Source organism: Myxococcus sp. AB056 (assembly GCF_006547365.1).
In the GTDB taxonomy this organism is placed as follows: domain Bacteria; phylum Myxococcota; class Myxococcia; order Myxococcales; family Myxococcaceae; genus Myxococcus; species Myxococcus virescens.
On record NZ_VHLB01000079.1, the window covers coordinates 1 to 41,028 of the forward strand.

The window sequence follows — 41,028 nt, forward strand, 5'->3', positions numbered from 1 at the left end:
CCGTCGCCCCCACACCCCGGGCGCCCATTGAACTGGATGACCTGTCCGGCGCATCCGACGAGCCGATGCAGCTCGCCTCGACGTGGGAGTTCGTGGGCTGGCAGGGCGGCGATGACACGGGCCCCATTGGCCACGTTCCGGAGACGACCTGGGCGGACCGCGGTGTGGACCTCGACGGCCCGGCCATATCGCCCGCGGCGACCGAAGTGCCCTTGGCCTCGGCGTGGGACTTCATCCAGCAGCCCTGGCAGCCCACGGCGCCGGAGCATTCGGACGTCATCACCACGCTCCTGGCCGCTTCGGCCAGCGCGGCCACGGAAGTGCCCGTGGGAGCCCCTTCCGTGACGGCGGAGCATGTGTTGTCGGCGCTCGACGTCGTGAGTACCCAGGGTGTGCTCGGCAGGGTGGTGCTGGCGTACTGCGCGGGCCGCTTCCAGCGCGCCTTCCTCCTGGGCGAGAGCCTCGGCCTCGCGCGGGTGGGGCATGCCTGGGGCCCGGGCAGCGACAGCGCGGCGGTCGCCCAACTCAAGGTCGACCTCGAAGCACCATCCCTGCTGCACACCGCGATGACGTCCGCGGGGGCCAGCGTCTTCAGCGCACCGGCCTGTCCCCAGGACGAGGCCATCTTCGCCGCGCTGGGCGGGGAGGGCACTTCGCACCTGGCCGTCATCGCCATCCGGAGCCGGGGCCAGGCGGTGGCGTTCATCGTCGCGGACCACGGCGCGGAGCCCATCGCCGCGCCCGCGCTCGATGAACTCACCCTCATCGCGCAGAAGGCCTCCGAGGCCTTCTCCCGTCTCCCCACCCGGAGCGCCTGAGCGCGATCCGGAGGAGGGCAGACGCAAGAAGGGCTCCGGAGCCAGGTGCTCCGGAGCCCTCTTCACTTCAAGAACGGCGCGTCGCGCTCAGCTGCAGCCGCTGGTCGCGCCGCAGTTGCTGCATTTGTAGCAGGCACCGCTGCGCACCATGATGGCGCCGCAGGTGTGGCATGGCGGAGCATCCGCCTGATTCAGCCAGGTGGACCGCTTGGAGGCGTTTGCGTCGGACCGCTGCACCGAAGCCGTCTGCGCGGGCAGGGCTTCCCGTTTCGGCTGCACGTCCATCCGGTCCAGCACCGCGGCCTCTTCCTCGCTCGGCAGGAACTTCAGCTCCAGCCAGCGGAAGATGTAGTCGGTGATGGACTTGGCGATGGGGATGTCCGGGTTGCCGGTGAAGCCGCTGGGCTCGAAGCGGGTGTGGCTGAGCTTGTCGACCAGCACCTTCAGCGGCACGCCGTACTGGAGCGCCATCGACACGCTGGTGGCGAAGCTGTCCATCAGCCCGCTCACCACCGAGCCTTCCTTCGCCATGACGATGAACAGCTCGCCTGGGAGGCCATCCTCGTACATGCCCACCGTCAGGTAGCCCTCGTGGCCGCCGATGGAGAACTTGTGCGTGATGGAGCGGCGCTCGTCCGGCAGGCGCCGGCGGACCGCGCGGGGCTCCGGCTGGATGGCGGGGGCGGGCTCGGGGGCCACGGTGGCCTTGGCGGCGCGCGTGTCCTTCACCGTCTCCTTCGACGTGTTCAGCGGCTGCGTCCGCTTGCACCCGTCTCGGTACACGGCGATGGCCTTGAGGCCGCGCTTCCAAGCCTCCATGTACGCCTTCTCGATGTCCTCCACCGTCGCGTCCGACGGCATGTTCACCGTCTTGGAGATGGCGCCGGAGAGGAAGGGCTGGCAGGCCTCCATCATCTGGATGTGGCCCATCCAGTGGATGCTGCGCTCGCCCTGGGCCGGCTTGAAGGCGCAGTCGAACACCGGGAGGTGCTCCGGCTTCAGGTGCGGCGCGCCCTCGATGGTGTCCTGCTTGTCCAGGTAGCTGATGATGTCCTGGGACTGCGTCTGCGGGTAACCCAGCTTCTCCAGCGCCAGCGGCACCGTCTGGTTGACGATCTTCAGCATGCCGCCGCCCACCAGCTTCTTGTACTTGATGAGCGCGATGTCCGGCTCGATGCCGGTGGTGTCGCAGTCCATCATGAAGCCAATGGTCCCCGTGGGGGCCAGCACCGTCACCTGGCTGTTGCGGAAGCCGTGCTCCTCACCCAGCGCGAGCGCGCGGTCCCACGCGTCCTTCTGCGCGGCGAACAGGCCCTGGCTCACACCCTCCGGGGCGATGTGGTACGCGGCCTTGCGGTGCTTGCGGATGACGCCCAGCATCGGCTCCGCGTTCTTCGCGTAGCCAGCGAAGGGGCCCTGCTTCTCCGCCAGGCGGGCGCTCATCGCGTAGGCCTCGCCGCACATCAGCGAAGTAATCGCGCCCGCGTAGTTGCGGCCCGCGGGCGAGTCATACGGCAGGCCGGACGCCATCAGCAGCGCGCCCAGGTTGGCGTAGCCCAGGCCCAGCGGCCGGTAGTCGTGGCTGTTCTTCTCGATGCGCTCGGTGGGGTAGCGCGAGTTGCCGACGATGATTTCCTGCGCCATCAGCAGGATGTCGACCGCGTGGCGGAACGCCGTCACGTCGAAGTCGCCGTCGATGGTGCGGAAGTGCATCAGGTTCAGGGACGCCAGGTTGCAGGCCGAGTCGTCCAGGAACATGTACTCCGAGCACGGATTGGACGCGTTGATGCGCGCCGTCGTCGAACACGTGTGCCAGCTGTTCACCGTGGTGTCGAACTGCATGCCCGGGTCGCCGCACAGGTGCGCGGCCTCGGAGATCTCTCGGAACAGCTCGCGTGCCTGGTAGGTGTCCACCGGCTGGCCATCGCGCACCGACCGCGTCGTCCAGGTGGCGTCATCCACCACCGCCTTCATGAACGCGTCGGTGACGCGCACCGAGTTGTTCGAGTTCTGGAAGAACACCGACGAGTACGCCTCGCCGTTGAAGGACGGGTCGTAGCCGGCCTCGATGAGCGCCCAGGCCTTCTTCTCCTCGCTCGACTTGCAGCGGATGAACTCGAGGATGTCCGGGTGCTCGGCGTTGAGGATGACCATCTTCGCCGCGCGGCGCGTCTTGCCGCCGCTCTTGATGACACCGGCGAAGGCGTCGAAGCCGCGCATGAACGACACCGGGCCGGAAGCGGTGCCACCGCCCGCCAGCAGCTCCTTGCTGCCGCGGATGGTGGACAGGTTGCTGCCCGTGCCGCTGCCGTACTTGAAGAGCATCCCCTCCGTGCGCGCCAGCGTGAGGATGGAGTCCATGTTGTCCTCCACGCTGTTGATGAAACACGCGGAGCACTGGGGCTGCGACTCCACGCCAACGTTGAACCACACGGGCGAGTTGAAGGAGGCCTTCTGGCGCAGCAGCAGGTGCGTCAGCTCCGCGTGGAAGGCCTCGCGGTCCGCGTCCCGCGTGAAGTAGCGACCTGCCACACCCCACTGGGTGAGGGTGTCCACCACACGCGCCACCAGCTTGCGCACGCTCGTCTCACGCTCCGGCGTGCCCGGCGTGCCGCGGAAGTACTTCGACGCCACGACGTTCGTCGCCAGCATCGACCAGGACTTCGGCACCTCGATGTTCTTCTGCTCGAAGACGGCCTTGCCATCCTCGCCGGTGATGCTGGCGCTGCGGTATTCCCACGCCAGCTCATCCGCGGGATCCACGCCCGGTGTCGTGAAGAAGCGCTCCACCGTCAAGCCCGTCGCCGCCACGCGCGCCTTGCGCCCGCCGCGCCGCTCCTTCCCGTTCACCGTGGACTTCGAGCTCAGCTCTTTATCCATGTCGCCACCCTCCGCGAGTTCACTGCGAGTTCTGGTGCAAAATTTGCAAAACGCTAACGTCGCGAGATCCCGATGGATCCGATGGATCAGCCCGACGTGAAACGCGGGTGACATCAGAGCGGATTCGCGACGACGAAGCAGGGGCGCGCCCGGCCCCTCGGCTGTTCTTGGGAGATGCCCGCCAGACTGCCGGACGAGGCCATGGATAGACCCCTGTAGCACCTCCGTCAAAGATTCTATCGGTACAACAAATGGTGTCCGTCAAAGTCATGCCCACCACGAATTGTGTACAGCCGTGAAGTGGGCGTCCGGAGTCTGCCTGCCTGCCCTGCTGCTACTGCGTTCAGCGCGGGCGCCCGATCTAGAGGGCCTCGGCTGCCCTGGCAACACATGCTTTGCAGTGCCTGAATCCAGATGGCGAGCCATGTATTGTCACTTCGAGCCAAGCGAGCGTGATCACTGGGAGACGTTTGCTGTGAGTCTGTGCACGACTCGGGTGGGTGCAAGCGTGCTGATCCGCCAGGGGTGGTGGATCAGCCCCGTTGGCGGTCCGTTGGTGAACGCGGCCATCGATTTTGGCCCGGACGCGCGTTAGGAGGCGGACATGGCTCCTCCCTACCAGCGCCACGTCTTCGTCTGTACCAACCGCCGCCCGGACGGAAATCCCAAGGGGTGTTGCGCCTCCAAGGGCGCGGAGGAGGTCCGCGCGGCCTTCAAGGCGGAGCTCGACAAGCGGGGCCTCAAGGGGCGCATGCGCGCCAACGCGGCGGGATGCCTGGACACGTGCAGCTTCGGTGTCGCCGTCGTCGTCTACCCGGAAGGCACCTGGTATGGCGGCGTCAAGGTGGAGGACGTGAAGGACATCGTCGAGCAGCACCTGATGGAAGGCCGCCCCGTGGAGCGGCTGCTGATGCCCTTCTCCCGCAAGGCCGCCACTTCGGGCTGAAGCAAGCTTCCCGGTATTAACCCGAAATAGTCGACGCCTGCCTCTGTCTGCGTGAACCCGCAGACGAGCCGCGTGGAACCCTTGTCGAGAAGCCCGGGGCAAGCCTGCACCGGGCTTGGGCTCGGCATGTGTCCATCGTGGCGAGGAGCACATGCATGCGTCGCAGTTGGTGGGCCTCTGGCCTGATCGCCACCGCCTTGTCCGTGGCTGGCTGTGATTCCGAAGTGCCGTCGTCTCACGTTCGGGACATGACGGCGTTCCAGGACGCGGCCCTGGCCGCGGAGTGGGCCGTGGGCGTCGCGTACTCCGTGGGAACGCGCGTCACCTATCAAGGGCGCCTCTATGAGTGTCGCCAGCCGCACACGTCCCAGGCGGACTGGACACCGGTGGCGGTGGCCTCGCTGTGGTTGGACCTGGGGCCCGCGGGAGGTGGTGAGCCGGACGCGGGCAGCGGCGGAACGGACGCGGGCACGGGAGGGGACGTCACCGCGCCCACCGTGGGCTTGAGTGCCAGTGCCTCACGCATCATCGCCGCGGGGCCGCTGAGCCTGACGGCCACGGCGTCGGACGACGTGGGCGTGACGCGGGTGGAGATTCTGGAGAACGGTGCCGTCGTCGCCACCGGTTCGCAGTTCAGCCGGGCCTTCAGCGGTTGGGAGCAGAACGGCACGTATGTCTACGCGGTGCGCGCCTACGACGCTGCGGGCAACGTGGGGACCACCACGCTCACCGTCGTCGTGGAGATTCCGGGGGGGCCGCCGCCGGGAGGAAAGCGCATCGTCGGTTACTTCACCGCGTGGGGCATCTACGCGCGCAACTACCACGTGTCCAACGTGCAACCGTCCAAGCTCACGCACATCAACTACGCGTTCTCCAACATCTCCGGGGACGGACGCTGCATCCTCGGTGACCCGTACGCGGACATCGACAAGAGCGGCGGCTGGCAGGGGGAGTGGGACCCCGGTCAACTGCGCGGCAACTTCCGCGCGTTCAAGGAGATGAAGCGGCAGAACCCGCACCTGAAGCTGCTCATCTCCGTGGGCGGCTGGTCCTGGTCCACGCACTTCTCCACCGTGGCGTCCTCGCCTGCCTCGCGCGCGGCCTTCGTGAAGTCCTGCGTGGACCTCTACATCCGTGGCCAGTACCCCGGTGTGGACCCCGTCAACGGCGAGGGCGTGTTCGACGGCATCGACATCGACTGGGAGTACCCGGTCGGCGGCGGTCTGCCAGGCAACAGCAACAGCCCCGCTGACAAGCAGAACTACACGCTGCTGATGCAGGAGTTCCGCAGTCAGCTCAACGCCGTCACCACGCAGACGGGCAAGCCGTACCTGCTCACCATCGCCACGGGCGCGTCGCCGGACCTGCTGGAGAACAAGCAGGAGACGAAGAAGCTGTCCGACGTGCTCGATTGGATCAACGTGATGTCCTACGACTACCACGGGGCCTTCGAGAGCACGGTGAACTTCCACTCGGCGCTCCATCGCGTCACGGGGGACCCGGGCGCGGCCACGGGCTTCTACACGGATGGCTCCGTGTCGAAGATGCTGGCGCTGGGCGTGCCGCCCGCGAAGATTGTCGTCGGTGTGCCCTTCTACGGCCGGGGTTGGGGCAGCGTGCCCAACGTGAACAACGGCCTGTTCCAGAGCGGCGTGCCCACGCGCGGCACCTGGGATGACGGCTCGTCGGGCCTGACGGGTGTGTTCGACTTCAAGGACATCAAAGCCAACTACGAGCGTGCTGGTTCCGGCTACACGAAGTTCTTCCACCCGGAGGCGAAGCAGGCCTACGTCTACAACCCTGCCACGGGCATCTGGATTGGGTATGACGACGTGCAGAGCATCAACGCCAAGGCGGACTACATCCTGAACAAGAACCTGGGCGGCGCGATGTTCTGGGAGTTGAGCGGTGATGACGGCTCGCTGCTCGATGCGCTGGCACGGAAGCTGCGCTGAGTCTTTGACAGTCATTGTGAGCGCATCGTGAAGCCATACGCCAGGGGACTTCTGTTCCCCGGCGTCATGGCGTTAGGGTTTGCCGCATGTCCTTCGCGGCAGCCGTCCTGCTGGTGGCGCTCTCCAGCTCTTCCGTGGCCGCCGCGCCGTGGACCGCCGTCGTCCGGGTGGCGTCCGACGAGGACACCGCCTTGCTCGTGCGAGTGCGGGGGCAGAGCAGCGATCTACCCGTGCGTCTCGAGGTCTCGTCCGGAGCGCCGCTCGGAGAATTTCGCGAGGGCCCATGGCTCGCGGCGGAACGGCTGGCCGGGCGCCACCAGGCCCGCGCTGTCCTCTGGTTCGTGCGAGAGGGCAGCGACGTTCGTGTCCAGGTGGCCGAGTTCGACAGCCGACGCCTGTTCTCCCGGGCCGCGCGGATGGGGCAGTCGCCAGGCTCCCTGGAATGGTCCACGGGGGCGGAGGCGCTGGCGCTGGCTGCTCGCTCCGCACTGCGCGCGGTGGAGGCCGGGGCGCCGCTGGGGGATGTGGTGGAGTTGGCGCCGCCGCGGCATGCGTCGAACGGCGCGGGGACTGACACCGGGGTGGGGCATCGCATCGAGGATGCGGCCTCCAATGATGGGGCCGCGCTGCGGACGCCCTCGTCCAAGGGAGCCGACGTTGCGCTCGCGGAGGAAGGGGGCTCGCCTTCCGCGCGGGAAGGCGAGACGTCACCTCGCGAGGGCCCGCGGCTGGCTTCGGCCGAGGAGCACCCAGCGCGCCCGATGTGGCTCTCGTTGGGGGGCCATGCCGCGCTGGATGGGTACACGCGCACGGGCCACCAGGGGTTGGTGGTGGGCGTGGGATTGCAGCCGGGCCGGTGGCGGCTGCGAGCGCAAGTCCTGGCGAGTGTGCCGACCCGGCTTCGCGATGCCCTGACGGAGTTGACGCTGGGGCAGCATGCGGCGTCGGTGTGGGCGGGGCTGCCCTGGGCGGCGGCGGAGCGACTGGAGGTGGAGGCCGGGCTCGGCGCGGGCGCGGTGGTCTTCACGCGTCGGACGCAAGCGCTGACGGAGGAGGTGGAGGCTGCGCCTCCGGGAACGATGGTGGCCCTGCTCATGGGCCCCGAGCTCCGCGCCCGCTGGCGGATGGGGGCGCGTGTCGGCCTGGAGGCGAGCATGGCCGCGGAGTTCCTCCTGGGACGGCCCGAGCTTCGCTACGCCATCGACGGAAACTTCGTGTCACGCGGTGCGGGTTGGGCCGTCCGTCCCCGGCTGGGGTTGGCGATGGTGGTTTTTCTTTGAGCGCCGATGACCCGATTGGCCCGGTGCCGTCCTCCATGGCGGCAATGAGGAGCTCGGGCTCACACGCAGCGGACCCACGTCGTGCGGCGGAAGACCCTCGCATCCAGGCCGCCATCCAGGGCGAGCGAGAGGCCACCGGCGCTTTGTTGATGGAGCTGCTCCCCCGGGTTCGCAACCTCGTGCGCTACCTGGTGCGCGGGGATGTGGACGTGGAGGACATCGCCCAGGAGGCACTCATCGCCCTGGTGCGAGGGCTGCCGTCGTACCGCGCTGAAGGCCGCTTCGAGTCCTGGGCGGACCGGGTGGTGGCGCGAACGACGTTCGCATGGCTGAAGCGCTCCCGAGGCCGGGATGCCCAGCACGCGGATGCGCCGGTGGAGCTGGTCGCGGTTCCCTCCGAGGATGCCCTGCCGGACGAGTATGTTCATCGCCGTCACATGGTGACACTCCTGGATCGGCTTTCGAATGAGCAGCGGCATGCACTGGTGTTGCATCACGTGCTGGAGTTGAGCGTGCCGGAGATTTCGACGGAGCTGGGCATTCCCTTCGAGACGGTGCGCAGCCGGCTCCGCTTGGGGCGGACGGCGCTGCGCTCGCTGGCGACCGCGGAGGGAGACGGAGGGGAGGAGCGGGGATGAGTGACTTCAGGGAAGAGGGGGATGACGCCCTGAACGCGCTGGTCCTGCCGTTGGACGAAGGCGCGGGGCCGGCCCGACGCATCTCCCGGGAGCGGTCGGCCCGGATGGTGCTGACCGCGTTGGAGGCAGGCGCGTTGGTGGCGCCGCCCGCGCCCCGGCCACGTGGCAAGCGGTCTCCCGTGTGGTTGATGACGGGAGCGCTCCTCATCGCGGGCGCCGCCGCAGCCGCGGTCTGGAGCTTCACACGCCCGAGCCGGGCGTCGACGTCGCAGGTGGAATCGGCTGCGCTCACGGGTCCCCCGCGGTTGGGCACGGAGTCACGACAGAGCGGCAGCGGCGCGGTTGACGCGGCCCCCTCGCGGTTGGATGCCGAGTCAGACGAGGCTCCTCCCGAAACGCCGGTGGTGCCTGCCGCGTCCATCGCTGATGCCGAGGGTGCGTCCGAGCCGGTGCGTCCGCGCGCGCCGCCGGTCTCCGTGAAGTCGGCTGCGCCGGAAGACCTCTTGCTCAAGGCCAATGGGCTCCGTTCCGAGGGACGGTGGAAGGAGGCCGAGGCGCTCTACCTACGCGTCATTCGCGCCGAACCATCATCGCTCGCGTCATACGTCGCGCGCGTCGCCTCGGGCTCGCTTCGGCTGGAGCACCTGGGGGACGCGCGAGGCGCCCTGCGTCAGTTCAAGGCGGCGATTCGCATCCAGCCGCGCGGTGTGCTCGACCAGGAAGCGCAGCACGGTATCGCCGAAGCGCACCGGGTGCTCGGCAACCGGGACGCGGAGCGCAGCGCGCTGGAATCGTTCCTCTCCACCCATCCGGATTCGCCGCTCGTGCCGTCGGCTCGCGCGCGCGTTCAGGAACTCACCGCGCCATGAACAGGCGACGGACGTTGGCGGTTCTACTGGCCGCGTCGATGGGAAGCTGCACCCGTGGGGACCTGGTGGCCACCGTCCAGTCGCCGGACGCAGGGCACGCGCGCTCCTCGGCGGATGCCGGTGGGCCCGACGGCGGCGAGCCGGCTGCCGACTGGGAGGCGTACTGCGCGGGGCGCGGGCCTCCCATCGTCGTGGGTGATGCAGATACCGATTCGCAGGTGTGCAGTGGACGTCTGGCGGAGCGAACCTTCCGTCACGCGCTGTGCACCTGCGAGGGGCTCGCCCTCGGTGCGTCCTTCGAAACGGATGCCTTTCACGGCACCTCGGAGAGGTATCAGCCAGGAGGCGCGGGGGGCGATGTCGGGGTGAATGGCGCGCTGTCGGCCAATGACGCGGTGTCGGTGGGAGGCTCGCTGAGGATTGGCGGTGCGGGAGGCGCCCAGCTCGGGCAGACGTTCCGCGTGGGTGAGGCGTTGCACTGCAGTGGTCCGCTTACCGGCAACCCTGTCTCTGCCACCGTCATGGGAGACGCCCGCGTACGCGGTGATGTCGCGTTGCCCGCCTTCAGCGTCGGTGGCGTGCTCATGGTTCCAGCGGGCAACACATTGGGGCCGGTGGACGCGGCCGAGGTCCGCCGCGAACCCGTGGACCCCGTCATCCCTTGTGCGTGTGATGCGGCGTCCCAGGTGGATGTCTCCGGGCTCATCGCCCGGCACGTGCTCGACAATGACAACGCGGCCATCGGCCTCGACGCCACGGCGATGGAGGGCATCGAAGGCGAACGCGCGCTGGAGCTGCCGTGTGGCCGCTTCCACCTGACGCGCATCACCGGCACCGGCCGCGCCACGCTCACGATTCGCGCGCGCACGGCGCTCTTCGTCGAGGACGTCGTCGACCTGGGCGAAGGACTGTCGGTGGACGTTCAGGCGCCTGGAGAGCTGGACCTGTTCCTCGGGGGCGCTGTCGCGGTGGCGGGACCGCTCACGTTGGGGTCCACCGCCACGCCTTCTCGCGTGCGAATGTACGTCGCGGGCTCGAACGTGCTGGCGCTGTCCGCGGGCAGCATCCTCGCGGGCAATCTCTATGCGCCCCGCGCCGTACTCAGCCTGAGCGGGGGCGCCGAGGTCTTCGGTTCCGTGTTCGTCCGTCAAGTCGAGGCTTCCGGACCGCTCCGACTGCACTACGACGCAGACATCCGCGATGCGGGCGCCGGCTGCACAGGCGATTGAGGTGCACGCCACCGGCCCGGCGTATCCGTGCCAAACCTCCGTCGTTTGTGCGAAGGCCCTGAGCCCCGGAGTCCGGCGTCGCGCGTGCAGGGGCGGCGCTCGATGTGCCTGTCCACCGCCATATCCGGCCTGCGCCCCCCGGGTGGCTGGTGCCGTGAGTGCAGGTCCCCAGGTTTGCGCGGTTGTTCGCGAAGGGGAGGCTGCACATGAAGCGGGAAGTGAGGGCCGGCATTGCCGGGCTGTTGTTCGGGTCCATGCTGGTCGGCTGCGGGGTGGCGCCGGAACAAGAAGAACTGGGCGGCGTGGAGGACGCGACGACGGAGGCGCTAGCGAGCGCCGAGGCCGGGCTCGATGAACACCGTGGCCACTGGACACCCGCCGCGGTGGCACGTTACGGCCCCGCGGTCGCGTACGGCGACGGCAAGTACTTCGCGGTCTGGACCGACGTGCGGACCGGCGGCATCTACGGCACCCGGGTGAAGCCCGACGGCACCGTGCTCGACCCCGCGGGCATCCGCATCAACATCGGCGACGAGGATGGATTGCGGCCGGCCATCGCTTTCAATGGGACGTACTTCTTCGTCGTCTGGGAGACCCGCGATGGTGTCGACGGCGTGCGCGTGAAGCCGGATGGCACCGTGGTGGGCCCGGTGTTCCGCGCCATCCAGACGGGCGAGTCCTTCGGCCCGGTGCGAGTCGCCTGCTCTCCGAAAATCTGCCTGGTGACGTACACCATCTCCGGTGATTTCTCGGTCATCTACTTCACGCGGGTGACGAAGGATGGCGTCGTCCTCTCAACGGCCGACCGGACGCTCAGCGCCTCCGACACCTTCGCGTATGACGCGTCGTCGACCTGGAACAACAGCAAGAAGGAGTTCCTGGTCGTCTGGTCCGACGAGCACGGCGAGGGCCCGGAGAACGCGGACGTCTACGGCAACAGGGTGAAGGAGGACGGCACCATCCTGGACGGCAACGGCTTCCCCATCTCCCAGGCGGAGGGCGCCCAGTCGTCGCCCGATGTGGAGTGGACGGGCAAGAACTACCAGGTGGTCTGGTCCGATGACCGGATTGGAAACCCGGACATCTACGGCACGCGCGTGAGCAAGACAGGCATGGTGAAGGACCCCGAAGGCATCCCCATCTCCACCGCCGCGGGCGCGCAGACCGTTCCGCGCATCGCTCACCACAACAACAAGTCCCTGGTCGTCTGGGACGACACCCGGTACGGCCCGCACAGCGTCTGGGGCGCGCGGTGGGACGAGGATGGGGATGTGTGGGATCCCTCGGGCTTCCCCATTTCCAGCAGCGGCCTGCCAGAGCAGTACCTGCCGGACGTCGCCTACGGGGCTGACAAGTTCTTCACCGTCTACGCCGCCCAGTCCGTCTACGACCCCTCCGAGCCGCACTTCATCCTGGGCACGCGGGTGACGCACCAGGCGCAGGTGAAGGACGTGCCCGCCTTGCCGCTCACGCGCCTGCGCTGAGCCGTTGAGGGAAAGGGCCTCGCCGCGTGCGAGGCGGCGTTCCCCAGAGGCCCGGGTCGGCGCATGCACGCCGGGCCGGGCCTTGCGCGTGGGCTGATCCCCGGAGTCCGGCGTCACGCGCGCAGGGGCGGTGGCTCGATGCTCCTGTCCTCCACCTTATCCGGCCTGCGCCCCACGGGTGGCTGGTGAGGCGCTCGGGGCCCCCCACTCTTGCGCCGGAGTTCGCGAAGGGGAGGCTGCACATGAAGCGGGAAGTGAAGGCCGGCATCGCCGGGCTGCTGTTCGGGTCCATGCTGGTCGGCTGCGGGGTGGCGCCGGAGCAGGAATCGCAGAACGAAGTGGAGGAGATGACGGCGGAGGCGACATCGAGCGCCGAGGCCGGGCTCGATGAACACCGTGGCCACTGGACGCCCGCCGCGGTGGCGCGTTACGGCCCCGCGGTCGCGTACGGTGACGGCAAGTACTTCGCGGTCTGGACCGACGTGCGGACCGGCGGCATCTACGGCACGCGGGTGAATCCGGACGGCACCGTGCTCGACCCCGCGGGCATCCGCATCAACATCGGAGACGTCGAAGGATTCCGGCCCGGTATCGCCTTCAACGGGAAGTACTTCTTCGTCGTCTGGGAGACCCGCGATGGTGTCGACGGGGTGCGGGTGAAGCCGGACGGCACCGTGGTGGGGCCGGTGTTCCGCGCCATCCAGACGGACGAGTTCTTCGGCCCGGTGCGTGTGGCCTGCTCCCCGAAAATCTGCCTGGTGACGTACACCGTCACCGGTGACGAAGAGTCGGTCATCTTCTTCACGCGGGTGACGAAGGATGGCGTCGTCCTCGATACGGATGACCGCACGCTCAGCGCCGTCCCCAACTTCGCGTACGACGCGTCGTCGACCTGGAACAACAACAAGAAGGAGTTCCTGGTCGTCTGGTCCGACGAGCACGGCGAGGGCCCGGAGAACGCGGACATCTACGGCAACAGGGTGAAGGAGGACGGCACCATCCTGGACGGTACCGGCTTCCCCATCTCCCAGGCGGAGGGCGCCCAGTCAACGCCTGACGTGGAGTGGACGCACAAGAACTACCAGGTGGTCTGGTCCGATGACCGGAATGGGAACCCGGACATCTACGGCACGCGTGTCAGCGGGCATGGCACGGTGAAGGACCCCGAAGGCATCCCCATCTCCACCGCCGCGGGCGCGCAGACCGAACCGCGTCTTGCCCACCACAACAGCAAGTCCCTGGTTGTCTGGGACGACACTCGGTACGGCCCGCACAGCGTCTGGGGTGCGCGGTGGGGCGAGGATGGGGACGTGTGGGATCCCTCGGGCTTTCCCATCTCCAGCAGCGGCCTGCCAGAGCAGTACCTGCCGGACGTCGCCTACGGGGCTGACAAGTTCTTCACCGTCTACGCCGCCCAGGCCGTCTACGACCCCTCCGAGCCGCATTACATCCTGGGCACGCGGGTGACGCACCAGGCGCAGGTGAAGGACGTGCCCGCCATTCCGCTCACGCGCCTGCGCTGAGCCAGGGAGAGGGCCTCGCCGCGTGCGAGGCGGCGTTCCCCAGAGGCCCGGGTCGGCGCATGCACGCCGGCCCGGGCCTTGCGCGTGGGCTCAGTGGTTCAGGTCGAGCTCGCGGTTCTCCAACGAAGTCAGCCGGGCGGAGTCGTACTCGCTGCGGAGGGCGGGGGTGGAGATGCGCTCCCCGAAGCGCATGGGGTCGACGGCAGGAGCGGCGGCTCGATGCGCCTGTCCACCGCCATATCCGGCCTGCGCCCCCCGGGAGGCTGGTGACGTGCGTGTAGGTCCCCAGCTTTGCACGGTTGTTCGCGAAGGGGAGGCTGCACATGAAGCGGGAAGTGAAGGCCGGCATTGCCGGGCTGTTGTTCGGGTCCATGCTGGTCGGCTGCGGGGTGGCGCCGGAACAAGGAGAACTGGGCGGAGTGGGGGACGCGACGGCGGAGTCGGAGGCAGAGGCAGAGGCGCCCATGAGCGCCGAGACCGGGCTCGAGGAGAGCGGGGGCTACGTCCATCCCGCCCCGTTGGCGCGCTTCTGGCCCGCGGTTGCGTACGGTGGGGGCAAGTTCCTCGCGGTCTGGACCGACGTGCGGACCGGCGGCATCTTCGGCACCCGGGTGAAGCCGGACGGCACCGTGCTCGACCCGGCGGGCATCCGCATCAACATCGGCGACGTCGAAGGATTCCGGCCCGGCATCGGTTTCAACGGGACGCACTTCTTCGTCGTCTGGGAGAGCGTGGATGGTATCGACGCTGTGCGCGTGAAGCCGGACGGCACCGTGGTGGGCCCGGTCTTCAACGTCAAACAATCGGGCGAAACCGTCGGCCCGGCGCGAGTCGCCTGCTCCCCGAAAATCTGCCTGGTGACGTACACCGTCTCCGGTGACTTCTCGAACATCTTCTTCACGCGGGTGACGAAGGATGGCGTCGTCCTCGATACGGGAGACGAGTCGCTCAGTGCCTCCGGCACCTTCGCGAACGACGCGTCGCCGACCTGGAACAACAAGACGAAGGAGTTCCTCGTCGTCTGGTCCGACGAGCACGGCGAGGGCCCGGAGAACGCGGACATCTACGGCAACAGGGTGAAGGAGGACGGCACCATCCTGGACGGCAACGGCTTCCCCATCTCTCAGGCGGAGGGCGCCCAGACGACGCCTGACGTGGAGTGGACGCACAAGAACTACCAGGTGGTCTGGACCGATGAGCGGAATGGGAACGCGGACATCTTCGGCGCCCGTGTGAGCAAGACAGGCATGGTGAAGGACCCCGAAGGCATCCCCATCTCCACCGCAGAGGGCGCGCAGGCCGAGCCGCGTCTTGCCCACCACAACGACAAGTCCCTGGTCGTCTGGGACGACAGGCGTGACGGTCCGCACGCCGTGTGGGGTGCGCGGTGGGGCGAGAACGGGGACGTGTGGGACCCCTCGGGCTTCCCTATCTCCTCCGGGGACCAGCCACAGGAGTACCTGCCGGATGTCGCCTACGGGGGCGGCAAGTTCTTCGTTGTCTACTCGGGCCAGGAGACGTTCGATCCCTTCGAACCGCACTTCATCCTGGGCACGCGGGTGACGCACCAGGCGCAGGTGAAGGACGTGCCCGCCATTCCGCTCACGCGCCAGCACTGAGTCGTTGAAGGAGAGGCCAGCTTCGCTGGCCGGCCACCACGCGGACTGCTGCTGAGGGTCCGCGTGCCTTGCGGTGCATCACCGCGTGCGAGGTGGCGTTCCCCAGAAGAAAGGGCCGGCGCATGCACGCCGGCCCGAGCCCTGCGCGCGGGCTCAGTTGTTCAGGCCGAGCTCGCGGTTCTCCAGCGACGTCAGCCGGGCGGAGTCGTACACGCTGCGGAGGGCGGGGTTGGAGATGCTCTCCCCGAAGAGCTGGTGGAACGGAATGGCGTCCTGCGGATCATCCGGCTTCTTCTTGAGCGCCTCCGTCACCCAGTTCTGGATCTGGTCGATGGTGAGGTTCTGCAACTGGCCCAGCCCCGGGATGCTCGAGGTGGGGAGCAAATCCTTGAGCTTGAAGATCAGCCCCGCCATTCCCTCGACGGCCTCGTTGCGCTTGTTCAGCTCCTCGACGGAGAGGAGGAAGCCTCCCTCGATGGCGCCAACGAGGCTGCCCATGGACCGTGCCAGGCGCTGCGCATCCTGCGACGGCGGATTGGCGTGCGCCTCCGCCTCCAACTGCGCCTGCATGTCACCCAGCTTCGAGGTGATGAACGAGTGGAACGCCTCCTGGCCCTCGAAGGAAGGCTCGGTGAAGAGCGTCCGGGTGAAGAACTCGGACAGCTTGCCCGCGCCCGCGCTTCCAATGGAGCCCGAGGCGTCGCTCGCCGCGGCGAGAATCGCGTCCGCGTGCTGCGTGAAGAAGCGCGCCGCCGCCGCGCGGGATTCGGGGTTGTCTCCCAGGTGCCCGATGCTGTCCATGAACAGCTTGATGGACTCCGGCGTGGCGGGCTGGATGGCACTGGCCGCGTCCAGCAGCTTTCCAAGCGCCTCCGTGCCGCCGCCGATGATGGGGTCGTTGATGTTCTTGAGGACGTGGCCCAGTGCGTCCGGGTTGTTCTTCAGGAACTCCTGGAGCTTGTCCGGCGGCAGGCCCGCCAGCGCCGTGGCGATGGCCACGGCGCGCGCCGGGTCCGCCGGGTTGCTGGCCGTCATGATTTCCAGCTCGCGCTGCGCGTAGGCGGTGATGAGCTCCGGGTTGCCCGTGCCGGCGATGATTTTCGCCAGCGTCTCGTGCGTCTCACCGCTCCAGGAGCCCGCGCCATGGGAACCGACGGCCGCCGTCAGTTCATCGAGCGTGACGGCTCCCGACCGGTAGGCCGCGTCGAGGGCGGCGGAGAGCACCGGCAAATCCTCTTCGCTGGCCTTGTCGAGCAGCTGTCCCGCCTCGGGCCCGTATTGGAAGAAGCGATCCATGAAGGCCGCTTGCTGCGCCGGGTCGGGATGGGCCTTCAGCCAGTTCGTGAGATACGACGGGTCCTGCCGGTTGGTGGCGTCCACCTGTGCCTGCTCCGCAGACGCCTGCTGCTCGGGCGTCAGCGCCGGGGCCGACACCGCGTTCGTGTTGAGGGCCGCCACGGTGTTTCCGAAGGCAACCTGCGCGCGCCCACGCGGAGCAGCACCTTGGAAGGCATCCGCGTTGCGCTGCGTCTGGTATTTGACTGAGGACGTCGTCGCCGTGGGCGTACGGGCCTGGGCCGGCTCCGCGTCCTTCTGGAGACTCGAGCCGAGCTTCGAGGGAGCGCGCCGGTCGATTCGGGGGGACATACACACACCTTTCTCGGGAACGACATGAATGTCGGAGGCACCGGGATTGTCGGCCATGACGCGAACATGTTGCGTCAGGCGTTGTGACATCCCGGTGCCTTCACTCCGAAACTGGAGGTGTCGCGTCACCCGGTGGGCTTCAGGGAATGCGTTCCCACGCGTCCTGCCAGTTCAAGCCCGTGCCCGGCGCGTAATGCAGCGCGGAGCCCTTGCACCAGCCAGAGTAGGGGAAGGGCTTGCAGCGATAGCGCAGTCCGTCGGTGCCCCGCACCACGGTGCCCGCGGCATAGCCCTCAATCCCAGACGGGTAGACAGGCTCGCCACCGCCACCGGGCGGCGGCTTCATGATGTCGACCTGGAAGGTGTAGCCCGTCTCACGCGCGTAGACGCGGTTGCCCAGCGCGTCCTGCACGGGATTCACGCGGCCCGCTGCGTCGAGCACGCCCACCTGGACGCGGCTGGACGCGCCGTTCACCCGCTGCGCCAGCGCATGAATCCACTGGGCCGCCGACGTGGCCGTGGCCAGGGGATGCACATGGGATTCGGCGTCAGCACCTTGCGCGTCGAACACGCGCAGCGTCACCGAGCTCCCCGCGGGCAGGTCTTCACGCGCCTGCACCTGGCCCAGCTCCTTCCACGACGAGGGCGGCGGCGGGGTGTTGCTGAACTTCACGTCGGTGCAGGCGTAGAAGGCCTCCGGGCTGTCCGAGCGCTGCCAGATGCCGTAGATGACATGCGCGCCCGTCTTCCCTTGAGGGAAGGGGCAGTTGAGCCGGTAGCGGTTGTTCTGGGCGGAGACGTGGGTGATGGAGCAGAAGGGATTCGCTTCCAGGTCCGACCACTTGAGCGGGAGCGCCGGGTTGTAGCCCTCGCGCGTGACGTAGAGGCGGAAGTAGCCGGTGGCGTGCACGGCGGTCGCGTGGAAGACGAACTCGAAGCGCCCCTGGGTGTCCGGCGTGATGAGCGTGGAGGGCCAGTCCGTGCGCGCGAGGTCCAGGCCCCGGTGGCTTTCATTCGCGGCGCTGCAGAGCTTTCCGTCTGGAATGATGTCGCGGTGCCTGTCGTTGGCGTTGCCCTGCCGCACGCCATTCCAGTCGTAGAGCGCCTGCGTGCCACCGGCCTGGATGAGCGCCTTGCACGCGTCGGACTTCGGCGTCTCCGGCCCTTCCTTGAAGCAGCTGTAGACGCGGCTGAGAGGTACTTCCATGGAGCCGTGCGCCAGGGCCACGCTGGCGCACAACATGGACACGACGGCGAGCGACGCGCCGAGACACCGCTGCACTGCTGAGGTCATCCCTTCCTCCTGTGGTGCGAGGAGGGAGGGCGTGGCCCCTGAAATCGGGTCAACGCCCTAGAAGGCTTTCCACGCCATCAGGAGCTTGGAGGCGACTTCAGAGGTGATGAGCGGCAACACGCCGCCACCGCCGACGATGTTGACGATTTCCGACATGGACCCGCGGCACACACCGCCCCACGCGGGCTGCCGCGCCAGGCCCACGGAGGCATAGGCGGAGTAGTCCACGAAGAATGACGTGGGCAGCACGGTGCCGTTGGGCTCGCAGAGCAGGTGCTCCTCGGGCGGTGAGTCCACCACCTCCTGCACCACGAAGCCTCCGCCGGCGGTGTCCGCCGCCGTGCGCGCGCACAGCTCCGCCCACGTCATCGGCGCGCCATAGGCCGCCTGCACCCGCTCCGTGTAGGGGACGGTGCCCGCGGAGCGGCCCAGGAAGACGGCTCGGCCGCCGTAGTCCCAGGCCCGCTTCAGCACGAAGCGCGCCGGCGTCGCGGCGACCAGGGCCACCAGGTCCTCCACGCGTTCGCCGTCGGGGCCCTGCGTCGGGCCGGGCTGGAACGTTCGCGTCCACGGCACGGACGCGCGCACCGCCTCCAGCTCCTCGCCCGTGAGTCGCGCGGCTTCGGCCAGTGCGGGCTCGGCCAGGGCCTGCGACAGGCGGGCGAAGGTCAGCTTCACCTCCACCTGCGAAGCGGGGGGATTGAGGAACACCGCCTTCTTGCCGGGCACGGTGCCCAGGAAGTCCTCGACCCAGGGGGAGGGGGACTCCTCCAGGCGCCGGACGAAGAGGTGCCGGTACACCAGGTCGTACTTCTTGCCGTGGGCCACGAAGGCGTCGTCACCGGACACCTCGTCCGGATGGACCAGGTCCGCGTCCGCGCCGAACTCGCGGAAGCGCTCGCACAGCCAGCGCAGCTCCGTGATCTGGGCGTCGTTGCGGCGGCACAGCAGGGCCACCGTGTCTGGCATCCGGCCGTTGCGCTCGGCCGCGTAGCCGTCCAGCAGCGCCCGGTACAACGCCAGCGCGTTGCTGCCGTTGAGCGACAGCAGGGCGTGCAGGGACTTCTCCGGATAGCGGAAGTAGCGGCCCACCACCTCGATGAAGGTGCGGGCCGCGATGTCGGAGTACCCCTGCATGGCGGGGATGGTGGCGTTGACCTCCAGCGCCCACGGCGTGCCGCCCGCGACGAAGTAGTCCACGCGCGTGGTGGCCAGCCGGGTGGACTGGCGCCAGGTGCGCTCGGCGAGCACGCGCTCGAGAGGGGAGAGGGCGCCCAGCAGGGACTCCGCGTCCGCGCCCTGGAGCTGCGCCTGCGCCATCTTCACCGTGGCGGAGGACAGGCGGGCGGACAGCTCCGAGCGGCGGCGAATCTCCGCGGCGTCCAGCACCACGGGCGTGGCGGTAATGGGGATGGGGTGGGTGGTCCCGTCCGGTCGCGTGACGGCGAGGCCCCGCTGGTAGGCGATTCGCGCCAGGTCGGGCGCGATGTGGCGAGCCTGGCTCCGGAGCGCGTCGATGAACTCTTGCACGAAGTCGTGACCTCGATGGTACGCCCGGGCGTCTTCCGGGCGGCGCGCACCCTACGCCTGGACGGGTCCACCGGTCCACGGGCCCGGTGCCTTCCTTCGAAGCAGGACACTTCCTCGGTGGCCTTTTGCCGCCTGCCGGGCCTGGGACCGGCCGCTCCGGGGCACACCCGGGCACCGGCGCTGGAAAGGGGCTTTAGTTGCTTTTGTTTCTGGGTTGCTGTTGTTGATTCGCCGGAGGTGCTGTTTCCTGGCGAATGTTGCGTGAGACAGTCTGACTTGCGCGAACGGCCTGTCTGGCTTACAACCGTAGACGCCGTTCGACCGGGAATGCCCTGACGTGAGTCGCTCCACCTTTCACCAGCCCGTGAGTTCCGTCCGGTCGCGCCGTCTGGCGCTGCCGTTCGCGCTCGTGTGCGTGCTGGCGTACATGGGGAGCGTGATGCACTTCGCCCTGGTCCAGCACGCCACGTGCCTGGAGCATGGTGAGGTGATGCACGTGGAGGCCGGTGGCTCCCACGGCGCCGGCCACGTCGAGGCGTCCTTCGACGATGTGCGGCTCGCCTCCAAGAGCACGGAGGCGGACGCCCACGGCTCCGACGCCCACTGTGTCCACGCCTTCTTCCGGCGGGAGGCTCCGCCTCCGCAGCAGGACACGCCGTCCCTTTTGGTCGCGCCCGCTCGCTCCGAGCCCGCGCTGGCGGTGTTCCGCTTCCACGCGGAGCCCGTCGCCCGTCTGCACCTGGCTCCCAAGGCATCTCCGCCGCGCGCGTGAGGCCCGGGAGTTTGCTCGCTCAGGCGGCCTGTCGCGCCGTGTGAGGTTGCCCGTCCGATAAAGCCAGACAGACTCCGTCCGCTCCGCGCGGACTGTGAGTCATTGCGGCTTTGCGTCCACGCCGGCTGAGTTGTCTCACGGTGCCCGTGTTTCGTGCTCCGCGCACGCCCCTTCCATTCTCACGCACCCGTGGCGGCCCCTCCATGTCCTGGCGGTGTCCGTTGCTGGCGCGCGGGCGTGGCACACCCGCAGTCCAATCCCGTGGAGTAGCACCATGACGAAGAAGCTCCTTGCCGCGTTCCTGCTGTCCACCGCGCTCGTCTCCGCCGGCTGCGGCGACGATCATCCCGAAGAAGAGGGCGTCGACGCCGAGGCGTGCGAGCACCTCCAGGAGGGACCCGCCACCGCCGTCAGCGCCAACATGGGGGGCAACAACCCGCCCCCCGAGATTCGCGCTGACCACCGCCGCTACGACATCACCCTGATGACCGGCTCGGATGGGAATCAGGGCATGGTGGCCTTCGCCGCGAGCGAGGCCGCCGACTACGTCATCTACACCAACGCGGACGTGCCCCTTTCCATCACCACCGCCAGCGGTGAGGCGGTGGAAATCGAGGAGAGCACCAGCAGCTCCCAGGGCTGCACCGACATCAAGGGCCGCCACGTCGTGCCTCTCCCGGTGGGCACGCACTACCTGACCTTCGGCCCCACGTCCGTGGAAACCGTCGGCGTGCTCATCGAGGAGTCGCACGCCGGCCACGAGCACTGACGCTGTTCCCGGGCCCCTGGCCCGTTCACCCGGGGGCCGGTGCTCCAGTGCCGGCCCCTCGTTCCCCGAAGAGAGAAGACCATGGGTTCCTTCCAGCAGTTCCTGACGGACAAGAACATCCCCTCCGAGAAGCTCCTCCGCCTGTCGCGCCAGCTCGAGTCCTACGGCTCCGAGGGCCGCATCCTCTTGAAGAAGCGGAGCGCCCGTCGCCGTGACAAGGATGCGCAGGGGAAGAGCTACGAGTCGCTGTCCATCGGCAAGCCGAAGAGTGGCCGGGGCGTCAGCACCCAGCAGCTCCAGGCCGCGCTGGGAGACCTGCCACTGACGGCCAGCGTGCGCGGGAAGCTGGTGCGCGCCGTCAACGCAGTGCTGGGCAAGCAGGGCGGAAGCCCGGTGGACGCGCCCGCGCTCTTCGGCGCCAGCCCCGTGCGCCGCGGCGCCACGGCGAAGAAGTCCGCGAGCTGAGAGGAGCGCGCGCCCATGTCCGGCCATGCCATGTCCACCGTGATTCCCTGTGAGCTTCGACGTGATGGAGACCGGCTGTTCGACGTCTCCATGTGGTGCCTCGGGCGGGATGTCCTCTGCCCGGAGGGGAATCTCCTCGTTCGACGAGGACTCGTGCGCCACGCGCGCCCCGAAGGCGCGGAGGGACAGAGCCCCTACACGGTGGGCCTTCCGGATGGTGGGCGCCTGACGCTGTGGGGCTTCGGCGCGCTGTGTGAGTGCGGCGAAGCCATCTTCGTCCCTCGGGCGGGCTTCGCGCCCGTCCTGCTGGAGGGGGTGCCGGGCCAACTACCGTTTCGCGCAGAGGAGCTGGGCCCGGCGCGTTTGCCGACCACGGGGCATGAGCGGCGGGCGCTGCGCGCGGGGCTCGCCTCGCTGGCGGGGTGGCTGGCCGAGCACGAGGACTGGATTTCCTCCGAGATGGGGCCGTCCTGGCGCCGTGAGTGCTTCGGGGCACGCCGCAAAGCGGCTCCCGTCGCGGCGGACGGGCTGGCCTCGGCGTGGCGGCGCTTCGCCTCCCGCCTTCGTTCCCTGGATTCTGGATTCAACGTCTGCACCGCCCCGACCGCCGGGGCCTGAGGAGGCCATCATGTTGGCGCGACTGCTCCGAGCCGATGAACCTTCCGTCCATGCCCGCGCGCCGTGGGAGGATGTCGCGGATGACGCGCTCCCCACGCCGCTCCTGCGCGAGGGCCTGGGTCACGCACACCTGGACGTCAGCACCGCCAGGCCCCAGGCCCAGGCCTGGTTCGACCAGGGCCTGCGGCTGTTGCACCTGGGGTGGGGCGGTGAGGCCCGCCGCGCCTTCGCGCAGGCCACGCGCGAGGATTCGTCACTGGCCATGGCCTGGTGGGGGCTCGCCCTCACGCGAGGCCCCGGTGCCCGCTTCGCCACCGCCCGCGCGGAGGCCATGGGCCGCGCGCTGGCCCTGAGCGAGGGCACCTCGGACCGTGAGCAGCGCTACATCGTCGCGGGCAGTCTGCTGGCGGAGAAGGGGCCGGCCAATGGGCGCCACGCCTTCGTGCGTGACATGGAGTGCCTCATCGACCGCTATCCCGAGGACGGCGACGCGCGGCTGCTGCTCGCGGGCTTCCTCCTGGACGGCTACGAGCCGGATGGCCGGCCCGGGCAGGGGCAGCCGTATGCGCAGGCCCTGCTGCGCGAGCTGCTGCGCTCGCACCCGGACCACGCGGGCGTCCACCATGCATGGGTGCAGGCCATGCTGAACAGCGGCCGGCCCGAGGCTGCCCGTGACAGTGCTCACCGCCTGGTGACGCTGGCGCCTCGTGCCAGCCCCGCGCTGCTCTCCGCGGGGCGCCTGCTTCAGCGGGTCGGGCTGGTGGCGGAGGCCCAGCGCGTGCTGGAGGCCACGGTGGCCGCGGATGATGCGTACCTGGCCGAGGAAGGACTGCACACCGCCGACGCGCCGAGTGCCGAGGCGGCCATGCGGCTGCTCAGCCAGGGCTGCGCCGAAGCGGGCCAGTACGGCGAGTCCCAGGCGTGGGCCCGTCGTCTGCGGCAGCGGGTGGAAGGGGCTGGAGGCGACGACCAGGCGCTGCTGTTCGCCGCCGCCACGATGGTGTCGGCGCACCTGCGCTTCGGCTTCTGGCGTGCGGCGGCGGACGTGCCCATGGAGCTGTCGGATACGGCCAGCCCGGCGGAGCGGGCGCTGCGGGACGGGATTCGCCAGTACACGAGAGGACTCAGCCTGCTCGAGGCCGCGCGGCTGGGCGACGTGGAGCGGGTATGCAACTCACTGGATGCGCAGCATGCGCTCCTGGCGGAGGCTCGCCGCTCGGAGGACCTGGCCCTGTGTCCACGAGATGTGGCGCGGGTGGTGGAGGTGGCCGCTCATGAGCTGCGTGGCGCGCTGGAGGCCCGCAGGGGCGAGGTGGGCCGCGCCGAGGCCACGCTGACGCGTGCGTGGAGGCTGGAGCGGCGTCTTCGGGCCGCGGGGCCCGCGGCCTTCTCCCGGCCCGCGCGCGAGGCACTGGTCCGGCTGCGTCTGCGCACGGAACGCGAGGACAAGGCGGTGGGGCTGGCGAAGACGCTGGTGGCGGAGCGGCCTGGGTGCGGGCACTTGCGGCTGCTGTCCGCGGAGTCCCAGGTGGCGCTCGGTGCTTGGAGCAGCGCGGTGGAGGACTTCGCCGCGTTCCTCGACTGCTGGCGTGACGCGGACCCGCATCAGCCGGAGCTTCGCCGCGCTCGGGCCTTCATCGCCGGGCGGGGGCGCCTGCTGCGGCTCGTGCGCCCGCCGGAGCTCCTCGCCCTGCGGGAGACCGGGGCCCCGGCCCTCGCCGCGCGTGGAACGGTGTCCTGCTGAGCGGGGCCCGAATGGCGCGGGGGCTGCCGCGTGTTCGCGGTCCATCAGGCGCCCCATCGAGCGTGCGCCCCGTCCACGGGGCTCATTGCCCGCGCGTCGCGGATTGACTGTCACCTGCTGGAAGTCCTCGCCGTGCGGGCGTCCACCAGTCGCGCTGGCGTCTCCCGCCGCTTGACGGGCCCTCACCGTTCGCGCGAGGAGGGGGCATGCCCACCTTCCGCCTCAAGCAGGACCAGGCCGCGTTGCTCGTCGTGGACATCCAGGAGCGACTGTGCGCCGCCATGGACCGGGACGCGCTGGACCGGATGCTCAGCCGCACCGCCGCCGCCATCGAGGGCGCTCGCGCGCTGGGGCTCCCCATCCTCCTCACCGAGCAGTACCCCCAGGGCCTGGGGCCCACGCATTCGCTGCTGCGGATGCGGGTGCTGAAGGACGTCAAGGCGGTGGAGAAGCTGGAGTTCAGCGCCGCCGTGCCAGACGTGCTGGCCGCGCTCGGCGGGCGCACGCAGGTGCTGGTGGCGGGCATGGAGACGCACATCTGCGTCTTCCAGACGGTGCGCGACCTGGCCGAACGTGGCCTGTCCCCGTTCCTGCTCACGGACGCCGTGCTGTCCCGCGCGCAGGAGGACCGGCAGGTGGGCCTCCAGATGTGCCGTGACGCGGGCGCGCACGTCGTCACGGTGGAGGCCGCGCTGTTCGACCTGCTCGGGCGCGCCGGCACGCCCGAGTTCAAGCAGGTCTCCGCGGCGGTCCGCTGACCCTCAGCGCGCCTTCTGTACCGCGTGGACGAGCATCCGGAGGACGGTCGCCACGGCCACCATGGCCGCGGCGAACACCGTCTGCGAGCCGCCCACGGGAAAGTCGTAGAAGAACGCGAAGAGATAGCCGCCCACGCCCGCGATGGCGCCGAAGAGCGTGGCGATGAAGAAGGTCCACGGCAGCCTCAGCTCCAACATCAGCGCGGCGATGGCGGACAGCGTGGAGAAGGCGAACACCGGCAGCGCCCCCAGGGCCCGGGCGCACACTCCCACCATGACGCCGATGCTGACCATCAGCACGCCGTCCAGCAGTCGCACCGGCAGCCCCTGCACCAGCGCTCCCGTCCGGTCGAAGCTGGCGAAGGTGATGCCTCGGTACCACCACAGGTGGATGAACATGACGCCCCCACCAGCGATGGCCACCGTGTAGAGCTGCTCGGGCGTCACCAGCACCGCCGTGCCGAAGAGGATGCCCTGGATGTCGTGCGCCTCCTGCGCGATGCGGTCTCCCACGAGCACCGCGGCGCCGCCCGCCAGCGCATACGCCAGGCCCAGCAGGCTCTCCCGCGTGAGGCGCAGCTTCGCTGGCTCCGTCATCAGCAACATGGTGGCCAACAGCGCCAGGGTGGTGGCGCCCAGCACGGGCTCCACATGCGTGCCCAGGTGGATGGCCGCGTAGAAGGCCAGCGCCACGCCCAGGCCCGCGGATTGGGCCACCGCGGCGCTGACGAACACCATGCGCCGCAGCACCACGTACACGCTCAGGAAACCCAGCACGCCGCCCGCGATGAGCGCGCACAGCAGCGGGTCCCTGAACAAATCGAACGCCAGGTGGAACTGCTCCCACTTGGACGGTTCAGCGAGCGTCGTTTCCACGGTGAGGTCCCAGGGGCGCGCGTTGGCAGTACTCGTCGCCGTACTGGCGGCGGAAGGCAGGGTGACAGAAGACGGTGCGGGCATCGCCCACGACGAAGGCGGACGTCTCGCGGTCCACGAAGACGAGCACGTCCGCGTGCTCGGCGGCGACCTCCAGGTCGTGGCACACCACCACCACGCCCAGGCCCCGCTCACGCGACAGGGTGCACAGTCGCTGCATCGTTTCGTGCTCGGCGACGGCGTCCATGGCGGCGGTGGGCTCGTCCAGCAGCACCAGGTCCGCCTCGGTGGCCACCAGTCGCGCCAGCAGCGTGCGCTGCTTCTGGCCCTCGGACAGCTCGCGGTAGGGCCGCGAGGCGAAGTCCTTCGCGCCGGCCGTCTCCAGCGCGCTCTGCACGGCCTGCCGGTCCGCCTTCCGGGCGAAGGGCCACAGGAAGCTCCAGCCGCGCAGGCGTCCCCACGCCGTCAGCTCGCCCGCGCGCAGTGGCAGCAGCGAGTCGATGGCGGACGTCTGCGGCACATACGCACTGCGCACCTGCGCGGAGGCGCGAGAGATGGTGCCCGACACCGGCGGCTGCATGCCCAGCAGCGTCCGGAACCAAGTGCTCTTGCCGGAGCCGTTGCGGCCCACCACCGCCACGAACTGGCCGCGGCGAATGGTCAGGTCGATGGGCGGCAGGATGGCCTTGCCGTCGTAACCGATGACGAGCTTCTCGCAGGTGAGCAACGCGTCACCCGGCGCGAAGGTGGCGGGCACCGCGTGCGCGCCGTCCGTGGGCTCAACGGTCTTCACGTCGGACCTCCGCCTGTGGCTCCAAGGTGGCCAGTGCTTCCACCATCGCGGTCCGGATGGCGGCGTTCTCAGGTGCGTTCAGGTCCACCACGCCGTCAGGGCCCGGCGTGGTGGCCGCCCAGTCCAGCGAGTCGAACAGCGTGGGCGCCAGCGCCAGGCGCAGGGCGAGCTTCACGCGCGGCTTGTTCTCGCGGTCCGCGGGGATGTCCACCGTGCCGCGCAGCACCATCAGCGGCGTGGCCTCCTCCGCTGCTGCCAACGCGAGCCGGAAGCGGCGCTCATCGTTGAAGCGCGGCGTGGCGCGACTGTCGCGTACCGCGCCTTCCAGGTTTACCGACGACACGTCCCACTGGTAGCGGCTGACGTGGGTGCGGCCCAGCTCGCAGGACGGCTCACAGCCGGGTGACAGCGTCTGGTCCGCCAGCAGGTCCAGGTCCGCGTCCACGTGCAGGCTGGCCACCGTGGCCTCCGCGCCGCCACCACCGCCATCCAGCTCCGCCTGGATGTCCTCGTAATCCACCAGCGAGCCATCGTCGTGGTGGCAGTGGCCGTTGTGGCAGTTGGTGTAGCCCGGCGGCGGGTTGGCCGGGTCGAAGGTGATGGGGCCGCGGGTGCCGCCGCCGCCCACCAGGTCGATGTGGTCCACGCCCAGCGCGGCGCCGTCCAGGCGTAGCTCGAAGTCGGAGGCAAGCCGCTGGAAGCCGTTGCCCACGTCGCGCCCGGCCACCGGCGCGTAGTCCGCGCGGACGGCGGGCTCCAGCACCGCGAAGCTCTCACCAGGCTCCAGCGCGCAGCCGGACACGAAGAGCAGGGGAAGGAGGAGACGGGTCCGCATGGCTCAGGTCCCCTTGCCGGCGAGCCCCTTCTCAAGGCGCTCGACCATTTCGTTGATGTGCTGGAGGTACGTCTCCTTCGCCTTGAAGTCCGTGCCGCCGTGCAGGGTGACGAGCGGCGCGGGAATCTTCGAGGCCACCAGTCGCGCGGTGGTGTCCGGGTAGTAGCTCTCCATCAGCACCATGCGCGCCTTTCGCTGACGGCCCTGGGCCAGGACGCTCGCGACGTGCGACGGGTTGGGCGGGATGCCGGGCTTGGGCTCCAGGTAGGCGATGGTGTCGAAGCCCAGCCAGTCCGCCAGGTACGCCATGGTCCGGTGGTAGGCGATGACGGGCTGGCCACGCAGCGCCGCCAGTCGCTTCTCCCAGTCCGCGCGCGACTTCTCCAACTCGGTGGTGAAGGTGGCGAGGTTGTCGCGGTAGGCCTGCGCGTTCTTCGGATCCAACTGCGCCAGCCGGTCGGTGATGGCACGCGCCACGGACAGCGCCTGGCGCGGGTCATAGAGGAAGTGTGGGTTGCCGCCGGGGTGGACGTCGCCCTGGCCCCGGTCCACCTGCGCCGTGGGGACCTCCAGCAGCTTCACGAACTGCGAGGCCACCAGGTAGCCCGGGTTGCCCACGAGGATTTTCGGGTTGCGCGCGCCCACCTGGAGTGTGGGCAGCCAGCCGACTTCCAGGTCCAGACCCACCGCGATGAGCAGGTCCGCGCGGTTGAGCGCCAGGGCGAGGTTCGGCTTGGCATCCACGAAGTGCGGGTCCTGGCTGGACAGCGCCAGGGCCTGCACTTTGACGTGGTCGCCGCCGACGGCCTTCGTCAACGCGGCCAGGTCCGGCAGGGTGGTGACGACGTTGAGGTCCGCGCGAGCGGGGGAAGCGACGAAGAGGGTGAAGGCGGCGCACACGGCCGCGAACAGACGGGAGAGACGCATGGTCATGGCTCCTTCGAAAGGGTTTAGAACGCGTGGGCGCCGTGGGCGCCGGTCACCAGCTCGAGCGCGAGCATCAGGGAGTAGCCGGGCTCATCCCGCCACCCGGCATGGTCCCTGGCGCCCTGGAGGCGCAGCCGGGAGAACTCGGTGGGCCAGAAGGTGACGTTGGCGGACACGCGGTTGCGTGACTCCGTCCAGTCCGGGTCCAACGGGTCGATGACGCGCGCTCCGTCTTCGCCTCGCGCCGCTGTTCCCAGCTCGTAGCGCAGCGCGGTGGCCCACCGGGGCGAGAAGCGCCACGCGGCCTGCGCGTAGGTGTTGAAGTCCGTCAGCACGTCCCCGGGCACCTGGCGGCGGCGGTAAAAGGCCTCCGCCTGGAGCGTGATGAGCGTGGTGTTGTGGGCCTGGGTGATGGGCCGGTAGCGCAGGTACAGGTCCGTGCCGAACACGTCCGTGCGGTTGCGGTAGCCGGTGGGATTGGGACCGGTGGCGGTGGACAGGCCCCACATGAGGGACAGGTCATCCGACAGCGGGAAGAACTGCTTCACCGCGCCGGTGAGCTGCAAGTCGAACGGAGACTGCACCCGTTCGCTGGTGGAGCCCAGGAAGCTGCGTGCGGTGGCCTCGCCGGTGGCGTCGGTGGTGCTGCCAATCACCTCCACGTACCAGGGCAGGGGCGCCAGCCAGGACACCTCGGCGCCCAGTCCGCGGTTGCTTTCGCCTCCGAAGATGCGGCCCACGGCGAAGGGCTGGTCCACGAAGTCCCACGAATGCGGGTGCGTGGGGTTGATGCGGCCGAAGCGCGTGAGGAACTGACCGGCGCGCACCTGGAGGTTGTAGGGCAGCGCCAGCGTGGTGCCGTAGGCCTCTTCGATTTCCACGCCGAACTGGCTGAAGACGATGTTGGCGTCGAACCGGAAGTAGGGGTCCACCACCGAGCCGATGGACAGCTCCAACTGCTGCAGGTTGAAGCCGTTGCGCGTGGGGTCGTGCGCGCCGCTCTGCAGGGGCTCCTTGTCCGTGAAGGCCGCGGCGGCCACGTCCAGGATGAAGCTCAGGTCCAGGAAGTTCGCGCCCGTGTTGGGGTTGTTCACCCCGGGGATGGAGAGCGCGGAGCCACCGCCAGGCATGGAGGCCGGCGGCGCCGCGGTGCCGGTGGGCGCGTTCTGCTGCGCGGACGCGGCATCGCTGCCAAGCGCCTTTTCAATCTCCTTCAACTCCTCGGGTGTGAGCGCGGGCGCGGCGTCTTCCCGCGGCTCCTGCACGGGGGCGTCCGCCGGAGGCGCGGAGGCGTCCTGGGCGCGGGCGCCGCTGGCGAACAGCAAGGGCGTGAGTGAAACGACCATGAGAGCGCCGTGAGCACGGCGCGAACGGGTTGCCACCTGGAATGCTCCTCGAACGGGGCGGCCGCGTAGCGGTCACGCCCACCAAAGACCTGAAAGACCTCGGACGACGCACGTCACACGTGCGCGGGAGGCGAGGCCTTGGGAGCGGTATCGAGGATGGAGAGGGGGGCCTGGACGCGAGGCGGCGCGGTGGCCGGACGGCTCACGGCGAGCAGCGTCAGCACCAGTGTCGTGCGGTAGGGCGTCAGAAGCTCCGGGCGGGAGCTGGACGTCACCAGCGGACATTCCTCATGGGGGAGGGCGGCCGAGTCCATGACGGCTTCGGGCAGGGCGTACAGCTGTGGACTCTGCTCGATGGCGAGCCGGGACAGCCGCGCGCCCGTGCCGAGCGCCGTCTCTTCGAACGTCTGATGCTGCGGACAGAACCGATGCGCGTGCTCGTCCCTCGCGTGCATCAGCGCGCCCAGCGGCTGACACAGCCACAGCGCGACGAGCAGCGTCGCGGTGCAGCGGGCGAAGGTGTGGGCTCGCTGATTCATCGGAAGGGACGGTTGCCCGGGTGCTCTAATGACGCGGCACGGCGGGTGTCAAGGGACGCTATCACGCTCTGTTTCGTCCGGGTGGGGATGTGTCGGCCCCGGCCGGACGTTGGGGAACTTCAGGGATGAACGGACAGCTGGACGGAGGATTCATTCCAGTGGCGACGCTGGACGTACTCGACGCGCGGGGCCGCGCGGTGGTGCAGGTGGACGGTGTCGCGGTGGCCCTCTTCCGCGTGAATGGGGAGCTCCACGCGGTGGCGGACGCATGCCCCCACCGGGCCGGGCCCCTGTCCGAGGGGGACCTGGTGGGATACGTGGTGCACTGTCCGTTGCACACCTGGCCGTTCGACATCCGGACGGGGCAGTGCCCTCGGCATCCAGGGGTGCAGGTCCGCACCTATGCGGTGCGTGTGCAGGGACAGCACATCCTCGTGTCCGCATCAGGTAGGGTCCACGCCCCCTGAGTGCCGGCCCCTTCCAGGAGCGATTCCACTGTGACTTCGTCCCGAGCCCGCCGCAAAGCCCCCGCCGCTGCCGCCCCTGCCGCTGTCCCCGATACCTCGGCCATGGCGCGTGCCGTGGCGGACTTCCTGCGCGCCGCCGGTCTGAACCTCCAGGACGTCCACCTGGCGGACACCCCCACGCGCGTGGCCGAGGCCTGGACGGCCGAGTTCCTCGACGGCTACAGCCGCACCCCGGAGCAGGCGCTGGGGGAGACGTTCCCCGCGCCGCCGGGCTCCTCGGGCGAGCTGGTGGTGGTGACGGACCTGCGCTTCCACTCCATGTGTCCGCACCACCTGCTGCCGCTCACCGGGCGGGCCCACGTGGCCTACGTGCCGGGCAAGCGGGTGGTGGGCTTTGGCCGGCTGTCATCGCTGGTGGACTGCTTCGCGCACCGGCTCATCCTCCAGGAAGACATGGCGCGGGAAGTGGCGCGTTCCCTGGCGCAGGTGCTGGGCAGCCCCGCCACCGCATGCATCATCGAAGCGGAGCAGGCGTGCCTGCGCCTGCGCGGGGACAAGCAGCGCGACGCCGTCACTCACGCGGAGGCCTATGAAGGCACCCTGCGGCGCGACGGCCCCCTGCGCCGTGAGCTATGGGCCCGGTTGGGGGCCCGGCGATGAGTGCGCCCCTGCCGCGCGTGGAGCCCGAGCGCGTGGCCCGCGTGCGCGAGGCGCTGGCCGCCGTTCTGGCTCCGGAGCAGCTGCGCGTGGATGACGCCGCGCTGGCCGCCTACGCCCGTGACGAGTCCGATAGTGGTGTCCATGCGCCCGACCTCGTCGTCTTCCCCTCGGACACGCGGCAGGTGTCGCAGGTCTTCAAGGCGTGCGCGGTGCACGGCGTGCCCTTCACCCCCTGTGGCGCGCGCAGCGGCAAGAGCGGCGGCTCGCTGCCCTTGCACGGTGGGGTGGCGGTGAGCCTGGAGCGGATGAACCGCATCCTCTCCATCTCCCCCGAGGACCTCACCGCGGTGGTGCAGCCCGGCGTCATCACCGGCGACCTGATGAAGGCCGTGGAAGCGGTAGGGCTCTTCTATCCACCGGACCCGAACTCCTGGGAGGTGTGCACGCTGGGCGGCAACGTGGCGGAGAACGCCGGCGGGCCTCGGGCACTCAAATACGGTGTCACGCGCGACTACGTCATCGGACTGGAGTGGGTGCTCCCGGACGGCGAGGTGGTGCGGGTGGGCCGGCGCACCATCAAGGGCGTGGCGGGTTATGACCTGGTGGGCCTCTTCGTCGGCTCGGAGGGCACGCTGGGCGTCGCCACCGAAATCACCGTCCAGCTTATCCCGCTGCCGCGCGAGGTGCTGACGGCCCTGGTGGTGTTTCCGTCCGTGTTACACGCCGCGCGCGCGGTGTCCGCCGTGCTGGCCGCAGGCATCCTCCCGCGTTGCCTGGAACTCATCGATGACGTGGCCCTGCGGGCGGTGAACGGCCGCGGCTTCCAGTTCCCTCCGGGCGCGGGCTCCGCTGTCATCGTGGAGGTGGACGGCAACGGCCGCGAGGGCTTGCTCGCTGAGTTGTCGCAGTTGGGTGACATCTGTGCCAGCCAGGGCGCCACGGAGACGCTGGTGGCCCAGGATGCTTCCCAGCGCGAGAAGCTCTGGGCCGCGCGCAGGGTGATTTCCCCGGCCCTCCGGGCCCTCAAGCCTCACAAGATTTCCGAGGACATCGTCGTGCCCCGCTCGAAGATTCCAGAGGTCATCGAGCGCTTGAAGGCCATGGGCGCGGAGCTGGGGCTCACCGTGGCCACGTATGGCCATGCGGGCGACGGGAACCTGCACGCCAACATCCTCTACGAGGGCGCCCACCAACGGCCGCTGGTGGATGAGGCCCTGCGGCGCATGCTGGTGATGACCGTGGAACTGGGCGGAACCATCACAGGCGAGCACGGTGTGGGGCACGCGAAGCGGGAATATCTTTCGCTGGAGCAGTCCCCCGCGCTCATCGACCTGCAGCGCAGGCTCAAGGCCTTCTTCGATCCATCAGGGTTGCTCAACCCCTCGAAAATCTTCCCCGCGCTCATGCGTTCTTGATTCGTGGCCGACGCGGCTCGTTTTTGTCCCGGCGTCGAGCGGCTTACCGTCCAAAGCGTGGGAAGGGCTGGGAATGTCGCGCGAAATGCCTAATCGGACCTGGAATGAGAAACCCTTTCGCTCGTTGCGCGTCTTAGTTCCAGGTGGACGCGAGGCGGCGGGGGGAGAGCGCGTCCGGCATCGAACGGAGGACGGGAAATCATGGCCAATTCGACGAAGTACGCAGCCGAAGGCCTGTCGCACTACCTTCGGAACCTGGGCGGGCACCAGCAGCTGACGCGTGAGCAGGAGTACGAGCTTGCGCGCCGCGCCCGCAAGGGTGACGAGTCCGCGCGGCAGACGCTTGCCAGCTCCAATCTGGCCTTCGTTGTCGCCGTGGCGAAGAAGTTCGCCAATCGCGGCGCGCGACTGGATGACCTCATCCAGGAGGGCAACGTCGGTCTCATGAAGGCGATCGAGCACTTCGATCCAAAGAAGAACGTGCGCTTCGCCACCTATGCGGTGTGGTGGATTCGCGCCTACATCACCCGGTACCTGAAGGACAACCGCAGCCAGGTGCGCGGCGGTGAGGCTGAGCGCGGCAGCATGGTGGACTTCTCGCTGGACGCCACCATCGACGAGGACGGCGAGACGACCTTCCTCGACCGGCTGGAGGACAACAGCCCTTCGCCTCAGCAGGTGTTCCTGGCGCACGAGCAGGACACGGAGATTCAGGAGGCTCTCGCCAAGGTGCGCAAGCGCATTGGTGACCTGGGCTGGGACATCCTCACGGAGCGGCTGACGCAGGACAAGCCGCTGACGCTGGAGGAGCTGGGCCAGCGGTGGGGCGTGTCGCGCGAGCGCGTGCGTCAGGTGGAGCTGAAGACGAAGAACTTCCTGGAGCGCTACCTGCAGGCGTTCAACGAGAACGAGGAACACCTGGGCGAGCAGGCCGCCGACGCGGCGTGAGCGGCCACATAGGGCCCTTCCCACCTGGGAAGGCGCGTCATCGGGGCGGGACGGACCGGGTCACTCCGGGCCGCTCCCGCCTCTTGTCGTTTGGCGGATGTTTGACCGCCGATGGTTTGCTACCGGGCAAAAGTGCGTGCTAAGCCCGGCGCTTATGCGCTTGATTTCATTTGCTTTGAGCCTCCTCCTGAGCCTGCCTGCCTGGGGGGCTGAGGCCTCCCTGTTGTCCGAGCTTGACGCGCTGTACGCGAAGCGCGGCGAGTCCGGTGGGGAGAAGGCCTACGAGGGGGCCTTGAAGACGGCGCTGGACGCCGCGCCGGAGGACTACGAGCTGGTCTGGCGCAAGGCGCGCATCCTTCAGTGGCAGGCGGACGGGGCGGCCAACGAGAAGCTCAAGAAGGTGCTGGGCCGCCAGACGTGGGACTGGGGTGAGAAGGCGGTGAAGCTCAACCCCGCCCGCGTGGAGGGCCACTACTACGCGGCCACCGGCATCGGCGCCTACTCCCAGGCCGTGGGCATCATGAAGGCGCTGGGCGAGGGGCTCGAGGGCAAGTTCAACGAGCGGCTCGACAAGGCCATCCAGATTGACCCGGGCTACGACCGGGGCGCGCCGCTGCTGGCCAAGGGCCGCTACTACTACGAGCTGCCCTGGCCCAAGCGCGACCTGGCGAAGTCCGCCAGCCTCTACGAAAAGTCCATCGCGAAGCACCCGCAGATGCTGCGCGCCTACTACTTCCTGGCGGAGACGCTCCTCAAGGACGGCAAGGCCGCGAAGGCGCGCGAGGCCATTCAAAAGGTGAAGCAAGGCAGCATCGCGTACGACCCCGCGGAAGGGCGGCGCGTGCAGGAGTGGTCCAAGAAAGTCGAAGCCGATATCGAGAAGGAGCTCAGATGAGGGCAGAGAATCAGGTAGCGGCTTCCGCTACCGCGGGGGGGGATGCGACGCTGGTCCAACTGCTCATTCAGCGCGCGAAGAACGCGTCGACGGTGGGCGCAAGCCACAAGAAGGACGGCCGCTGGCAGGACGTCACCTTCGCCCAGTTCCTGGACGAGGTGAAAGCGCTCTCCGCGGGCCTGGTTGCCCAGGGGGTGAAGCCCGGGGACCGGGTGGCGATTTTCGCGAACACCAGTCTGCAGTGGCTCATCTGCGATGTGGCCATCAGCGCCGCGCAGGCCATCACCGTCCCCATCTATGCGTCCAACACGCCGGATGAGTGCCGGTACATCCTCAACCACTCCGAGACGACGCTCGTCTTCGTGGACAACGACGAGAAGGACGCCCGGCAGGCGGGCCGGCTCACGCGCCTGCGCCAGAAGCTGGCGGAGTGTCCGTCGCTCCGCCGCATCGTCGCCTTCGAGGGCCCCGTCGCCGGTGGCACCGAGCTGTCACTCGCCGACGTCGTCGCCCAGGGCCGCACCGAGCACGCCGCCCGTCCGGACGACTTCGAGGCGCGGGTGGCGGGCGTATCCATGGAGGACACCGCCTCCATCATCTACACGTCCGGCACCACGGGGGACCCCAAGGGCGTCATCCTCACGCACCGCAACTGGGCCTTCGAGGCGAAGGCCGCCCAGTCGGTGGGGATGATGGTGCCCTCTGACTCGGTGATGCTGTTCCTGCCGCTGGCGCACGTCTTCGCGCAGGTGGTGAAGGCCGCCTGGCTGAGCATGGGTTACCGGCTCGTCGTCGCGGAGTCGGTGGACAAGCTGCTCGCCAACCTGGTGGAGACGCGTCCCTCGGTGCTGCCGTCGGTGCCGCGCGTCTTCGAGAAGGTCTACAACAACGTGGTGGCCAACGGCTCGGCGGCCCCGGGGCTCAAGGGCCGGCTCTTTCGCTGGGCCTTCAAGCTGTTCGACGAGTACGTCGAGGCACGCAGCCAGGGGCGCGAGTACGCCACCCTGGGCTTCGCGTTGGCGAAGAAGCTGGTGTTCTCCAAGGTGCACGCGGCCATCAGCGAGAAGCTGGGCGGCAACATGCGCGTGTTCATCTCCGGCGGCGCGCCCCTGTCTCCGAAGATTGGCTACTTCTTCGACCTGCTGGGCCTCAAGGTGCTGGAGGGCTACGGCCTGACGGAGACGTGCGCCGGCACCACCGTCAATCGCGAGCACAACATCAAGATTGGCAGCGTGGGCGCGCCTGTGCCGGGCATGGAGGTGATGATTGCCTCCGACGGCGAAATCCTCATCCGCGGCCCGGCCGTCATGAAGGGGTACTACAAGAACCCCGAGGCCACGGCGGAGGCCATCGACGCGGAGAACTGGTTCCACACCGGTGACATCGGCGAGCTGGACGCGGACAACTACCTGCGCATCACCGACCGCAAGAAGGACCTCATCGTCACCGCGGGCGGGAAGAACGTGGCGCCGCAGAACCTGGAGAATGCCCTCAAGACGCACGCCATCATCAGTCAGGCCATGGTGTACGGCGACAAGCGGCCGTACCTGGTGGTGCTCATCACCGTGTCGGAGGAGGGCGCGCGCAAGCTCCTCCTGGACCAGGGCGCCCCCGTGGGCAGCTACGCGGACAATGCCCGTCGTCCGGAGGTCCATGCGGCGGTGAAGGCCGCGGTGGATCAGGTCAACACGCAGCAGCCGCCCTACGCCACGCTCAAGCGCTTCACCGTGCTGGAGAACGACTTCAGCCAGGAGACGGAGGAGCTGACGCCCAAGCTCAGCGTGAAGCGGAAGGTCTGCACCCAGAAGTACAAGGCGCAGCTCGACCGGATGTACGAAGGCACCACTGTGGTCGACTGAGGCCCGCGCCACGCACAGGGCAAAAGCGAACGCCCGGCCCACCCCGTGTTCCAGGGGGCGGCTCGGGCGTTGCGCGTTTCAGGGCACTGCTCACGTCCTGCCGGGAGGCACGGCCACCCGGCGGCGGCTCAGACGTGGCCGCTGGGCGTCTGGCTCTTGGTGACGTCGTTCTGCACGCCGGTGCTGCTGGAGAGCGTCCCGGAGCCCTTCTTGTCCCCAGGGGCCGCCGCGTCCTCGCCCTCACCGCCAAAGCCGCGCTTGAAGTTGCGGATCGCACTTCCCAGCGAAGAGCCCAGCTGTGGCAGGCGCGACGCTCCGAACAGGAGCAGCAGCACCCCCATGATCAGCAGGATTTCCATTCCCTTCAAACCCATCACTCGGCTCCTTCGCGAAGACGCAAAGGAGCATACCGATGGGCGCCGCCGACCGCCAGCAAGACCAGCGGGCGATTCAAGCCTGCATGGTTGCTGGAGAACCGAGCGCCGCGGCGGGGGCCTGGGTCAGGGTGAGGAAGAGGGTGCTGCCACCCCGGTCCGACTCGACGCCCACGCTGCCCCCGTGGGCCTCCACCTCTTGCCGGGCCAGGTAGACGCGCAAGGGGTCCTCCAGCCGCTTCTCCCGGAAGGCGCGCTCCTCCCGCTGGAAGACGGCGGCGGCGTCCTCATCCGACAGGGGCGCCCCGTCCCGGCGGACCTCAACGCGCACCTGGGGTGCGAAGTCGCGGATGCCCAATCGGATGACCTCTCCCGGTTGGGCGCGGGCCAACTGGTACTGGATGAAGGACTCCACGGCGTGCTGGATGCGGGCGCCGTCCACGATGACCTCGGGCACCGCCTGCGCCGGATTCAGGCCCAACACGAGCGCCACCTGGGCCGCCGAGGCCGCGGCGCGCTGCCGCTCCACCGCCGCGTCCAGCAGGGGCAGCAGGGATTGGCGCTCCTGCTCGCAGGGCAGGGAGCCCAGGTCCGCCCGGCTGGCGTCGAAGAAGTCCTGGGAGAAGGCCAGCGAGCGGTCAGCGTTGCGGAGGATGGTCTCCAGTCCACGCTGCACCTTGGCCTCCAGGGGCACGCGGCCGTTGAGCAGCAGGGCCGCGTACGAGCGCACGTTGGCCAGTGAGCCGCGCAGGTCATGCGACGCCATGGACAGGTAGCGCACGCGTCGCCGCACCCCGGCCTCGTCCCACGCCAGGGGCGACGTCCACAGCAGCAGCGCGCCGTCCTCCAGCGCCTCCTCGCCCGCCATCAGCACCTGGCCGTCCCGCTCCCAGAGGCTGCCGCTCCCAGGGCGCCGCTGGAAGCCCGCAACCGCCATGAGCTCCAGCAGGGAGCCCACGCGGCTGGGGAGCGCCTCCAGGCCGAGCTGCGCCAGCAGCGAGCGTCCGAGCAGGCGCGGGCTGCCTCCGCGAGGCAGGAGCAGAAGCCCGGGTGCCGCCATGTCGCCTGCTTTCAGCTCCCCCTCGCTCGCCACGTTCCACACCCCCAGTCCATCAGGTCACGGAAAGGGTGGGCAGTGACTGTCGGTTTTGCAACGTGGGCCCATGTCTGGCGGCGTGGGCGCATTTTCTTGCGCGGCCGTGTGGGAGGATGGTTGAAGAATCCCAGCGTCGCACCTCGGGAGACTGCTCTGACCTTGCACAATGCACAGCATGCGAGGGCCCCGGTGGTCCTGGTCGTCGATGACGACCCGGACATCCTGGAGGCCCTTTCAGAGATTCTGGAAGCCGAAGGCTTCGAAATCCGCCGGGCGCGGAACGGGAAGGAGGCGTTGGATCGGCTCGAGCCCGAACCGCCCAACCTCATCCTGTTGGACCTGATGATGCCGGTGATGGACGGCTGGGAGTTCGCCCAGCGGATGCGGCAGAAGCCGCCCGAGGTGGCGCGCATCCCCCTCATCGTCCTGAGCGCGGACCGCAATGTGGGCAGCAAGGCCGCCGACATTGGCGCGGTGGGGCATCTGGCCAAGCCGTTCGAACTCAACGATTTGTTGGACATGGTTCGCCGCTCGCTGAACCCCGCCGCCGCGTCCACCATCGCGTGACAGATGCCGCATCCGTGTCTTGACCTGCCAGGGGGGCGCCATTACGGTCCCCCTGTCTTTGATTTTCAAATCAACGATCAGGCCAAGGAGTGTGTCGTGAGCGCGAAGGACATCATCGAGAACCAGATTCCGGAGACCCTCAAGGCGAAGCCGGAGCTGGCGAAGGAAATCAACGCCGTCATCGTCTTTGACGTGTCGGGCGAGGGTGGCGGGAAGTGGACGCTGGACGCCACCAAGTCCGAGGGCTGGGTGACGGAAGGCGCGGTCGACAACGCGAAGATGACCATCTCCGTGAGCAACGACGACTTCGTGAAGATTCGCGAGAAGAAGCTCAACGCGCAGATGGCGGCCATGCAGGGCAAGCTGAAGTTCAAGCCCATGGACATGGGCCTCGCGATGAAGCTCGCGAAGCTGCTCTAATTTCCGGCGGACCGGAGCGGTGCGGGCGGACTCCGCCCGCTGGCTTCTGTCGCACGCGGCGCGTCTCCTTCTCAGGGGCGCGCCGCAGTCGTTTCCACACCCCCCGACGCTCGTTCCGAGGAATGCCCATGTCGTCGCTCCCGCTTACAGGCCTGCGCGTGCTGGACTTGTCGCGCCTGCTGCCCGGCCCCTACGCCACCCTGGTGCTGGCAGACCTGGGCGCCACCGTGGACAAGGTGGAGGAGCCGGAGGGCGGGGACTACATCCGCCAGATGCCGCCCCTGCGGGATGACGTCAGCGGCCTGTTCTACGGCCTCAATCGGAACAAGCGCTCCCTGACGCTGAACCTGAAGCAGCCCGAGGGCCGCGAGGCGCTGAAGCGGCTGGTGCGCCACTACGACGTGCTGGTGGAGAGCTTCCGGCCCGGCGTCATGGACAAGCTGGGCGTGGGCGAGTCCGTGCTGCGCGCGGAGAACCCCCGGCTCATCTACTGCGCCATCTCCGGCTACGGGCAGACGGGGCCGGACCGGCTGAAGGCGGGGCATGACTTGAACTACGCGGCCCGCGCCGGCCTGCTGGGCTACGGCGGCGAGGCCGGCGGCGCGCCCGCGTTTCCCGGCGTGCAGATGGGGGACATTGGCGGCGGCAGCCTCTTCGCGCTGGTGGGCATCCTGGCGGCGCTGCACGAGCGGGAGCGCACGGGGCAGGGGCGCTTCGTGGACGTGTCCATGACGGACGGCGCGCTGGCCTTCCTGCACATGCACCTGGCGTCGCGCCTCTTCATGGGGACGGAAGGCGCCGCCCTTCAGCGGGGCAAGGATGCGCTCAACGGGGGCTACGCGTGCTACGGCCTGTACCGCACGGCGGATGACCGGTGGCTCGCGGTGGGCGCGCTGGAGCCCAAGTTCTTCGCGGGCGTGTGTGAGCGGCTGGGGCGTCCGGACCTGCTGGAGGACGCCTACGCCCCGGGTGAGCCCGGCGCGCGCGTGAAGGCGGAGCTGACGCGTCTGTTCGCCGAGCACCCACTGGCGTACTGGAAGGAGCGCTTCGCGGGCTCCGACCTCTGCATCGAGCCCGTGGCGGAAGGGGACGACGTGCTGAAGGACCCGCAGCTCCAGGCCCGGGGCCTCTTCGTGGAGACGGAGGACGCGGTGCTGGGCCGCAAGGTGACGCACCTGCTGACGCCGCTGCGCATGGGCGAGACGCCGCTGCGCGCGCCGCCCGCGCTGGGGCAGCACTCGCGGGAGATTCTGGAAGCGGCGGGCTTTACCGCGCAGGAGCTTGCGCGGCTGGGGCACTGACGGCGGGCGTCCGCCACAGGGCCTCGCCGCGCGCGGCGTGGCAGGTGTCGCCCAACAAGTCCAACGCGAGCTGCGGCTGCCGTTCGGCCAGCGCTGGCCACCCGTCGAAGGCGCCACCGGCTTCCAGCCGGCGCACGGTGTGCTCCAGGGCCGTGCGCGCCCGCTCCACCGTCTGCTGCTGGGCCTTCGTGGGCCGCCATCGGGTGTCGTCGCGGTAGCGGCCGAGCGTCTCCAGCAGGTGGCCCTGGAACTTCAGCATCTGCACCAGCAGGGGCAGCCGGTGCGCGAACGGCGCGTCGGCCAGAGCCGCCTCGTACTGCCGGCCTTCCGAATCCAGCCGGTACAGCAGCACGTCCACCTGCGCGTCCAGCCGCTTGCGCCACGCCTTGCGCACGGAGGCATGCCGGGCCCAGCCGGCCACGGCCTGGAAGTAGTGAAGCCCGCCGCACGGGTGGGCGTAGATGCCTTGCTTTCGCTTGGGGACCTGCGTCCGCCCCGCGCGCATCGCCGCGGCCAGCTCGGCCTGGGCGGCTTCGAGCGTGGCGAGCGCGTCCCGCATCACCGTGTCGATGTGGACCGTCGTGCCCTCGCTGGTGCGGAACGTGGCGCCGGGCTCCATCGCCAGGGACAGGGCGTCCAGTGCCCAGGCGCCCTCGGGATGGGCGACGAGCGAGGGGCGGAAGTCGAGCTGCAACTGCTCCACCAGCGCCTGCACCATGACGGGGCCCCAGGACGCGTTGAAGCGGTGGCGCACCGGGTAGCCCGCGTGCAGCAGGCTCTTGAGCTGAAGGGCGGGGTGGGGCTCCACCGGCGTGCCGTTGGCGGTTCGGCTGTCGAAGAAGAGCCGCTGGGCGGCGGCGGGGGAGTGGGAC

The 41,028-nt window shown here is 69.2% G+C and carries 38 protein-coding genes; 25 read left to right on the forward strand and 13 right to left on the reverse strand.

Annotation, left to right across the window (positions count from 1 at the left end):
- Positions 1 to 818 (forward strand): general secretion pathway protein GspE (locus FMP39_RS37550; protein ID WP_141593185.1); only part of this gene is annotated, 818 nt, incomplete at its 5' end.
- An 87-nt stretch (positions 819 to 905) separates the two neighbouring features.
- On the opposite strand, the gene FMP39_RS27890 is transcribed toward FMP39_RS37550, so the two are convergent.
- The gene (locus tag FMP39_RS27890) at positions 906 to 3,698 is read right to left on the reverse strand and encodes a vitamin B12-dependent ribonucleotide reductase (protein WP_141593186.1); all 2,793 of its coding nucleotides are present in this window, start codon (positions 3,696 to 3,698) and stop codon (positions 906 to 908) included.
- A 604-nt stretch (positions 3,699 to 4,302) separates the two neighbouring features.
- On the opposite strand from FMP39_RS27890, the gene FMP39_RS27895 reads away from it, so the two are divergent.
- The 9 genes from FMP39_RS27895 to FMP39_RS27935 all read left to right on the forward strand — a co-directional run bounded on the left by FMP39_RS27895 (position 4,303) and on the right by FMP39_RS27935 (position 15,241).
- On the forward strand, positions 4,303 to 4,644 hold the full coding sequence (locus FMP39_RS27895) for a ferredoxin (RefSeq protein WP_090492760.1): 342 nt from the start codon (positions 4,303 to 4,305) through the stop codon (positions 4,642 to 4,644).
- 155 nt (positions 4,645 to 4,799) lie between these two features.
- Entirely contained in the window at positions 4,800 to 6,599 is a 1,800-nt protein-coding gene (locus FMP39_RS27900; RefSeq protein ID WP_141593187.1) for a glycosyl hydrolase family 18 protein, read from the forward strand.
- An 86-nt stretch (positions 6,600 to 6,685) separates the two neighbouring features.
- Entirely contained in the window at positions 6,686 to 7,879 is a 1,194-nt protein-coding gene (locus FMP39_RS27905; RefSeq protein ID WP_141593188.1) for a hypothetical protein, read from the forward strand.
- 149 nt (positions 7,880 to 8,028) lie between these two features.
- The gene (locus tag FMP39_RS27910; RefSeq protein WP_368667079.1) at positions 8,029 to 8,517 is read left to right on the forward strand and encodes an RNA polymerase sigma factor; all 489 of its coding nucleotides are present in this window, start codon (positions 8,029 to 8,031) and stop codon (positions 8,515 to 8,517) included.
- Positions 8,514 to 9,386 (forward strand): tol-pal system YbgF family protein, encoded by an 873-nt coding sequence (locus tag FMP39_RS27915; RefSeq protein ID WP_141593189.1) that lies wholly within the window; start codon positions 8,514 to 8,516, stop codon positions 9,384 to 9,386. Before FMP39_RS27910 ends, FMP39_RS27915 begins: the two co-directional genes overlap by 4 nt.
- Positions 9,383 to 10,615: a hypothetical protein gene (locus tag FMP39_RS27920; RefSeq protein WP_141593190.1), complete on the forward strand. Its 1,233-nt coding sequence runs from the start codon at positions 9,383 to 9,385 to the stop codon at positions 10,613 to 10,615. The genes FMP39_RS27915 and FMP39_RS27920 overlap by 4 nt, the downstream gene beginning before the upstream one ends.
- Before the next feature lie 206 nt (positions 10,616 to 10,821).
- Positions 10,822 to 12,099 (forward strand): hypothetical protein, encoded by a 1,278-nt coding sequence (locus tag FMP39_RS27925; protein ID WP_228558390.1) that lies wholly within the window; start codon positions 10,822 to 10,824, stop codon positions 12,097 to 12,099.
- A 242-nt stretch (positions 12,100 to 12,341) separates the two neighbouring features.
- The gene (locus FMP39_RS27930) at positions 12,342 to 13,622 is read left to right on the forward strand and encodes a hypothetical protein (protein WP_141593192.1); all 1,281 of its coding nucleotides are present in this window, start codon (positions 12,342 to 12,344) and stop codon (positions 13,620 to 13,622) included.
- Positions 13,623 to 13,945: 323 nt separating this feature from the next.
- Positions 13,946 to 15,241, forward strand: coding sequence for a hypothetical protein (locus FMP39_RS27935; protein ID WP_228558391.1), 1,296 nt, complete (start codon positions 13,946 to 13,948; stop codon positions 15,239 to 15,241).
- Positions 15,242 to 15,394: 153 nt separating this feature from the next.
- Here the strand turns inward: FMP39_RS27935 and FMP39_RS27940 are convergent, their stop codons facing one another.
- The 3 genes from FMP39_RS27940 to FMP39_RS27950 all read right to left on the reverse strand — a co-directional run bounded on the left by FMP39_RS27940 (position 15,395) and on the right by FMP39_RS27950 (position 19,712).
- On the reverse strand, positions 15,395 to 16,888 hold the full coding sequence (locus FMP39_RS27940) for a hypothetical protein (RefSeq protein ID WP_141593194.1): 1,494 nt from the start codon (positions 16,886 to 16,888) through the stop codon (positions 15,395 to 15,397).
- A gap of 139 nt (positions 16,889 to 17,027) precedes the next feature.
- Positions 17,028 to 18,182, reverse strand: a complete 1,155-nt coding sequence (locus FMP39_RS27945; RefSeq protein ID WP_141593195.1) for a lytic polysaccharide monooxygenase — start codon at positions 18,180 to 18,182, stop codon at positions 17,028 to 17,030.
- Between the two features lie 57 nt (positions 18,183 to 18,239).
- Positions 18,240 to 19,712, reverse strand: a complete 1,473-nt coding sequence (locus FMP39_RS27950) for a hypothetical protein (protein WP_141593196.1) — start codon at positions 19,710 to 19,712, stop codon at positions 18,240 to 18,242.
- Between the two features lie 337 nt (positions 19,713 to 20,049).
- On the opposite strand from FMP39_RS27950, the gene FMP39_RS27955 reads away from it, so the two are divergent.
- The 6 genes from FMP39_RS27955 (at position 20,050) to FMP39_RS27980 (ending at position 24,838) form a co-directional block, all read left to right on the forward strand.
- Positions 20,050 to 20,484, forward strand: coding sequence for a hypothetical protein (locus FMP39_RS27955; RefSeq protein WP_141593197.1), 435 nt, complete (start codon positions 20,050 to 20,052; stop codon positions 20,482 to 20,484).
- A gap of 274 nt (positions 20,485 to 20,758) precedes the next feature.
- Complete coding sequence (locus FMP39_RS27960; RefSeq protein ID WP_141593198.1) at positions 20,759 to 21,253, forward strand: hypothetical protein; 495 nt, start codon at positions 20,759 to 20,761, stop codon at positions 21,251 to 21,253.
- An 81-nt stretch (positions 21,254 to 21,334) separates the two neighbouring features.
- Positions 21,335 to 21,718, forward strand: a complete 384-nt coding sequence (locus FMP39_RS27965) for a hypothetical protein (RefSeq protein ID WP_141593199.1) — start codon at positions 21,335 to 21,337, stop codon at positions 21,716 to 21,718.
- 15 nt (positions 21,719 to 21,733) lie between these two features.
- Positions 21,734 to 22,336 carry a hypothetical protein gene (locus FMP39_RS27970; RefSeq protein WP_141593200.1) on the forward strand — a complete coding sequence of 201 codons (603 nt, stop codon included), beginning with the start codon at positions 21,734 to 21,736 and terminating at the stop codon, positions 22,334 to 22,336.
- 10 nt (positions 22,337 to 22,346) lie between these two features.
- Positions 22,347 to 24,080, forward strand: coding sequence for a hypothetical protein (locus tag FMP39_RS27975; protein ID WP_141593201.1), 1,734 nt, complete (start codon positions 22,347 to 22,349; stop codon positions 24,078 to 24,080).
- 206 nt (positions 24,081 to 24,286) lie between these two features.
- Positions 24,287 to 24,838, forward strand: a complete 552-nt coding sequence (locus tag FMP39_RS27980; protein WP_141593202.1) for an isochorismatase family protein — start codon at positions 24,287 to 24,289, stop codon at positions 24,836 to 24,838.
- Positions 24,839 to 24,841: 3 nt separating this feature from the next.
- On the opposite strand, the gene FMP39_RS27985 is transcribed toward FMP39_RS27980, so the two are convergent.
- The 6 genes from FMP39_RS27985 to FMP39_RS28010 form a co-directional block, all read right to left on the reverse strand.
- Entirely contained in the window at positions 24,842 to 25,714 is an 873-nt protein-coding gene (locus FMP39_RS27985) for a metal ABC transporter permease (protein ID WP_141593203.1), read from the reverse strand.
- Positions 25,695 to 26,507 carry a metal ABC transporter ATP-binding protein gene (locus FMP39_RS27990; RefSeq protein WP_141593204.1) on the reverse strand — a complete coding sequence of 271 codons (813 nt, stop codon included), beginning with the start codon at positions 26,505 to 26,507 and terminating at the stop codon, positions 25,695 to 25,697. The genes FMP39_RS27985 and FMP39_RS27990 overlap by 20 nt, the downstream gene beginning before the upstream one ends.
- Positions 26,494 to 27,342, reverse strand: a complete 849-nt coding sequence (locus FMP39_RS27995) for a hypothetical protein (protein ID WP_141593205.1) — start codon at positions 27,340 to 27,342, stop codon at positions 26,494 to 26,496. Before FMP39_RS27995 ends, FMP39_RS27990 begins: the two co-directional genes overlap by 14 nt.
- Before the next feature lie 3 nt (positions 27,343 to 27,345).
- Positions 27,346 to 28,275: a metal ABC transporter substrate-binding protein gene (locus FMP39_RS28000; protein WP_141593206.1), complete on the reverse strand. Its 930-nt coding sequence runs from the start codon at positions 28,273 to 28,275 to the stop codon at positions 27,346 to 27,348.
- A gap of 17 nt (positions 28,276 to 28,292) precedes the next feature.
- Positions 28,293 to 29,651, reverse strand: coding sequence for a zinc-regulated TonB-dependent outer membrane receptor (locus FMP39_RS28005; RefSeq protein ID WP_141593207.1), 1,359 nt, complete (start codon positions 29,649 to 29,651; stop codon positions 28,293 to 28,295).
- A 77-nt stretch (positions 29,652 to 29,728) separates the two neighbouring features.
- Positions 29,729 to 30,154: a hypothetical protein gene (locus tag FMP39_RS28010; protein WP_141593208.1), complete on the reverse strand. Its 426-nt coding sequence runs from the start codon at positions 30,152 to 30,154 to the stop codon at positions 29,729 to 29,731.
- Between the two features lie 125 nt (positions 30,155 to 30,279).
- On the opposite strand from FMP39_RS28010, the gene FMP39_RS28015 reads away from it, so the two are divergent.
- From FMP39_RS28015 to FMP39_RS28040, 6 genes are all read left to right on the forward strand, one after another.
- Positions 30,280 to 30,621 carry a Rieske 2Fe-2S domain-containing protein gene (locus FMP39_RS28015; RefSeq protein WP_141593209.1) on the forward strand — a complete coding sequence of 114 codons (342 nt, stop codon included), beginning with the start codon at positions 30,280 to 30,282 and terminating at the stop codon, positions 30,619 to 30,621.
- A gap of 102 nt (positions 30,622 to 30,723) precedes the next feature.
- Positions 30,724 to 31,281, forward strand: coding sequence for a GTP cyclohydrolase I (gene folE, locus FMP39_RS28020; RefSeq protein WP_171442996.1), 558 nt, complete (start codon positions 30,724 to 30,726; stop codon positions 31,279 to 31,281).
- On the forward strand, positions 31,278 to 32,696 hold the full coding sequence (locus tag FMP39_RS28025; RefSeq protein WP_141593211.1) for an FAD-binding oxidoreductase: 1,419 nt from the start codon (positions 31,278 to 31,280) through the stop codon (positions 32,694 to 32,696). Before folE ends, FMP39_RS28025 begins: the two co-directional genes overlap by 4 nt.
- Positions 32,697 to 32,897: 201 nt before the next feature.
- Positions 32,898 to 33,644 (forward strand): RNA polymerase sigma factor RpoD/SigA, encoded by a 747-nt coding sequence (locus tag FMP39_RS28030; protein ID WP_090492810.1) that lies wholly within the window; start codon positions 32,898 to 32,900, stop codon positions 33,642 to 33,644.
- A gap of 97 nt (positions 33,645 to 33,741) precedes the next feature.
- The gene (locus tag FMP39_RS28035) at positions 33,742 to 34,539 is read left to right on the forward strand and encodes a lipopolysaccharide assembly protein LapB (protein ID WP_141593212.1); all 798 of its coding nucleotides are present in this window, start codon (positions 33,742 to 33,744) and stop codon (positions 34,537 to 34,539) included.
- The gene (locus tag FMP39_RS28040; RefSeq protein WP_141593213.1) at positions 34,536 to 36,398 is read left to right on the forward strand and encodes a long-chain fatty acid--CoA ligase; all 1,863 of its coding nucleotides are present in this window, start codon (positions 34,536 to 34,538) and stop codon (positions 36,396 to 36,398) included. Before FMP39_RS28035 ends, FMP39_RS28040 begins: the two co-directional genes overlap by 4 nt.
- Before the next feature lie 128 nt (positions 36,399 to 36,526).
- Here the strand turns inward: FMP39_RS28040 and tatA are convergent, their stop codons facing one another.
- Together tatA and FMP39_RS28050 are read right to left on the reverse strand one after the other, a co-directional pair.
- The gene (tatA, locus tag FMP39_RS28045) at positions 36,527 to 36,772 is read right to left on the reverse strand and encodes a twin-arginine translocase TatA/TatE family subunit (RefSeq protein WP_026114203.1); all 246 of its coding nucleotides are present in this window, start codon (positions 36,770 to 36,772) and stop codon (positions 36,527 to 36,529) included.
- 76 nt (positions 36,773 to 36,848) lie between these two features.
- Positions 36,849 to 37,874, reverse strand: a complete 1,026-nt coding sequence (locus FMP39_RS28050) for a sensor histidine kinase KdpD (RefSeq protein WP_141593214.1) — start codon at positions 37,872 to 37,874, stop codon at positions 36,849 to 36,851.
- A gap of 183 nt (positions 37,875 to 38,057) precedes the next feature.
- On the opposite strand from FMP39_RS28050, the gene FMP39_RS28055 reads away from it, so the two are divergent.
- From FMP39_RS28055 to FMP39_RS28065, 3 genes are all read left to right on the forward strand, one after another.
- On the forward strand, positions 38,058 to 38,435 hold the full coding sequence (locus FMP39_RS28055; RefSeq protein ID WP_011553018.1) for a response regulator: 378 nt from the start codon (positions 38,058 to 38,060) through the stop codon (positions 38,433 to 38,435).
- Between the two features lie 96 nt (positions 38,436 to 38,531).
- Complete coding sequence (locus tag FMP39_RS28060; protein WP_011553019.1) at positions 38,532 to 38,855, forward strand: SCP2 sterol-binding domain-containing protein; 324 nt, start codon at positions 38,532 to 38,534, stop codon at positions 38,853 to 38,855.
- Between the two features lie 128 nt (positions 38,856 to 38,983).
- Positions 38,984 to 40,156, forward strand: coding sequence for a CaiB/BaiF CoA-transferase family protein (locus tag FMP39_RS28065; protein WP_141593215.1), 1,173 nt, complete (start codon positions 38,984 to 38,986; stop codon positions 40,154 to 40,156).
- Here the strand turns inward: FMP39_RS28065 and FMP39_RS28070 are convergent.
- Positions 40,122 to 41,028 (reverse strand): hypothetical protein (locus FMP39_RS28070; protein ID WP_141593216.1); only part of this gene is annotated, 907 nt, incomplete at its 5' end. The genes FMP39_RS28065 and FMP39_RS28070 overlap by 35 nt on opposite strands.

Bases quoted from the DNA above. Each gene is read 5' to 3' on its own strand.
- FMP39_RS27890 (WP_141593186.1), bottom strand. From the start codon at position 3,698: ATGGATAAAGAGCTGAGCTCGAAGTCCACGGTGAACGGGAAGGAGCGG.
- FMP39_RS27895 (WP_090492760.1), top strand. From the start codon at position 4,303: ATGGCTCCTCCCTACCAGCGCCACGTCTTCGTCTGTACCAACCGCCGC.
- FMP39_RS27900 (WP_141593187.1), top strand. From the start codon at position 4,800: ATGCGTCGCAGTTGGTGGGCCTCTGGCCTGATCGCCACCGCCTTGTCC.
- FMP39_RS27905 (WP_141593188.1), top strand. From the start codon at position 6,686: ATGTCCTTCGCGGCAGCCGTCCTGCTGGTGGCGCTCTCCAGCTCTTCC.
- FMP39_RS27910 (WP_368667079.1), top strand. From the start codon at position 8,029: ATGGAGCTGCTCCCCCGGGTTCGCAACCTCGTGCGCTACCTGGTGCGC.
- FMP39_RS27915 (WP_141593189.1), top strand. From the start codon at position 8,514: ATGAGTGACTTCAGGGAAGAGGGGGATGACGCCCTGAACGCGCTGGTC.
- FMP39_RS27920 (WP_141593190.1), top strand. From the start codon at position 9,383: ATGAACAGGCGACGGACGTTGGCGGTTCTACTGGCCGCGTCGATGGGA.
- FMP39_RS27925 (WP_228558390.1), top strand. From the start codon at position 10,822: ATGAAGCGGGAAGTGAGGGCCGGCATTGCCGGGCTGTTGTTCGGGTCC.
- FMP39_RS27930 (WP_141593192.1), top strand. From the start codon at position 12,342: ATGAAGCGGGAAGTGAAGGCCGGCATCGCCGGGCTGCTGTTCGGGTCC.
- FMP39_RS27935 (WP_228558391.1), top strand. From the start codon at position 13,946: ATGAAGCGGGAAGTGAAGGCCGGCATTGCCGGGCTGTTGTTCGGGTCC.
- FMP39_RS27940 (WP_141593194.1), bottom strand. From the start codon at position 16,888: ATGTCCCCCCGAATCGACCGGCGCGCTCCCTCGAAGCTCGGCTCGAGT.
- FMP39_RS27945 (WP_141593195.1), bottom strand. From the start codon at position 18,182: ATGACCTCAGCAGTGCAGCGGTGTCTCGGCGCGTCGCTCGCCGTCGTG.
- FMP39_RS27960 (WP_141593198.1), top strand. From the start codon at position 20,759: ATGACGAAGAAGCTCCTTGCCGCGTTCCTGCTGTCCACCGCGCTCGTC.
- FMP39_RS27965 (WP_141593199.1), top strand. From the start codon at position 21,335: ATGGGTTCCTTCCAGCAGTTCCTGACGGACAAGAACATCCCCTCCGAG.
- FMP39_RS27970 (WP_141593200.1), top strand. From the start codon at position 21,734: ATGTCCGGCCATGCCATGTCCACCGTGATTCCCTGTGAGCTTCGACGT.
- FMP39_RS27975 (WP_141593201.1), top strand. From the start codon at position 22,347: ATGTTGGCGCGACTGCTCCGAGCCGATGAACCTTCCGTCCATGCCCGC.
- FMP39_RS27980 (WP_141593202.1), top strand. From the start codon at position 24,287: ATGCCCACCTTCCGCCTCAAGCAGGACCAGGCCGCGTTGCTCGTCGTG.
- FMP39_RS27995 (WP_141593205.1), bottom strand. From the start codon at position 27,342: ATGCGGACCCGTCTCCTCCTTCCCCTGCTCTTCGTGTCCGGCTGCGCG.
- FMP39_RS28000 (WP_141593206.1), bottom strand. From the start codon at position 28,275: ATGACCATGCGTCTCTCCCGTCTGTTCGCGGCCGTGTGCGCCGCCTTC.
- FMP39_RS28010 (WP_141593208.1), bottom strand. From the start codon at position 30,154: ATGAATCAGCGAGCCCACACCTTCGCCCGCTGCACCGCGACGCTGCTC.
- FMP39_RS28015 (WP_141593209.1), top strand. From the start codon at position 30,280: ATGAACGGACAGCTGGACGGAGGATTCATTCCAGTGGCGACGCTGGAC.
- folE (WP_171442996.1), top strand. From the start codon at position 30,724: ATGGCGCGTGCCGTGGCGGACTTCCTGCGCGCCGCCGGTCTGAACCTC.
- FMP39_RS28025 (WP_141593211.1), top strand. From the start codon at position 31,278: ATGAGTGCGCCCCTGCCGCGCGTGGAGCCCGAGCGCGTGGCCCGCGTG.
- FMP39_RS28030 (WP_090492810.1), top strand. From the start codon at position 32,898: ATGGCCAATTCGACGAAGTACGCAGCCGAAGGCCTGTCGCACTACCTT.
- FMP39_RS28035 (WP_141593212.1), top strand. From the start codon at position 33,742: ATGTTTGACCGCCGATGGTTTGCTACCGGGCAAAAGTGCGTGCTAAGC.
- FMP39_RS28040 (WP_141593213.1), top strand. From the start codon at position 34,536: ATGAGGGCAGAGAATCAGGTAGCGGCTTCCGCTACCGCGGGGGGGGAT.
- tatA (WP_026114203.1), bottom strand. From the start codon at position 36,772: ATGGGTTTGAAGGGAATGGAAATCCTGCTGATCATGGGGGTGCTGCTG.
- FMP39_RS28065 (WP_141593215.1), top strand. From the start codon at position 38,984: ATGTCGTCGCTCCCGCTTACAGGCCTGCGCGTGCTGGACTTGTCGCGC.